The sequence below is a fragment of the Providencia sp. genome (assembly GCF_052096715.1).
Classification (GTDB): Bacteria; Pseudomonadota; Gammaproteobacteria; order Enterobacterales; family Enterobacteriaceae; genus Providencia.
The window spans coordinates 1-51624 of the sequence record NZ_JBQDNB010000028.1; the positions used below are offsets into that span (position 1 = coordinate 1).

82 protein-coding genes and 1 pseudogene (1 of these 83 only partly in view) are annotated in these 51624 nt (G+C 40.3%); 55 read left to right on the plus strand and 28 right to left on the minus strand.

Annotated elements, in window-relative coordinates; genetic code table 11:
* The 21 genes from ACTH6U_RS17240 to ACTH6U_RS17340 form a co-directional block, all read right to left on the minus strand.
* Nucleotides 1-200: hypothetical protein (locus ACTH6U_RS17240; protein WP_441832723.1), on the minus strand; the 200-nt coding region annotated here is incomplete at its 3' end.
* Between the two features lie 23 nt (nt 201-223).
* A complete protein-coding gene (locus ACTH6U_RS17245; protein ID WP_441832724.1) occupies nt 224-640 on the minus strand; it encodes a DNA-directed RNA polymerase subunit alpha C-terminal domain-containing protein in 417 nt (138 codons plus the stop codon).
* A complete protein-coding gene (locus ACTH6U_RS17250) occupies nt 630-986 on the minus strand; it encodes a phage protein NinX family protein (RefSeq protein WP_441832725.1) in 357 nt (118 codons plus the stop codon). The genes ACTH6U_RS17245 and ACTH6U_RS17250 overlap by 11 nt, the downstream gene beginning before the upstream one ends.
* 174 nt (nt 987-1160) lie before the next feature.
* The gene (locus ACTH6U_RS17255; protein WP_441832726.1) at nt 1161-1319 is read right to left on the minus strand and encodes a hypothetical protein; all 159 of its coding nucleotides are present in this window, start codon (nt 1317-1319) and stop codon (nt 1161-1163) included.
* A gap of 6 nt (nt 1320-1325) precedes the next feature.
* Nucleotides 1326-1634, minus strand: a complete 309-nt coding sequence (locus ACTH6U_RS17260; protein ID WP_441832727.1) for a hypothetical protein — start codon at nt 1632-1634, stop codon at nt 1326-1328.
* Nucleotides 1634-2095: a hypothetical protein gene (locus ACTH6U_RS17265; protein ID WP_441832728.1), complete on the minus strand. Its 462-nt coding sequence runs from the start codon at nt 2093-2095 to the stop codon at nt 1634-1636. Before ACTH6U_RS17265 ends, ACTH6U_RS17260 begins: the two co-directional genes overlap by 1 nt.
* Nucleotides 2095-2382: a hypothetical protein gene (locus ACTH6U_RS17270; protein ID WP_441832729.1), complete on the minus strand. Its 288-nt coding sequence runs from the start codon at nt 2380-2382 to the stop codon at nt 2095-2097. Before ACTH6U_RS17270 ends, ACTH6U_RS17265 begins: the two co-directional genes overlap by 1 nt.
* A gap of 12 nt (nt 2383-2394) precedes the next feature.
* A complete protein-coding gene (locus tag ACTH6U_RS17275; RefSeq protein ID WP_441832730.1) occupies nt 2395-3273 on the minus strand; it encodes a DNA cytosine methyltransferase in 879 nt (292 codons plus the stop codon).
* Between the two features lie 44 nt (nt 3274-3317).
* A complete protein-coding gene (locus tag ACTH6U_RS17280) occupies nt 3318-3596 on the minus strand; it encodes a hypothetical protein (RefSeq protein ID WP_441832731.1) in 279 nt (92 codons plus the stop codon).
* Nucleotides 3597-3631: 35 nt separating this feature from the next.
* On the minus strand, nt 3632-4072 hold the full coding sequence (locus ACTH6U_RS17285; RefSeq protein ID WP_441832732.1) for a single-stranded DNA-binding protein: 441 nt from the start codon (nt 4070-4072) through the stop codon (nt 3632-3634).
* On the minus strand, nt 4050-4760 hold the full coding sequence (locus ACTH6U_RS17290) for a lambda exonuclease family protein (RefSeq protein WP_441832733.1): 711 nt from the start codon (nt 4758-4760) through the stop codon (nt 4050-4052). The genes ACTH6U_RS17285 and ACTH6U_RS17290 overlap by 23 nt, the downstream gene beginning before the upstream one ends.
* Nucleotides 4757-5683, minus strand: a complete 927-nt coding sequence (locus tag ACTH6U_RS17295; RefSeq protein ID WP_441832734.1) for a recombinase RecT — start codon at nt 5681-5683, stop codon at nt 4757-4759. Before ACTH6U_RS17295 ends, ACTH6U_RS17290 begins: the two co-directional genes overlap by 4 nt.
* On the minus strand, nt 5680-5886 hold the full coding sequence (locus ACTH6U_RS17300; protein ID WP_265498549.1) for a hypothetical protein: 207 nt from the start codon (nt 5884-5886) through the stop codon (nt 5680-5682). Before ACTH6U_RS17300 ends, ACTH6U_RS17295 begins: the two co-directional genes overlap by 4 nt.
* Entirely contained in the window at nt 5883-6356 is a 474-nt protein-coding gene (locus ACTH6U_RS17305) for a class I SAM-dependent methyltransferase (RefSeq protein ID WP_441832735.1), read from the minus strand. The genes ACTH6U_RS17300 and ACTH6U_RS17305 overlap by 4 nt, the downstream gene beginning before the upstream one ends.
* A 200-nt stretch (nt 6357-6556) precedes the next feature.
* Nucleotides 6557-6715 carry a hypothetical protein gene (locus tag ACTH6U_RS17310; RefSeq protein WP_441832736.1) on the minus strand — a complete coding sequence of 53 codons (159 nt, stop codon included), beginning with the start codon at nt 6713-6715 and terminating at the stop codon, nt 6557-6559.
* Nucleotides 6716-6779: 64 nt separating this feature from the next.
* Nucleotides 6780-7217 carry a hypothetical protein gene (locus ACTH6U_RS17315; protein WP_441832737.1) on the minus strand — a complete coding sequence of 146 codons (438 nt, stop codon included), beginning with the start codon at nt 7215-7217 and terminating at the stop codon, nt 6780-6782.
* Between the two features lie 17 nt (nt 7218-7234).
* Nucleotides 7235-8230 (minus strand): cell envelope biogenesis protein TolA, encoded by a 996-nt coding sequence (locus ACTH6U_RS17320; RefSeq protein WP_441832738.1) that lies wholly within the window; start codon nt 8228-8230, stop codon nt 7235-7237.
* Nucleotides 8231-8262: 32 nt separating this feature from the next.
* Complete coding sequence (locus ACTH6U_RS17325) at nt 8263-8523, minus strand: hypothetical protein (RefSeq protein WP_441832739.1); 261 nt, start codon at nt 8521-8523, stop codon at nt 8263-8265.
* Nucleotides 8524-8539: 16 nt separating this feature from the next.
* On the minus strand, nt 8540-8728 hold the full coding sequence (locus tag ACTH6U_RS17330; RefSeq protein WP_441832740.1) for a hypothetical protein: 189 nt from the start codon (nt 8726-8728) through the stop codon (nt 8540-8542).
* A 61-nt stretch (nt 8729-8789) separates the two neighbouring features.
* Nucleotides 8790-8987, minus strand: a complete 198-nt coding sequence (locus ACTH6U_RS17335; RefSeq protein ID WP_222960540.1) for a hypothetical protein — start codon at nt 8985-8987, stop codon at nt 8790-8792.
* Nucleotides 8988-9175: 188 nt separating this feature from the next.
* On the minus strand, nt 9176-9502 hold the full coding sequence (locus ACTH6U_RS17340; protein ID WP_137022032.1) for a hypothetical protein: 327 nt from the start codon (nt 9500-9502) through the stop codon (nt 9176-9178).
* Nucleotides 9503-9920: 418 nt separating this feature from the next.
* Here ACTH6U_RS17340 and ACTH6U_RS17345 point away from each other — a divergent pair, with 418 nt between their 5' ends.
* Nucleotides 9921-10127 (plus strand): hypothetical protein, encoded by a 207-nt coding sequence (locus tag ACTH6U_RS17345; RefSeq protein WP_198634997.1) that lies wholly within the window; start codon nt 9921-9923, stop codon nt 10125-10127.
* A gap of 41 nt (nt 10128-10168) precedes the next feature.
* Here ACTH6U_RS17345 and ACTH6U_RS17350 read toward each other — a convergent pair whose 3' ends face one another.
* The 3 genes and pseudogenes from ACTH6U_RS17350 to ACTH6U_RS17360 all read right to left on the minus strand — a co-directional run.
* Nucleotides 10169-10924: a DUF1828 domain-containing protein gene (locus ACTH6U_RS17350; RefSeq protein WP_441832741.1), complete on the minus strand. Its 756-nt coding sequence runs from the start codon at nt 10922-10924 to the stop codon at nt 10169-10171.
* On the minus strand, nt 10921-11346 hold the full coding sequence (locus tag ACTH6U_RS17355) for a hypothetical protein (protein ID WP_441832742.1): 426 nt from the start codon (nt 11344-11346) through the stop codon (nt 10921-10923). The genes ACTH6U_RS17350 and ACTH6U_RS17355 overlap by 4 nt, the downstream gene beginning before the upstream one ends.
* A gap of 394 nt (nt 11347-11740) precedes the next feature.
* Nucleotides 11741-11915: pseudogene (locus ACTH6U_RS17360) on the minus strand (hypothetical protein); the annotation flags it as partial.
* Between the two features lie 98 nt (nt 11916-12013).
* Here ACTH6U_RS17360 and ACTH6U_RS17365 point away from each other — a divergent pair.
* The 36 genes from ACTH6U_RS17365 to ACTH6U_RS17540 all read left to right on the plus strand — a co-directional run bounded on the left by ACTH6U_RS17365 (nt 12014) and on the right by ACTH6U_RS17540 (nt 31804).
* Entirely contained in the window at nt 12014-12241 is a 228-nt protein-coding gene (locus ACTH6U_RS17365) for a transcriptional regulator (protein ID WP_441832743.1), read from the plus strand.
* 115 nt (nt 12242-12356) lie between these two features.
* Complete coding sequence (locus ACTH6U_RS17370; RefSeq protein WP_441832744.1) at nt 12357-12704, plus strand: hypothetical protein; 348 nt, start codon at nt 12357-12359, stop codon at nt 12702-12704.
* Between the two features lie 73 nt (nt 12705-12777).
* Nucleotides 12778-13446: a GIY-YIG nuclease family protein gene (locus ACTH6U_RS17375; protein ID WP_441832745.1), complete on the plus strand. Its 669-nt coding sequence runs from the start codon at nt 12778-12780 to the stop codon at nt 13444-13446.
* Nucleotides 13446-14255, plus strand: coding sequence for a hypothetical protein (locus ACTH6U_RS17380; protein ID WP_441832746.1), 810 nt, complete (start codon nt 13446-13448; stop codon nt 14253-14255). The genes ACTH6U_RS17375 and ACTH6U_RS17380 overlap by 1 nt, the downstream gene beginning before the upstream one ends.
* A 3-nt stretch (nt 14256-14258) precedes the next feature.
* Nucleotides 14259-15113, plus strand: coding sequence for an ATP-binding protein (locus ACTH6U_RS17385; protein ID WP_441832747.1), 855 nt, complete (start codon nt 14259-14261; stop codon nt 15111-15113).
* Between the two features lie 25 nt (nt 15114-15138).
* Complete coding sequence (locus tag ACTH6U_RS17390; RefSeq protein ID WP_441832748.1) at nt 15139-15390, plus strand: hypothetical protein; 252 nt, start codon at nt 15139-15141, stop codon at nt 15388-15390.
* A 15-nt stretch (nt 15391-15405) separates the two neighbouring features.
* On the plus strand, nt 15406-15588 hold the full coding sequence (locus ACTH6U_RS17395) for a hypothetical protein (protein WP_441832749.1): 183 nt from the start codon (nt 15406-15408) through the stop codon (nt 15586-15588).
* The gene (locus tag ACTH6U_RS17400; RefSeq protein WP_441832750.1) at nt 15588-15791 is read left to right on the plus strand and encodes a DUF551 domain-containing protein; all 204 of its coding nucleotides are present in this window, start codon (nt 15588-15590) and stop codon (nt 15789-15791) included. The genes ACTH6U_RS17395 and ACTH6U_RS17400 overlap by 1 nt, the downstream gene beginning before the upstream one ends.
* Entirely contained in the window at nt 15791-16075 is a 285-nt protein-coding gene (locus ACTH6U_RS17405; protein WP_441832751.1) for a hypothetical protein, read from the plus strand. Before ACTH6U_RS17400 ends, ACTH6U_RS17405 begins: the two co-directional genes overlap by 1 nt.
* A gap of 116 nt (nt 16076-16191) precedes the next feature.
* On the plus strand, nt 16192-16626 hold the full coding sequence (locus tag ACTH6U_RS17410; protein WP_441832752.1) for a recombination protein NinB: 435 nt from the start codon (nt 16192-16194) through the stop codon (nt 16624-16626).
* A 5-nt stretch (nt 16627-16631) separates the two neighbouring features.
* On the plus strand, nt 16632-16829 hold the full coding sequence (locus ACTH6U_RS17415; protein WP_441832753.1) for a hypothetical protein: 198 nt from the start codon (nt 16632-16634) through the stop codon (nt 16827-16829).
* A complete protein-coding gene (locus ACTH6U_RS17420; RefSeq protein WP_441832754.1) occupies nt 16822-17439 on the plus strand; it encodes a recombination protein NinG in 618 nt (205 codons plus the stop codon). The genes ACTH6U_RS17415 and ACTH6U_RS17420 overlap by 8 nt, the downstream gene beginning before the upstream one ends.
* Nucleotides 17439-17639 carry a hypothetical protein gene (locus tag ACTH6U_RS17425; protein ID WP_441832755.1) on the plus strand — a complete coding sequence of 67 codons (201 nt, stop codon included), beginning with the start codon at nt 17439-17441 and terminating at the stop codon, nt 17637-17639. The genes ACTH6U_RS17420 and ACTH6U_RS17425 overlap by 1 nt, the downstream gene beginning before the upstream one ends.
* Nucleotides 17636-18769: an HNH endonuclease signature motif containing protein gene (locus ACTH6U_RS17430; protein ID WP_441832756.1), complete on the plus strand. Its 1134-nt coding sequence runs from the start codon at nt 17636-17638 to the stop codon at nt 18767-18769. Before ACTH6U_RS17425 ends, ACTH6U_RS17430 begins: the two co-directional genes overlap by 4 nt.
* Before the next feature lie 330 nt (nt 18770-19099).
* A complete protein-coding gene (locus ACTH6U_RS17435) occupies nt 19100-19513 on the plus strand; it encodes a putative holin (protein ID WP_441832757.1) in 414 nt (137 codons plus the stop codon).
* Nucleotides 19510-19800 carry a hypothetical protein gene (locus ACTH6U_RS17440; RefSeq protein WP_137022016.1) on the plus strand — a complete coding sequence of 97 codons (291 nt, stop codon included), beginning with the start codon at nt 19510-19512 and terminating at the stop codon, nt 19798-19800. The genes ACTH6U_RS17435 and ACTH6U_RS17440 overlap by 4 nt, the downstream gene beginning before the upstream one ends.
* A complete protein-coding gene (locus ACTH6U_RS17445; protein ID WP_441832758.1) occupies nt 19775-20257 on the plus strand; it encodes a TIGR02594 family protein in 483 nt (160 codons plus the stop codon). The genes ACTH6U_RS17440 and ACTH6U_RS17445 overlap by 26 nt, the downstream gene beginning before the upstream one ends.
* Nucleotide 20258: 1 nt before the next feature.
* A complete protein-coding gene (locus tag ACTH6U_RS17450; RefSeq protein ID WP_441832759.1) occupies nt 20259-20606 on the plus strand; it encodes a hypothetical protein in 348 nt (115 codons plus the stop codon).
* Entirely contained in the window at nt 20542-20793 is a 252-nt protein-coding gene (lysC, locus tag ACTH6U_RS17455) for an Rz1-like lysis system protein LysC (protein WP_441832760.1), read from the plus strand. The genes ACTH6U_RS17450 and lysC overlap by 65 nt, the downstream gene beginning before the upstream one ends.
* Before the next feature lie 47 nt (nt 20794-20840).
* Nucleotides 20841-20996, plus strand: a complete 156-nt coding sequence (locus ACTH6U_RS17460) for a hypothetical protein (RefSeq protein WP_181795777.1) — start codon at nt 20841-20843, stop codon at nt 20994-20996.
* A gap of 15 nt (nt 20997-21011) precedes the next feature.
* A complete protein-coding gene (locus tag ACTH6U_RS17465; RefSeq protein WP_441832761.1) occupies nt 21012-21272 on the plus strand; it encodes a DUF2560 family protein in 261 nt (86 codons plus the stop codon).
* 58 nt (nt 21273-21330) lie between these two features.
* On the plus strand, nt 21331-21921 hold the full coding sequence (locus ACTH6U_RS17470; RefSeq protein WP_441832762.1) for a terminase small subunit: 591 nt from the start codon (nt 21331-21333) through the stop codon (nt 21919-21921).
* A 1-nt stretch (nt 21922) separates the two neighbouring features.
* The gene (locus ACTH6U_RS17475; RefSeq protein ID WP_441832763.1) at nt 21923-23431 is read left to right on the plus strand and encodes a terminase; all 1509 of its coding nucleotides are present in this window, start codon (nt 21923-21925) and stop codon (nt 23429-23431) included.
* Nucleotides 23432-23439: 8 nt separating this feature from the next.
* Nucleotides 23440-24807 (plus strand): DUF4055 domain-containing protein, encoded by a 1368-nt coding sequence (locus ACTH6U_RS17480; RefSeq protein WP_441832764.1) that lies wholly within the window; start codon nt 23440-23442, stop codon nt 24805-24807.
* Complete coding sequence (locus ACTH6U_RS17485; protein ID WP_441832765.1) at nt 24788-25897, plus strand: minor capsid protein; 1110 nt, start codon at nt 24788-24790, stop codon at nt 25895-25897. The genes ACTH6U_RS17480 and ACTH6U_RS17485 overlap by 20 nt, the downstream gene beginning before the upstream one ends.
* A gap of 109 nt (nt 25898-26006) precedes the next feature.
* Nucleotides 26007-26816, plus strand: a complete 810-nt coding sequence (locus ACTH6U_RS17490) for a hypothetical protein (RefSeq protein WP_241501540.1) — start codon at nt 26007-26009, stop codon at nt 26814-26816.
* Nucleotides 26817-26826: 10 nt separating this feature from the next.
* Nucleotides 26827-27777, plus strand: coding sequence for a major capsid protein (locus tag ACTH6U_RS17495; protein ID WP_441832766.1), 951 nt, complete (start codon nt 26827-26829; stop codon nt 27775-27777).
* A 41-nt stretch (nt 27778-27818) separates the two neighbouring features.
* On the plus strand, nt 27819-28025 hold the full coding sequence (locus ACTH6U_RS17500) for a HeH/LEM domain-containing protein (protein ID WP_241501542.1): 207 nt from the start codon (nt 27819-27821) through the stop codon (nt 28023-28025).
* A 5-nt stretch (nt 28026-28030) separates the two neighbouring features.
* Entirely contained in the window at nt 28031-28414 is a 384-nt protein-coding gene (locus ACTH6U_RS17505) for a hypothetical protein (RefSeq protein ID WP_441832767.1), read from the plus strand.
* A 1-nt stretch (nt 28415) separates the two neighbouring features.
* Complete coding sequence (locus ACTH6U_RS17510) at nt 28416-28793, plus strand: glutamate 5-kinase (RefSeq protein WP_441832768.1); 378 nt, start codon at nt 28416-28418, stop codon at nt 28791-28793.
* Nucleotides 28793-29176: a hypothetical protein gene (locus tag ACTH6U_RS17515; protein ID WP_441832769.1), complete on the plus strand. Its 384-nt coding sequence runs from the start codon at nt 28793-28795 to the stop codon at nt 29174-29176. The genes ACTH6U_RS17510 and ACTH6U_RS17515 overlap by 1 nt, the downstream gene beginning before the upstream one ends.
* On the plus strand, nt 29173-29565 hold the full coding sequence (locus tag ACTH6U_RS17520) for a phage tail terminator-like protein (protein ID WP_441832770.1): 393 nt from the start codon (nt 29173-29175) through the stop codon (nt 29563-29565). Before ACTH6U_RS17515 ends, ACTH6U_RS17520 begins: the two co-directional genes overlap by 4 nt.
* 8 nt (nt 29566-29573) lie before the next feature.
* The gene (locus ACTH6U_RS17525; RefSeq protein WP_441832771.1) at nt 29574-30506 is read left to right on the plus strand and encodes a phage tail tube protein; all 933 of its coding nucleotides are present in this window, start codon (nt 29574-29576) and stop codon (nt 30504-30506) included.
* Between the two features lie 51 nt (nt 30507-30557).
* Nucleotides 30558-31034, plus strand: coding sequence for a hypothetical protein (locus tag ACTH6U_RS17530; protein WP_441832772.1), 477 nt, complete (start codon nt 30558-30560; stop codon nt 31032-31034).
* A gap of 3 nt (nt 31035-31037) precedes the next feature.
* Nucleotides 31038-31472: a hypothetical protein gene (locus tag ACTH6U_RS17535; protein WP_441832773.1), complete on the plus strand. Its 435-nt coding sequence runs from the start codon at nt 31038-31040 to the stop codon at nt 31470-31472.
* Nucleotides 31473-31639: 167 nt separating this feature from the next.
* Nucleotides 31640-31804 carry a hypothetical protein gene (locus ACTH6U_RS17540; RefSeq protein WP_441832774.1) on the plus strand — a complete coding sequence of 55 codons (165 nt, stop codon included), beginning with the start codon at nt 31640-31642 and terminating at the stop codon, nt 31802-31804.
* A 14-nt stretch (nt 31805-31818) separates the two neighbouring features.
* On the opposite strand, the gene ACTH6U_RS17545 is transcribed toward ACTH6U_RS17540, so the two are convergent.
* On the minus strand, nt 31819-32064 hold the full coding sequence (locus ACTH6U_RS17545; protein WP_441832775.1) for an Arc family DNA-binding protein: 246 nt from the start codon (nt 32062-32064) through the stop codon (nt 31819-31821).
* A 273-nt stretch (nt 32065-32337) separates the two neighbouring features.
* Between ACTH6U_RS17545 and ACTH6U_RS17550 the strand changes: the two genes are divergently transcribed.
* A complete protein-coding gene (locus tag ACTH6U_RS17550; protein ID WP_441832776.1) occupies nt 32338-33336 on the plus strand; it encodes a hypothetical protein in 999 nt (332 codons plus the stop codon).
* Nucleotides 33337-33442: 106 nt separating this feature from the next.
* Nucleotides 33443-33838 carry a hypothetical protein gene (locus ACTH6U_RS17555; RefSeq protein WP_441832777.1) on the plus strand — a complete coding sequence of 132 codons (396 nt, stop codon included), beginning with the start codon at nt 33443-33445 and terminating at the stop codon, nt 33836-33838.
* A gap of 68 nt (nt 33839-33906) precedes the next feature.
* Here the strand turns inward: ACTH6U_RS17555 and ACTH6U_RS17560 are convergent, their stop codons facing one another.
* Nucleotides 33907-34743: an ORF6N domain-containing protein gene (locus ACTH6U_RS17560; protein ID WP_441832778.1), complete on the minus strand. Its 837-nt coding sequence runs from the start codon at nt 34741-34743 to the stop codon at nt 33907-33909.
* Nucleotides 34744-34813: 70 nt separating this feature from the next.
* Nucleotides 34814-34975, minus strand: a complete 162-nt coding sequence (locus tag ACTH6U_RS17565; RefSeq protein ID WP_175403141.1) for a hypothetical protein — start codon at nt 34973-34975, stop codon at nt 34814-34816.
* A gap of 121 nt (nt 34976-35096) precedes the next feature.
* Here ACTH6U_RS17565 and ACTH6U_RS17570 point away from each other — a divergent pair, with 121 nt between their 5' ends.
* From ACTH6U_RS17570 to ACTH6U_RS17635, 14 genes are all read left to right on the plus strand, one after another.
* Nucleotides 35097-35342, plus strand: coding sequence for an Arc family DNA-binding protein (locus ACTH6U_RS17570; protein WP_441832779.1), 246 nt, complete (start codon nt 35097-35099; stop codon nt 35340-35342).
* A 100-nt stretch (nt 35343-35442) separates the two neighbouring features.
* The gene (locus ACTH6U_RS17575) at nt 35443-36288 is read left to right on the plus strand and encodes a ParA family protein (RefSeq protein WP_126459776.1); all 846 of its coding nucleotides are present in this window, start codon (nt 35443-35445) and stop codon (nt 36286-36288) included.
* Nucleotides 36275-36694 carry a hypothetical protein gene (locus ACTH6U_RS17580; protein WP_230084852.1) on the plus strand — a complete coding sequence of 140 codons (420 nt, stop codon included), beginning with the start codon at nt 36275-36277 and terminating at the stop codon, nt 36692-36694. Before ACTH6U_RS17575 ends, ACTH6U_RS17580 begins: the two co-directional genes overlap by 14 nt.
* The gene (locus ACTH6U_RS17585) at nt 36687-37343 is read left to right on the plus strand and encodes a hypothetical protein (RefSeq protein ID WP_230084853.1); all 657 of its coding nucleotides are present in this window, start codon (nt 36687-36689) and stop codon (nt 37341-37343) included. Before ACTH6U_RS17580 ends, ACTH6U_RS17585 begins: the two co-directional genes overlap by 8 nt.
* 108 nt (nt 37344-37451) lie before the next feature.
* Nucleotides 37452-37931, plus strand: a complete 480-nt coding sequence (locus tag ACTH6U_RS17590; protein WP_441832780.1) for a hypothetical protein — start codon at nt 37452-37454, stop codon at nt 37929-37931.
* Between the two features lie 13 nt (nt 37932-37944).
* Nucleotides 37945-38442 (plus strand): hypothetical protein, encoded by a 498-nt coding sequence (locus ACTH6U_RS17595; RefSeq protein WP_441832781.1) that lies wholly within the window; start codon nt 37945-37947, stop codon nt 38440-38442.
* 67 nt (nt 38443-38509) lie between these two features.
* Nucleotides 38510-41944, plus strand: a complete 3435-nt coding sequence (locus ACTH6U_RS17600; RefSeq protein WP_441832782.1) for a tape measure protein — start codon at nt 38510-38512, stop codon at nt 41942-41944.
* A gap of 113 nt (nt 41945-42057) precedes the next feature.
* Complete coding sequence (locus ACTH6U_RS17605; protein ID WP_441832783.1) at nt 42058-42795, plus strand: hypothetical protein; 738 nt, start codon at nt 42058-42060, stop codon at nt 42793-42795.
* The gene (locus ACTH6U_RS17610; protein WP_441832784.1) at nt 42785-43228 is read left to right on the plus strand and encodes a hypothetical protein; all 444 of its coding nucleotides are present in this window, start codon (nt 42785-42787) and stop codon (nt 43226-43228) included. Before ACTH6U_RS17605 ends, ACTH6U_RS17610 begins: the two co-directional genes overlap by 11 nt.
* 245 nt (nt 43229-43473) lie before the next feature.
* Entirely contained in the window at nt 43474-43938 is a 465-nt protein-coding gene (locus ACTH6U_RS17615) for a hypothetical protein (protein ID WP_273827427.1), read from the plus strand.
* Nucleotides 43935-44417 carry a DUF1833 family protein gene (locus tag ACTH6U_RS17620; protein WP_441832785.1) on the plus strand — a complete coding sequence of 161 codons (483 nt, stop codon included), beginning with the start codon at nt 43935-43937 and terminating at the stop codon, nt 44415-44417. The genes ACTH6U_RS17615 and ACTH6U_RS17620 overlap by 4 nt, the downstream gene beginning before the upstream one ends.
* 9 nt (nt 44418-44426) lie before the next feature.
* Complete coding sequence (locus ACTH6U_RS17625) at nt 44427-44807, plus strand: nitrite transporter (protein ID WP_441832786.1); 381 nt, start codon at nt 44427-44429, stop codon at nt 44805-44807.
* The gene (locus ACTH6U_RS17630; protein ID WP_441832787.1) at nt 44804-47896 is read left to right on the plus strand and encodes a host specificity factor TipJ family phage tail protein; all 3093 of its coding nucleotides are present in this window, start codon (nt 44804-44806) and stop codon (nt 47894-47896) included. Before ACTH6U_RS17625 ends, ACTH6U_RS17630 begins: the two co-directional genes overlap by 4 nt.
* Nucleotides 47897-47961: 65 nt before the next feature.
* The gene (locus ACTH6U_RS17635) at nt 47962-50094 is read left to right on the plus strand and encodes a hypothetical protein (RefSeq protein ID WP_441832788.1); all 2133 of its coding nucleotides are present in this window, start codon (nt 47962-47964) and stop codon (nt 50092-50094) included.
* A gap of 38 nt (nt 50095-50132) precedes the next feature.
* On the opposite strand, the gene ACTH6U_RS17640 is transcribed toward ACTH6U_RS17635, so the two are convergent.
* On the minus strand, nt 50133-51203 hold the full coding sequence (locus ACTH6U_RS17640; protein WP_441832789.1) for a hypothetical protein: 1071 nt from the start codon (nt 51201-51203) through the stop codon (nt 50133-50135).
* A gap of 86 nt (nt 51204-51289) precedes the next feature.
* Here ACTH6U_RS17640 and ACTH6U_RS17645 point away from each other — a divergent pair, with 86 nt between their 5' ends.
* Both ACTH6U_RS17645 and ACTH6U_RS17650 read left to right on the plus strand, forming a co-directional pair.
* Nucleotides 51290-51448 carry a hypothetical protein gene (locus ACTH6U_RS17645; protein ID WP_156474125.1) on the plus strand — a complete coding sequence of 53 codons (159 nt, stop codon included), beginning with the start codon at nt 51290-51292 and terminating at the stop codon, nt 51446-51448.
* Nucleotides 51449-51571: 123 nt separating this feature from the next.
* On the plus strand, nt 51572-51624 hold the start of the coding sequence (locus ACTH6U_RS17650) for an acyltransferase family protein (protein ID WP_441832790.1). It continues 1054 nt past the right edge of the window; only the first 53 of its 1107 coding nucleotides appear in the window; the start codon lies at nt 51572-51574; the stop codon falls past the right edge of the window.

The window sequence follows — 51624 nt, forward strand, 5'->3', positions numbered from 1 at the left end:
GTCATAACATAGTGATTGAACCACATGTTAGGTGTGTATTTTCTTTTCTTATCGGGTGGTAATAGGCTTGTGAATTCTGGAAGGTCTTTACTTATTGTTTGCTTGGATAATTCGGTGGTTAGTTTGTCGTATTTCTTTAATTCTGTGTGGCACCTTTTAGCCACACTTCGCAATCCGTTTTCATGCTCTTGTGGTGTCATAGGCCACCTATGCTATTTTCCATTCATTTAATATTTGATTGCCGCGCCATGAGTCTAAGGTTATGTAATGCCAATTCATGAACTATTTCATTTATAGCCTTTTTCCCTATCCCGCTCATTTTTAATAAATCAACTTCACTACATTTAATTAATCTATAAGTGGATGTTATCCCATTCTCTAACAATCTATTTAACGTACTAACTCTAAGATTTAAATCATCTGTGAGGATTGGTAATGGCGCGGTGTTTCTATCAATGGAATCATTTAATATTTGGTTAACTGTAAATTTAATATCACCATTTTTATCTAATGACATTTTAACCGCATTATTACCACTTACTGTTACTGAGTGGCTAAATGGCTCTGAATTCATAAATGACGTTAGATGTGATATTAAAAAACCTAAATCCTTCTCGTTACACTCAATATTAACTTTCATTCTCCGCATCCTTTTTCATTAAGAAAGCTTCCATGCCCAATCTATAAATAGTCTTATCTTCTTTTAGTGAATCTGCCGCGATTGGTGTATTAAAATTATGCAGCGTATATGTGCTATGATGACCAAATAATTCAGGCATCATATTTTCACCATTTAATAGGTCGATACCATTCTCAATAATAATCGGCATTGCATCTGCTGGGTTATTGCAGGGGTCGAATAAGTTACCGTCAACAAATACTTTCTCAATATCCTTATATGCTTCAATAAAGTCTTTGTTTTGATAATATCTTGCAGCAACCTTTTTATTAATCTCGAAGTCAGATAGTTCTGTGTATTTATTCATTGATTAGCTCCCAATATTCACAAATGCTTTTCTTGATGATTCCACCTGCTTCCAAGTGACCAATCACGCAACTAACCTGACTTCTTGAATAGTCAGGGTGGCACAAGTGATATAGTTCTTCTGTGGTAAGCTGATTACATTGAAGAACTTCTATTATTCTCTCTCTTAATCTATTCACTCTCTCATTACCTCACCACATTTAATCTCAACATCCCGCACCATCATTATCTGCATAGCACGGCTCTCGCATTCTTGCTGTGTGTATATTTGCTCAGATACAGGCACAGCAGAACCCTGTATTAGCATGAGTAATACATATCCGATTATTTGCATAGTTATTTACTTTTGAATTAAATCAGCACGAATATATAACGTGTCAGTTGGATGAATTCTATCTGCACACCAAGTTACATCGTCACTACGTAAATTAACTGGAAATTCAGGTTTATTTATCTCCTCTGGCTCAGGGTCAACCTGTAGCCATATTAATTCTGGTGCGGTAGGGCAATTAATGCTTTCTGGTAAGTTATTAATTAAACTTTCGCGTGATGCTTCCCAGACCATCCACATGACAGGGATAATACCTTTCACCCAAGGATAATCACCTTTACTTATAAACTCTTCAAACTGCTGTCTTGATTTATCCATCACTCCACCTTTTTAAACTCAATAACCCACACCCACGGATTATTATTCCAGCTTTCTTCTCCGTAGATGGAGCGCCAAATATCTTCCCAAACTTGGAAGCCATAAGTGGTGGGTATGAAATCATAAAGACCACATCCAACCTCTTTGCAAATATCGCCTAGGGTAACGGCATGCAACTGTTGAATACAAACATCGGTAATCTCAATTTTCCCTTTGATATTACCGTCTTTGTCTGCAGAGTTGATAATGTCGCCAATTTGTCCATATGGGCAGTTGTTCGCTAGACTATGATTAGGAACTGCTGGCATGGACTTGCTATCCTTTCCCCATCCTGCACCGTAAACCTCCCACCAGTTGCCATTCAATACAGGCTGAACCTTCATCGGTCTGCGTGTCTGCGTTTTTCTACCATCCATGACAGCTGCTAACATTGCGTCGTTAAACTTGATCCTGTTTTTCATCACTCCACCTTTCTATATCCTGCTTTATAGATCCGACTTGCATAGTTACGCGCAATGCTAATATCTGCACAGCAAAGCACCGTCAGCATTTCAGATGCCATAGCATCAATTTCTTTTTCGGCCACTTCATTACGTTTTTTATCAGCAAGTTGCTTTGATAAATCAGCACATTCAAAGCAGATATTCACATTACCCGCCACAACTAGCTTTGATACTCCAACATCTTTACCGCAAGCTGAGCATATATTTCTCGCTTTGGGTTGAAATTGTTTTTGTAGCTCAATCATATTCATTCCTCTTCATTGCATCCCTGCGATATAGCGTTTAATTTCATTCCCAATCCATTCCCCAACCTGGACACTTACGCCATTTCCTATTTGCCGATATGCATCAGTTTGGCTAACTGGGAATTGAAACCAATCAGGTACACCCTGGAGTCTTGCATATTCGCGCACTGTGTATGGCCTAACTCCCATTGGAAAGTTTTTATCAGCTACCAGGCGAGTGCTTTTATCTTTAGCGTAGTGAGCAACGCAGGTTGGGGCGATATCACCATTGTTTGGGTCGCTGATTATTGGTAAGTCACGATATACGCCATTCATCCTGGAGTAGACCGATTTAGGTATATTGATTTCTGGCTCACCCTCCAGGATATCAGCTAGTTTAATCGGTTTATGGTTCTCAGGTGGTCGCGGTATAAAATTCCTTTTCGTACCGATGATTATTAATCGACTGCGCTTCTGTGGTAGCCAAGTTTCTGACTTGATAGGACAGAAAACATTAACGTAATAATCTGGCATTTTCTGCATAGCTTCCATGACTATAGGAAATGCTTTCATTCCAGGTACATTTTCAACTACATAAAACTCAGGTCGAGCTATTGCCAGGTGACGTAATGCATGTAAAAACAATTCATCACCTGTTCTAACTCCGTGTATATCACCGATAGTGCTGTACCTGGTGCATGGATAAGTAAATATCATGCCGTCACATGAATCTTGTTCTAAAACTAATTCCTGGGTAATGTCGCATTCTTTAATGTGATTACCCAGGTTATGGCGGTAAGTTTTGCAAGCGGATGCATCAATTTCAAATGCTTGGCCTATATTTATTCCAGCCTGGATAAGGCCAATATCCATAAGGCCAGCACCGCTGAAATAAGAATTAACGGTTATCATATCTATCTCCTGTTTGCATCCTTGCACTGAGTCCGTTGTTTGAATTACATGATTAATAAGCCATTTTTTAGCATAATATCGTCAGGTGTAACGCCTAGTTCTTTTGCTACTTCGTGTTTGATAGATAGGTATCGCAACATGAAATTAGGGTCGTTAATTTCCTCTGTACTCACTTCTTTACCGATGAAGCTAAATCGACCGCTGAAACATGACCCGTGCTGCGTGTAGTCGTCATTCAGTAAAACTTCAATTGTCTCTTCATCAATAGTTACTTTTTTCATATCAGTGCCCACAATTAACTTTGGCACGTAACTAATGCTCATGGTTATATCCTTTGGTTAAATCACATAGGGAAGGGTTAGAATGGTATATCTTCAAAGTCCTGTGGTGGCTCAAAGTTTTGCTGTGGTGGTTGTTGCGGTTGTCCCCATCCAGTTTGTTGGTTGCTTTGTTGGTTCTGCTGTTCAGCCCATCCGCCAGTTATTTCCACATCAGTAATATAAAACTCAGATGTATATCTATCTGTGCCACTTTGATCTTGCCATTTTCGTTCTACATACTCTGACTCAACCCGAAGTGATGAGCCTTTCTTTGCGTAGTTTTTAAGGAAGTCAGCGTGATGCCTAAATGCTACCAATCTAACCCAAGTGGTTTTTTCCTTCTTTTGCCCTTGCGAATCTTTATATTGCTTAGATACTGCAAGGCTAATACTTAAAACCGCATCACCTTTTGCTAAATATTTTAATTCCAAGTCATTTCCTATGCGGCCTGTAAAGCTACATTGATTCTTGTTTGACATACGCTCTCCACTGATTGCCAAATTGAATACCTAATTTATTTAAACCCTGATCCATTACTTCAATGAACTCGGGGACTAATTCGTCGAATTCTTTCATCGTGTTTTCGTCACGCTCAACAGGGAAATACGTAATTTCTTTCCCTGCTGGCATTCGTGGGTCAAAATTTGCAAAGTGCCAGATATCCTTACCTGTAACCCACATGGAATATTGAACTTGAGCCACATATTCCTTTTTCATTGCATCGATTCCGTTCAATGCTAAGTCGATAAATACGTCCGTGTTATTCGGGCATTTAAGCTCTAATCCAGAGCCATCACTGCAAATGCCATCTGGTGAGCAAGCTATCCGTAGCTGCTCGTCTTTGAATATTATTGGCACTTCCTTTGCTGTTAACCCTGTGTAAAACTCGAACGTCATCCTTGCTTCTAATTCGTAGGTTTTACCCCATTCAAGCGTCCTTGCTGATACTTCCTTGTAAACTCCCGTGCAGACTTCACCAATGAGGGTGTTTAAATATGTTTTCTTTGTGTCTGACCATTTAGTACCAGACCTTGGCTTAGAGATAACTTTCCATGCCTCAGAAGCGGTCACTATACCGAGCCTGATCGACAACCATTCTTCGCTTCCTTGCTCTACCTTGGTTAAATCAATACCTGTTTTGCTTAGAATGATGTCATTGCTAATCATTTTGTTTCCGCCTTTTTCCTTAGCATGTCGATAATGTCATTAGCTTCAAATACAGTTATCTCCGTAGGATGGGATATTTGGCGCTTAAATCGCTTACTAATGAATTCCATAAATGCGTCGCTCCATTCACCGTTGACCTTAATCATTAGTTCTGTGATATCTGCCATTTGCTGTTCACTGGCTGGCGTAACATCGCGAGGTTGTGACTGTTCGTTTTTGAAGTCAATACCTTCGCCAGCTTCGGTGTTAACGTAGTCAATGGCTTGGTCTAGTCGCTCCCTACGAGGCCAATATTTAGCGGCTTGCTTAACAACAGTTTTCAGGATCATTTGCTCTTCATCTGTAACCCAAGGGCATTTTGCCTTTTTAGATATCCAAGCTTTCCAAGCTGATGACCTGTCACGGATGCCATAAATATCTGCAATAGCCATTGTGTGAGTTAAGTAGTCGCCATCTTCTGTTTTTACTACCGTGTAAGCTCCGACTATTTCACCTCTTTGCTCTTGTGTGGCAAAGGCGTTGTATTCGTGACGAGGTGCGGTATCTATTGATGTGAGCTGAAAGTTATCATTCTGGCGAACAATGCTTGATTGACACCATTTGATAGCGCCTGACTGCTGGGCGATGTGCATCAGTCCCATGTAACTAATATCGAGACATATTTTCTTATCACGAGGTACTAGATAAGCCAGTTTTTGTGCTGGATTTAAACTAATACCGATAGCTGCGATATTCATCACAGCACTTCGAACTGAAACAACATTATTCACAGCTACAGTCGCTAAATAATCATTGTTCGCAAACAACTGCATAGCAAATTCAGACTCCCTTTTAAATGCTATGCTTGGCTCACTACATACTTGCTCAAATTCCGTTTTGAGCGGATTAATAATTTCATATACCTTTTGAACTGCTGTACTCACAATAGCCTCCTTTCGCTTTTGGCTGTTTCAAAAAAAGCGTTCCATGCCTGATTTGATTCTTGAGCGGTCATTTTCCGTATGACCGATGAGGGAAGGGCATCATAAAACCGCTGAGCCATTTCATTAGTTAGCTCATCATCCTGATTTGCTAGGTGCTCACGGTCTGGAATGGTGACGAAGTTTTCATACTCTGAAATTCTCATGCTGCGTCCTTAATGAATAATATCCAGTGGGTTTTATCGTTCTTGCCGACGCGCTGGACTATCGTTGGTTTCTGGTCAGTAAGGGCTAATACTTGCCTTGTTGGAATTTGAGTTTCGTTCCACTTGAAAGCTAGTGTTCCGTTTGTCCGCAGCACTCGAAATGCTTCACTAAACCCCTTGGCTAAATCCTCTTTCCAAGATTCTTTATTCAATCTCCCGTACTTTTTAAACATCCAACCATTGTGGCCAACACGAATTAAATGAGGCGGGTCGAATACAACTTGATGAAATGAGTTGTCAGAAAAGGGTAGGTTTTTAAAATCAGCGATAATATCTGGTGTTATATTTAGCTTCCTGCCATCACATAGAATGTGTTTTTCTACCCTTATATCACTGTAAATTGCTCTGTTGTCTTGCCTATCAAACCAAAACATGCGGCTACCGCAGCACATATCTAGTATCTGTTTCATGCTGCGTCCTCATACCGTTCCCTGAGTATCTTTTCCAACAGTTCCTTTGTTGGGTTTAAACTCAATATCAGCCATTCCATGGAGTTGGTTTCTATCCCTGTGTGTGAATCAAATTCGAGTGATATGCGCTGTCCTTGGTGCGCTGCTGGCGATGAAGATATGTAAATCCCTTTACCTTCAATCGTTAGTGTTTGCATAAGTCACCTCGATATCAGCGTTAAAATAATGAGTAGGGCGATAACAACAGCTATCCAATCCCACTTAACTTTGCTTTTAACTTCATCCTTGAAGCTCTCGCTATTCAGTCGATAGCTGAGTTCCTGCCGCTTTAATTCGGTTATTTCGTTTATTTCATGCATAAGAAATCCCTCACTTATCGATTGATAGCGATTGTTATTTAGGTTCTGGTGTTGGTGCGGAGTGTTACTTAGATACTGCGTTATTCCAGCGTTTGATTAATTCTCTTGGGTCGTTGTAGGTTGGTGATCCATTCCAAGCACAGCACTTTAGGTTGAATGTATTTAAACCCTGTGGACTAGGTAAAACAAAAGGGCTGTACGCATGTAGTAATGGAGTTTTTTTACAAAATGGACACTCAGATATATCCTCACATCCTGTGAAATCTATCTCTGGTTTTGTTTTGTCATCTTCCATCCACTCAAGGCCTTCCGGAACATGTAGCCGATACCCATCCCAATAATCAAACTCTGGTGATAGGACTGATTGATAGCCAGCCCATCTAGTTCGCATCCGCTTTCTTGCAATTACTTTTTCGCCTTCAACGGCTTTACTGTCCATTCGCCAGAGATAAACACCTTCCTTTTCTGGCTTTTGTTCTGAGTATTTAATCCACTGACTCATGTATTGTTCCTTATGTGCTAGTAATTCATTGTCATGTGGGGGATTTGGTTACTTGCAACTAGCTTAATAAATTCAGTCGCTAATTTTTCATCAAATCCGTTACTTACTAATTCCTGTAATGTTTCTTGGTTATATTTGCGGCGATGCTCTTTATCTTCTTGACGCTTAGCATCTTCCTGACGCTTGCGTTCTTCTTCTGCTAGTCGCGCTTGTTCAGCTTCATGAGCTTTCTTGCGCTCGTCTTCAATAGCTACTTGTTTCTCTTGGTCAGCTCGTTCCTGAGCCGCTTTAGCTTCCTGCTTAGCTCGCTCAATAGCTTCTAACTTTTCACGCTCAGCACGCTCTTGTGCTTCTTTTGCATCACGTTCACGCTGTGCTGCTGCTTCTATTTCTTGCTTAGCCTTCAGTTCGGCAGCTTCTTTTTCTTGCTGTGCTTTGCGCTCGGCTTCAAGTCTCGCTGCTTCTGCTGCCTGACGCTTAATTTCTTCTTCGTGGGCTATTTGCTGGCGCTCTGCTTCGGCTTTTGCTTCCGCTAAATCACGGTCACGTTTTTCATTCATGAATAGCGCTATTTCGTGGTCTGTTTCTATTCTTAAAGCAAGGTGCCTTGCATTTTCCTTGTCAATTTCAGTGTTCATTTCCAGAGCTTCTGCATGTTTTGCTTCCATTTTAATGCGCTCTTGTTCAGCTTCCCATTCTGTTAATGGCTGTCTAACTTTATCTCGAAGGGTGTCGAGTCGGTCGCGCACTGTTTTTCGGTTGGCATCTATAAGCTTTGGAATCTCCTTCAGCTCTGCGACTAAGTCTTTACCTAGGCCATCAAGGTAAGTTTTAGACTGCGCAACCCTGTATGCGAGAGACTTGATTTCTTTTCGACCCTTGTCAGTGTTAACATCATTAACAAATGAGTTAACCTCACTCTCAATTTTGCTAATAATATCTTCGACGCTATTTGATGACTTAAAAACATCAAGCGCCTTAGATTTCTCAATTACGACTAATTCATTTGCCATTTCCTATGTTCCTTATGTGCGTAAGACCCCAATCAAATTAGCCCATCGATAACTTTCTCAACTACTGCTACAGCTTCTTGTAGTTTTTGCAGGCGAGCTATAAATACTTCACGCTGAGACTTGACTGCATCAATGAGAAACTCTTGGTCTGCAAAAGCTTTGTACGAAGAGTAATTATTTGCACAGACCATCCAAGTGATGGATGCGTCCTTGTTCAAATCAAGCACATTATCAGCCAGCCGTATGGCGTTTTTCGTTTTTTCAATTTCATCTAATAAACTTTTAATTTCCATCTCTATCTCCTATCTATTAATCACCAAGCCATTCAAGGTATTGCATTTCCTGAATAACTTGCTCGTCTGTTGGCTCTCGGTTCTCTTTATTGCATTCCTTGCAATTTGTAGCGGCTACTGGTTGCCCCATACAGCCATACTCACGACCAGAGCAACAGGTAATAAACTCAATGCCATCTTGGCAATGTTTGTTGCTACATTTCATTGCAGCTCCTATCTATTAATCAACTCACCACAGCCCACCTTGATGGACTGTAATTAGTTAACTATTCTTCATCATCCCAAGTAACCCATGCGTTCTCACCATCAGCCCAAATAGAGCCTTTGTTTCCACAATCAGTACAGAGAACCTTATCTCCCTCAAAGAGTATGTCTTCGTTGCCTTTCTCTGTTTCTATCTGATTATTTACACTTCCGCATTTGTGGCATTCATTTAACCACCACACATTGTTTAGCGTTGCCATATCTATCCCCTTGCTGTGATGCTTCCATCACTCATAATTGGCTTGCGTTTATCGCATTCCTGCGAGCGTTTCTGATCTTCACTAGCTCATGGTCAGTAGCGTCTTTATGATGCTGCCTGATATGCATGGCTGGCGTTCTTGTGTCGAAATCTTTATGACATACCGGACAGTTGATGATGAATTTCACGTTATGCCCTCGCTGTTATCCCAAACTCTGTTTTAGGCTGCTCTCTGTACTTTGTGGTTGAGTAAATAGCCACGTCATTCAAACAGCGATTATCTAAACTTGCGTGATCCCGTTTCACCCGTAAAGACAGAACAGGGCGCACTTTCTTTTCCTTCACTGAGTTAGCTTTAGCAATTTCTTCGGCTTCCAGTTTTCTAGCCCTGAAAGCTGCATATCTAGCGTATTGACGCGCTTTATATGAATCACTGTTTACATGTTTAACTTCTACTGCTTTCTGCTCACCTGATTGCTTAGGTGACGTTTTTAACGGTTGAAAGTAAGTTGTCATGCTGCCCCCTCTGAATAAGTTTTGGTGATTGGTGGTAGGTGCTGAACTCCTACTTTCGGTGTTACGTCATGCGACATGCGACTTACTGAGTTATTGCCGATTCCTACATTACCAATCAGCCTTAGCATTCACCAATCCCAAAACCCACTCAGTGAAATGTTGGACAAGATGTCATTGTCCGTACTGCTATATTTTTAAAGAGCATGGCTTGCTGGTGTGTCTTGCTTGCCGTTGATGTGATAAAGGTTACTGAATACTAAACTTATCGTCAAGTGTTTACTAAACATAATTTAGTAAATGATGAACAAATAATTGAAATTTAAATCAATTTATTTTCAAAAATTATTTATCTTGCGAGGGAAATCACACGAATCAGCGGAACATATGCTAAATTATTGGGTAAAACTCAGGAGGATTTATGAATTTAGATGATGAGGAAGTTGTAAAAGTAGTAATGGAAGTGGGCGGTGCGGTATTTAGACTATTGGATAATACCGACACTATAACCAAAGAAATGATTATTGATGAACTTGAGCGATACCGTAAAGAGGTAACGAACACGCTACATAAAGGCGCTTTACGTGATGCTGCTCAGGTAGTTAGAAGTATGGGGAAAATTGGATAGGGCACAAAAAAGCCCTCGCGGGGAGGGCTGTATGGTGAGAGTTATGCTGCTAGTTTAGATATCCATTTATCTCTTTTTGCAAAAGGTAAGACATGACTTATTTCATTAAATAAAAGAGACAGTTGTTGCATTTGAGCGCCAATTGATTCGCTATCAACAACGACATATCGATTATTTAATGTAGCGTTTGCATTTTTTAGATCAATTAGTTTACCGAGTAGAGAGTATGCACTATTCCAACTTCCACCTTGTTTTACGCTAGATGTAAAAAGATACTTTGGTTCTTCTGTATTAACTGTTACTGGAATGACTATGTTATGTCCGCTCATTCCTAATACATTAGACCTCAATAAAATCTTATCTTTTAAGCTGGAGCGATATAAATAATCTATAACTTCACTTTCAAATCTCTCAACCCTGACCGATTGATGCCAGTCAATAGATAAGGTGGAGGCTAAAATTCCAGCTCTGATTACATTGGATGTAGCTGAACCAACTGTATCTTCTGTTGCCCAGCTAACAATTTCACCTCTGTCGTTAAGCTCTGCGCCTTGATGGCTTATAAAGCTACGTATTTCATCAATTCTTTTTTTTGTAAGTGAAATGCCCCTTGCCTCCATATTCATTAGCGCGTCGCATCGATCACTTACAAGATATTTACCATTAATTTCTTTTACGAAAGCGCCAACATGCTCCCCATCATCACAGAACGTGAATGGGCTGATGATTCTCAGTAATTCAGCACCGATAGGGTGGCACTCAAAACCAAGATTAGATATGACTGTTGAGCACATCATAATGGTAATCCTATTTGTCCAGATATATCTTCTAAAGGTATAGGGAGTTCACCTGTACATTTTATATTTAAATGCTTACAAAAAAACCGCCAAAACCCTCTAATATCATCTGATTTTATAGCTTCTTTAATTGGGAATCCTACTTCACTATAGCGCCCAGCCTCTTCATAGTAAACATGGTAGTGTGCGCCTAAAATATAATTTACAAAGTCAGGGTGATCTACTTTATATCTATTCGTATGTCCATCAAATGGATAGCTATCAACTGCAAATATTCTTTTTTTGTTATAAAGTGCTACTATGTTTATCTTTGGAAATGTTTCATCGCCATCTTGCTTTGGTTCATGATCAGGCTTCCATTGGATTAAAATATTTAATCCTTGCAACGGTATTCCATCACTATCTAATGGCAAAATATTCATTTGAAGCCATAAAAGCGGTCTGTTTGGGGGCGGCTTTTCCGTCCAACTAATACCAGAGAAATCAATGTACTTTTCACAGTATAGAACATTGTCAACTTCTACTTGGCTAGGTTGATAATCAGTACACTTTGCCACTATTAGTCATCCGTTAATATTTAATTAAAACCACACCCTAAAACGTGTCGTCAGGCTATTGGCTAAGATGCGTCTAATCCACGCTTACGCAACATCTCTTCGAATATTGCATCGTAGTGTGCCTTCTTAGCCTTCATCTCTCTGAGGAACCTCTGAGCCTCTTCTTTGGGGAGGCTGTCATACAGCTCAAGAATTTCGATTTGCTCTTTGCTTAATTCTTTATATTTACTGTCCGAAATTGATGTTACTGAATTATCTTGATCTAAGAATCCATCTGGCATCCCGTATGTTTGTTCTAATCTTCTTGCTGCCTTTTCACCAAACGAAGAGTTACCGCCCATCAATTGAGATAGGTAGCTTTTCTCTTTCGTCGGCAAAGTTTTATCTTTGAACCATTCTTTTAGGCGGGTCTGCCTGATCTTCTTTATGTCCATTTTATTTATTTTGATTAGTAATGACTAAACAAGCAAATGCTTGACGATAAGTTTAGTGTTTAGTAAACTCACATTTAAAATAATGGAGGTACGACACTATGGATTTAAAGCAATACATCGACTCACTTGAGTGGGGAGGAGCTAAGAAGCTAGCCGATAAACTCGGCGTTTCTAAGTCTTTCCTCTCTCAAATGGCGTCAGGGATTAGCGCAATTTCTCCAAAACGTTGCGTTGAAATTGAAATAGCTACAAACAGCAATGTTACACGTAAGGATTTAAGGCCTAACGATTGGCATGAGATCTGGCCTGAACTAGAAGTTGCATAACTACCAAACCGCTCTTTAAAAAATCAGCCTCCGCCCTTTGACCTCAATCGGCAAAACTTAACTCACAGGATCGTGAGCAACGGACTAACTGTAACTATTTAATGGAATATAAATTATGGACTACGCAAAAACTATCAATATCACCTGCAAGCCTGAAATGCTCGAGAGCTACTTCTTCAAAAGAGTTCTAGATGAGGGTAACAATTTATTTGCAAGTGAAATGGGCATACATCCAACAGCATCAAGCCGAGAAAAGAATCGGATATTCAAACTAGCTTGTAAGGCTATAGCGCATTACGGGCTGCCTGAAGAAGCGGTATCAATGCCTGAGACTACTAGAAATGTGGTGATCGAAGGTGACTATGCAGAGCAGATTATCAAAATGCTTGAGTACAACGGAAGATTAAAAAGAAAAGCCCCAACCGCTGTAACGGATGAGGCTCAAATAGAACTGTCAATTTAAAGGGATCAACTTTAAGGAGGTAATTATACATGAATATTAATTACACAACAAATCGATATGGAGGTCGAAGGAAATGAGCATAGGCCATCTAGGCGGTATGAATGTTTCTAGGGATATTCGCAAGACAGCCGATTTACCTGATAATTTCAGAACAGAAGGCTGGGTGTATGTTCTTAGTAATGAGTATATGCCTGGCATTTATAAGGTAGGGATGACAACTGTATCCCCCGAAAGTAGAGCAAAAGAACTCTCATCGGCGACAGGCGTTCCAGATAAATTCAAGATAGAGGCATCTTTTTATTCTGATGCACCAGCGGATGATGAATCCTTTATTCACAAACACTTATCTGAATTCAGAATAAATGAATCAAGAGAATTTTTTAAGTGCGACCTAGAAGATATAACAGATATATGTTCAGAAGTTTGCTTGGCCTTAACTGGAACCAAGGTAGAGGATCTCGCTGACTCTTTTGACATTATCTGTTCAGAATCATTAAAAGAGCTAAGGCTTGATGAATTATTTGATTCTTTAGACATTAGAGTACTTGGCTGCAAGCTTGCTACTGCCGAAAGATTAATAAGACTCGCCGCTCACCTATGCCACAAAAAATTCAATGAATCTCATTCTCTTTATTTTACTGATGGGGCAGCTCATTTGATTCATAGCTATATCGGGCAGCAGCAAAAGGAATGGGAACTAAAGTATCCTGATTTAGCAAAAATAACGGAGGTACCTTTCTAATGGCCAGAGCAAGAAATATTAAGCCAGGCTTTTTTACTAATGATGATTTAGCAGAATGCGAGCCATTGGCTCGTGTTCTTTTTATCGGGTTATGGACAGTTGCAGATCGCGAAGGTCGAATTGAAGATAAGCCCCGTAAAATTAAAGCTATGGTATTGCCATATGATGATGTTGATTGTGACAAATTACTCACTCAATTGCATGGTAGAAACTTCATCACTAGATATGTAGTAGATGGAAATGAGTTTATTCAGATTAATAACTGGAAGAAGCATCAGAATCCTCACATGAAAGAAGCGGCTAGTGAAATACCAGAACAAGTAACGCAACCTATTGATATTGAAGAAGCACCAGAAAAGCACGGTTCTAGTATGGTGCAAGAATCAGAAGAGAACAAAACTATCCCTGCTGATTCCCTCTTCCCTCATCCTGATTCCCTTAACCTGATTCCCTATAACACCCAAGCCGAAAATCCGGCTTGTCCTGGTGATGAGAAAAAATCGTCAGACAATGTTCAGTCGATTGCAAAAAAATACGCATTCGAAGGCCAGGTGATTCGCCTTAACCAAAAGGACTTTGACTCCTGGAAAGAATTATTTCCTAACATCGATTTGGTATCAGAGTTAACACGTTTAGATCTGGAGTTTGAAAAGGTAAAACCTAAGAACTGGTTTAGCACAGTTAGCGCTAAGCTGAATTACCAGAACAAAAACGCTAAGCCAACCTGGACGCCTAACAAGCGAGCAGCCAGTGAAAGCTTTGGAGCCAAGGATTATGGTCAAACGGATATGCCAACATGGGTGAATTAAATTATGAACCTGACAGAAAGAATTCAAGAAATCAAAAAGCACCTGGCAGAGATTGATAAACAACCTGCTGAAATACCAAATACAGAAATTCATTACCTGGATATCGAATGTGAAACTCACGGAACATACCAGGCTAGAAAGCGAGTAAGCACAAGTGGATTAAAGCTCACATCTAGACCATCACCATGCCCTAAATGCCTGCTTGAAGAGCTGGAAAAGTTAAAGGCTGAAAAACAACAAAGTGATGAGCGTGGCAAGAAGCGGCTTATCGAAAATCTTTTAGCTGACCTAAATATCCCCGAACGTTTTGTTCCATGCACCCTGGATAATTACGAATCCGTTAACCAGGATGCGGCTAGAAATCTAAGTGTTTGCAAGGCCTATGCAAGTAAGTGGACAGATAGACTACGCCAAGGTGGCGGTTTAGTTATGTGCGGTAAGCCTGGTACTGGTAAGAATCATTTAGCCCTGGCTATTGCTCGTCATGTAATCGAACAACACCAAGATTCAGCTTTGTTCACAACAGCATTGCGTGTTGCCAGAAAATTCAAGTCAACCTGGAGTAAAACCGCGACTGAAACTGAGTCAGAGGTTATTCGAATTTTTACCAACCCTGATTTGCTGATAATCGATGAGGTAGGCGTTCAATTCGGGTCTGAAGCTGAAAAGTTGATCTTGTTTGAAATCATCAACACCAGGTATGAGCGAATGAAGCCAACCATTCTAATTAGCAATCAAACTAGGGAAGAGTTAAGCGCATTTATCGGTGAGCGAGTTATAGACCGCATGAGTGACGGTGGCGGCTGTACATTGGCTTTTACCTGGGATAGTTACCGATCACGAAAGCAAGCAGCCTAACACACCAAATCATAAGGACTTCTAGATGAGCGGATACGCAATTCTTCAAGAATACATGTTTACTGACAAAGACAAACACGAGTGGACTGATGCTATGTGCTACTTGCTAAGTAAGTATGAAGAATTTCCTAGCGATATGGATGTGAATATTCAGCCCAAACCGGAGTATAAGGATTTCAGATTCATTAAATCACCAGAGGGAAAAATACTTTTCGGTAATTGCATAGTACCAGCAATAACAGCCGATGATTTTTACCAGTTTAAAGCTATCAATTAAGCGAGGTGTTGAGTGATGAAAGGAACAACGTTAACAGAGCTGAACTGGGCTTACACGGACGAAGCGACCAGAAGAAAGCGTAAGTACATCAAGCAAACGAAAGATTATAACCGACACTTTTTCAAGCCGTATCGCTGCATGAAAGTAGCTAAAAAGCTGTTTCGGCTGGAACTTAATAAGTTAATGGGAGGCATCTAATGCAGGGAACTAATTGGGTTAAGTGCTCAGAAAAAATGCCAGAAGTTGGTAAGCCAGTAATTGTTAAATTAGGGACCATGCTTCACATCATGCACATCAGCGACTTTGACGGCAAATGGGATGATGGCGAGTTTTTATCGGGAGTGGGATTAGAAAACATCAATTATTGGCACGAACTCCCACCAATGCCAGAGGGTGAATGATGAAGATAAAACGAAAAATTCACAATAAGCTATTTCCAACTCGTAAATTGGCATTCTATCAGCATTCAAAAGTAGATGAATGGAACTCGCTAGAGTGCTACATGGACAAGTGGTTGTTAGTTATTTTATTTATCCCGATTGTTGTCATTGGAACGCTAGTAGCTGGATTTCCTACGGCATTCAAAGAGGCGACGGTTTATTTCAACAATCCATATTCAGTCGATAGTCTGACGCTCGCTGAAGTGGAGTCATTAGGATGGAACAGGAGAGCTAACAGTGAGTGATAACAATTTAGACGGCGGCATAGTGTTGTTTATTTTCGTCGTTGGAATATTTGTAGGAATGACTATAGCGGCAACCGCGGCAAATTTCGGAGTATTTTCAGCTTGCGGAGGCTAACTTGGAAAACTTCTGCTTACATGAATCAACCAAAAAGCTATTTGATAGCAATATAAACGAACTACTCAAATCCTACCCGAAACTAAGCGTCACAATCAAAGTATACAAGCCAAAACGTAGCCTATCTCAAAACAATCTCTCGCATAAATGGTACTCCGAAATCAGTAAATACCTGATTAAGAGTGGTCGCACATGGATGACGGAAGAGAAAGTTAAGAATGATTTGAAAGCCACATTCCTCGGCTATGAAGAAATTGAACAAACCAACTTTGTTACAGGGGAAATAACCGTCAGGGAACAGCTCAGACAGACATCAAAGCTAGATACTGGCGATATGTATCAGTACATGACGAAAATCGAAGCATGGTGCGAACAGTTCGGATTACAGCTAACAATCCCACACACAAGCGAATACATGAAACTCAAGGAGCAGTAAGAGCGATGAATACAAATCAGCGGTTAAGAAAAGCGTTACTTGAAAATATTGATAAGTTTGATATCAGCGATGATGGTCAAATCATCATGAAGGCTCAACCAAAGAAATCAAGGGTAACACTCGGAGCCAAGTTATTTATGTTGACTATATTTGCTTGTCTATTTGCATCTGCATGGATATTTATTGAGGCGATATATGGCTAAGGCTAAAAAGCCGAAGCTGAAAACCTGTAAAGAATGCGATAAAGAATTTACTCCCTACCTATCCACTCAAAAAGTCTGCTCTACATCCTGCGCAATACTATACGGACCAAAAGAAGTTAAACGGACCAAAGAAAAGGGCCGTCGAAAACAAATTTCTGAGGAACGAAAAATATTGCGGGCCCGAAAGGAAAAGTTAAAGACAAAATCAGACTGGAATAAAGAGGCCCAAGTGGCAGTAAACAAATACATATTCTGGCGTGATTACGGCCAGCCATGTATTGCTTGTGGTAGGCCCTTAAATTACGGGGTAAGAGGTGGGTCCGTAGATGCAAGCCATTACAGGTCTAGAGGTTCGGCAAGACATTTAAGATTTAATCTTCTCAATATTCACGCTGGCTGCGTTCACTGCAATAGGGACCTGTCAGGAAATCCAATTCCATACCGCATAAATCTCATCAAAAAAATCGGCGAAGAGCGAGTAACACGCTTAGAGCACGATAACTCGGCCCGTAAATTCGATATCGAATACCTCAAGCGAATGAAAGCAATATTCACTCGTAGGGCCCGTTGGTATGAAAAAAGGCGAAAGCAATACATGGAGGCAGCTTAATGTTCACTGACATATCAGCGGCAATTGAAGAGGCTAGATGGTTGAGAATAAAGAAAGGCCATGATTACGCCGTTGTTCAAGCGGAATCTGGGGTGATGAAAGTCCATTTGCTTAGGTGGCTAGGCGTAACTTCTAAAATTAGAGTTATGTTTTCGACCAAAGAAGATGGAAACGGAACAGTATTGCCGGAGGTAAGATGATCACATATCACTACGACAAAAGGATATTACCTGACGCTCATCCCGAACTAGCGCTAATTAGAGAGAAAGTTAGATATAACCCAGAAACTGGTAACTTCACTAGTTGCCTTCATAAGGGCGTTAGAGTCAAGGGATACATGCGAGATGATGGCTATATAGGCGTAAGCGTAAATTCTAAAAAATATGCAGCCCATAGGTTAGCTTGGTTTTATATGCATGGAGTATGGCCTAAAAATGATATAGACCACATCAACGGGAACACTTCAGATAATCGACTATCAAATCTAAGGCTGGACACTTCAGCGCAAAACTCATGGAATCGCCGAATAGGAAAAAATAATACCTCTGGCGCTAGATGCATATCGTTTGAAAGAAAAACTAAGCGCTGGAGAATCCAAGTAAACAGACTTGGCCATAAATTTTACCTAGGCAGCTACAAAGATAAAACTCATGCAATAAGAGAGGCTAATTATTTTCTCAAGTTAAATGATGGTGAGTTTTTTACCTGCGTCACTGCAAGGCATGACCTACCTAAAGACCAAATAGCGCTACTTGCACTCATCAAAAAGCAACGAGACATAGACCCAACCAGAGGACTGGAGCCTCACGAGAGAGTCTGGATTAGCCATATACTCAGCGGTTGGGGTTCATGGGCTTATGAAGGACTGGAAGATAAGGGAAAAGTAAGCCCTATCGGTCGCTTTATGGAATCTGTATCTGGTCGGGGGACTATAACAGCAGATGGCATAACAGCAATAATCGAAGGGCTACATTCTCGTGGTTACATTGGTAATGAGCTTATCAAAAAACTCTCGCAAATTATCGCAAATCTTAAACATCGTTCAGTTCCAAAGTGTTCGGATGATTTAGGCGGTTATGTAGATAGCATGATAATTAAAGTCTTTGGCGCTAATTCACCGCTAATCAGAGTGGCAGTTAACTATTACGTGTATGGACACAGAACAGAAACTATCGCTCAGTTTTTAATGAAGATCACTAGCGGGTCGTTAACCATGCCTCAAGCAAGAGACAGGGTTAGATGGTGCATTAGAATAATTGAGGCAAAGATGCATAAGGCAATAACCACTGACCTTAACAATGGCAAGGAGATTGATGATAAATTCGAATGAGAAAAAGTAATGCAAATAGTTGCAAAAAAATTATTACCTGATATATTTATGTTATCCTCCGCTAGTTATTGCGTTCGGAGTGTTTAAATAATTAATAGAGCCTCACTTAGGTGGGGCTTTGTTGTTTATAACGTATTGATATTGTTCCGTTATGGGAATCCCCATAGCGACAATTCCAACTCTCCGGAATTTCCGGATAGTTCACATTCAAGAGGTCGCCTAGTGCGGCCTTTTTTCGTATACGCCGCCACAGAATTCTAATCAACCACACTTAATTGACGCATAGAGATTGTGCGCGGCTATCTATTAACTAAAAAACAGGTGTTATATATGCCAAGTACCGCAGCTGGTGCTATCGTCGGCGCGGCAGGCGGTGGTGCAATCGGATTAATGACAGGAAGTTTTGACTATGGAGTAATTACAGGTGCGATTATAGGTGCAACTGTTGCGGTCATAGCCTCTAAAGATAACAACAAGAAAAAGGTTCTGTTATTTATCTTATCGTTTTTAACGGGTGTTCTTATCTCTGAATCAGTGGAACGAATAATTATTGCTGAGACAGGATATGAAATAGGCAAGACATTAACAGCCATTCTGGTTTCAGCATTATTCATTTCTTTGCTTCTCATTATCGCCAGTAGCGAAACTCTAACAAAGGCTATTCGATGGTTGCCTAAACTCATTGAAAATAATTTCTCTGTTTTGATGAGCACCTTAACTGAAAAGTGGAGGGGCAAGAAATGAGCTATCAAGAGATTATCAATTACATGAATGTAGTCATTTTATCCTCAATGGCTATTCGTGTATTTCTTTGTAATTACGTTCGTAAAAGAGATTCATATATTGGCGTAGTGCTTATCTGGTTATGTGTATGGCAGATATATCAGCTATTAACGCCTAATGATTTCAACACGAGTTTATCTAATTTATTTGGCGATACTTTTGTCTGCATTCTAGTTTTTGCAGCTAAAGGTAACATCATGCAGGTATTCAAGAAGGTGAGAAATGAACGAACCCAAATGGTTAATTGAAGCCAGAAAAGAAATAGGCGTGTCTGAACATACTGAGACAGGCTCTCAAGCCGTCGATCAGATGTGGATTGATAGCAAGTTGCGTGGCTTAGTCGGAACCGCGAGAAAAGTTCCTTGGTGTGCTGGTTTCGTCAACGCCATGTTAGAGCGGGCAGGCATTAAATCCCCTCGTAAAGATGCCTCAAGTTCATTCGATACTTTCGGACAGAAGCTAAACGAACCTAAATACGGTTGCATTGTTCGCTTCTCTCGTTCTGGCGGTGGTCATGTTGGCTTTTGTGTTGGTAAAACTGAAAATGGCTCACTTCTTATCTTGGGTGGTAATCAGTCAGACGCAGTAAACATCAAAGCGTTTGGGACTGACCGAGTTGTTGCTTATCGCTGGCCTGATGGCGTTGAAGTAGATAACCGACCGCTACCTATTGGTGATGCTGCGTTATCAGTGAAAGAGTCGTGACATGAGTGATATAGCAAAAGAGTTATTAAAAATAGCGATAAAGTATTTGATTGCTTTCATACCGCTATTAGTTGCGCTCTTTTTTATTTATCAAAACTCAAAATTAGAGCGTGAAATTAAATCACTTAATGGTGAGCTGTCACGGCAATCACTCATATCAGACAACGCCTACACATCAATATCTATCTTTGACCGTATCTCTGGAGCAACCATTGATGCTAAACAACAAAACACACTGGACGCACAGGGAACCAAGAAAGACGTCAAAACTATTCTTGTGGATAATGACTACGCTCCCGTTACTGCTCCTGATAGCCTTATTAACAGGATGCGGCAATACAAAGACTGAATATGTATTAGCACCTCACATTCCAATTCCTGCAAGTTTACTAGCTGATTGCCCGATACCAGATATTCCCGACAAAATGACGTGGGGAGATATCGCTGAATACAACATTGATCTGATGTCGGTAATTAAGGCGTGCAATTTGGACAAGAAAGCAATACGGGAAATTGAAGCAGAAAGAAATAAATAATCTATGCTATAACACTTAACTATTATTAATAAAAAATAGGGTGTTATATGAAAACAGGAATCATCACATACAAGATGTCGCTTCGTCCATTCATGAAGCCAGTTTTAATTATCGCTGCCATTTTTCATATGGATTGGTTAGCGAATTTATGCTTCAAGAAAGAACTCGTTCTTGAGGGTGAGGAAGTAGAAATAAGCAGTTAAATAATAAGGTAAAGCATGACTACAGAACTAACAACAAAAGAGAAAATCCGCTTAGGCTTACTTAAGCTAACAGGCAACAACACCGCAGCAACCGCAAAGGCAATTAAGCTTATCAATGACGACCAGCTTGAATATGAGTTATTTGTTCAACTGTGGAATAGCAACAACGGCAACTTTGATAATGGCAGCGTCGACACATTAACCAAAGTAGACGCCGTATATCAACGAGTGCAGGAAACAAAGAAAACGTTATTCAATGATGAAGTAGCAGAATAACCAATCACAAAGCCAGTTCGAGTGAGCCGGCTTTTTAATTTGTTATGAGGGAAACATTATGGCTCAGAAAAAACCAACGCTCACAGATGAGCAGAAAGTTCTTTTTGATGCCCTGACGAAACAGCAACAGCAATTCGCGTTAGGCATCCTAAAAGGACTTAATCAGATAGATGCTTACAAGCAGGCTGGGTATAAGGCTAAGAATGAAAATGCAGCTAGTGTTTCAGCAAGTCAGATCTTCGGAAATCTTAAGGTAAAAGCATTCCTAGATTCAGTAAATGAGGCTGCCATTTCTAGCGCCATCATGACGCGCGAGGAAGCCCTAGAGAGGCTATCTTCAATCGGGCGTAGCTCAGTATCAGAAATGGTAGAGTTCAGTGAGCATAAGATGGGCGTTGATGATGACGGCAATCCAGTTATTCAGGCGGTGTGGAAATTTAAAGACTCCGCATTACAAGACCCTAAATCATTAGCAGCAATATCTGAACTCACAGCAAGCAAAGACGGTATTAAATTAAAGCTGCATGATCCGAAAGCGGCAATTAAACAACTAGCTGATATGCAAGGCTGGGAGCCGCCGAAGAAAATTGAACATTCAATGGATGAGCAAATGTCTGAGTTGCTGAAAGAGATATCCTCGGAGTCATAATATGGCTGCAAAAAATCAGCAATTTGAGACATTAAAAAAGAATCTCAAAGATAGATTCTGGCGGCTAAATAATCTTTATTTTATTACTGACAAAAAAGGTAAAAAAGTAAAATTTAGAATGACACCTGAGCAGTATGAATACTTCGACGGTATGCATACACGCAATATCATCTTGAAAGCTCGTCAGCTTGGCTTCACCACACTTGTTTGTATTGTTCAGTTGGATGCAGCTTTGCTTGAGTCTGCTAAGTGTGCATTGATAGCGCATACTCTAAATGACGCTAAACGCTTATTTAGGGAGAAGGTTAAATACGCATACGACAACTTACCAGCGACTATTCGACGTGCTAACCCTGCTAAGAATGATTCAGTTGGTGAGTTAGTTTTCAGTAATGGCGGTTCACTTTATGTAAGCACCTCCTTTCGTGGCGGCACACTTCGTTATCTGCATATATCTGAGTTCGGCAAGATATGTGCTAAGTATCCTGATAAAGCGAGAGAGATTGTTACTGGCGCTTTTGAGGCAGTATCAAGTGACTGTTTTACTACAATCGAAAGCACAGCAGAAGGCCGAGCTGGTTACTTTTATGATTACTGCCAGTCGGCTGAAAAATCACAACTTCAGAGTAAGACTCTCTCTAACTTAGACTGGAAATTCTTTTTCTTCTCATGGTGGAAGAATCCTGAATATGCAATTGATCCTGTGGAGCAATTACCACAGCGCTTGGTCGATTACTTCGATGAGGTAGCCGGCTTACACGGCGTTAACCTCAATGAGCGTCAGAAAGCTTGGTATTACGCTAAAGAGAAAACTCTTGGCGATGATATGAAGCGTGAATATCCGTCAATACCATCCGAAGCATTTCAGCAATCTGTTGAGGGTGCGTATTACGCCAAGCAATTTCGCTTCCTGTACGAAAATAAACGCATTGGCACACTCCCTGATAACTCACACCTACCAGTGCATACGTATTGGGATATCGGTGTTAGTGATGAAACATCAATCTGGTTTGTTCGTGAAGTTGGTAATGAATTTCACATTATCGATCATTATTCGAATAGCGGTGAAGGCCTACGGCATTATATGAAGGTGCTGAAAGACAGGGGTTACACCTACGCTAGTCATAACGCACCTCATGATATTGAAAACAGAGAGTTTGGCTCTGACGCTAAATCGCGTAAAGACCTTGCTCGTGAAGGTTATGAAATTGACGGACAGGTTTACTCAATTCGATTTGAAGTCGTGCCAAGGGTGTCTATCGATGAAGGCATTGAAGCTGTGCGTGAAATTCTCCCTCATTGTGTGCTCGATGAGCATAAATGTGAAGAGGGTATTGCTCACCTTGAAGGATATCGCAAAGAATGGAATGACAAGCTTGGCTGCTGGAAAGATAAACCTCTTCACGACTTTACATCACATGATGCTGACGGATTTAGATATTTTGCTGTGAGTAGGCGGAATAAGAAATCAAGAACATTTAAACGAAAACGCATTGCTGGCATGGCATAAGGTAAAATATGGCAGTTACAGACAAACATCCGCAATATATCGCGGCTAAAAATAGCTGGCAAATTATGCAAGATGCTATTGCTGGCGAAGAAAAGATAAAACAATCAGGTGAAACCTACCTTCCAAAATCAGCTGGAATGGTTGAAGCTGAAAAGCTGGGTGATAGCGCAAAGAAAATATATGAGGGATACATTAACCGCGCGCAGTATCCTTTATGGGTTCAAGACTCCCTCAGAACAATGATCGGCTTAGTTTCAAAGCTTACTCCAGAAGTCAGCATTCCGAACAAGCAGTTACAAGGGCTTGAAGAGAATGCAACTAGTGACGGCTTTGGGCTAAAGCAGTTATTTATCCGTGTAGTGTTAAACCTTCTTGAGTATGGACGCTGTGGGTTGCTCATTGATGTTGACCAAAAAGGTGTTCCATATTTCGCATTGTATGATGCGCTATCCATTATTAACTGGAAAGAAAACAGCGTTGGAGGTCGCAAAGATTTAAACCTCGTTGTGCTAGAAGAGCAATTTAGCAATAGCAAAGATAAATTCGGGCATGACACTAAAGCAGTTCATCGTGTTCTTGAGCTAGTTGATGGCAAGTTGGTTGTTAGTCTTTATGATGGTGATTATATTGAGGATCGAACTCCCAGCTTAGGTAGTGACTTATTAACCTTCACGCCCTTTATTTTCTGCGGCACGACAGATAACGCTTCTGATGCTGGCACCGTCCCATTGCTAACAATGGCTAAAGCGGCATTGAAATCATATCAATTAAGCGCCGACTATTATCAATCGCTACATCACACAGCTCATCCTCAGCCGTGGGTCTCTAATTTAAGCGATGGTGACGACATAACGGTAACAGGTGTTATGGCGGCATGGTTATTACCCAAAGACTCAGAGTGTGGCTACTTGGAAATTACGGGCACTGGCATTGATAAAACAAAAGTCGAGATGGACGCGCAAAAGAATGCAGCGCTAGAGGCAGGCGCTAAGGTTATCGACACGAGAGCGCAAGAGTCTGGTGAGGCTAGGCGTGCAAGGCAAGATGATCAGCATGCAAGTTTACACAGTATTGTCACTTGTGCAGCAGAAGCTATTGAGCAAGGCATTAAATATATGGCTCAGTGGTTGAAGCTTCCATCTGATGATTACGTATTTACCGTGAAGCCTGATTTTAATAATTCGACGTATGATATCGAGTTGGCCAAGCAACTTTATGAGGGTGCTCTTGCTGGCAAAAACTCATTCCAAACTTACTGGGAATATATTGGCACTGGTAAATTGCCTGATATTGATTATAAGGATGAGTTGTTGCGAGTTGAAGCGGAGAACGATGGCACAGTAACAGAGGTTATCTATGAGCGAGAAGAAGCTTAGCTTAGCCTTTCTAGATGCTATTACTCGGCATCAAGCTTATTTGTATCGCGCATCATCACAAAATATCAATGAAATCCTTCGTGAGTTTAATATCGTATCAGGCGACATGCTTAACCAGTTGCGTGATTATCTAGATAGCTTAAGTAGTTCCGAGCTTATAGCATTAAGTGGTGGGAAATATACTACGCCTGAATTGAGGCGTGTCCGTGAGTTAATTAATGGCTGGCGTGATTCTGTGAGAGATGAGGTTCAGCAAGGCGTTTCAACTAGCGCCGCAACATTATCCGCATATGAAACAGGCTATACCGCAACGTTGGCAGGCGAAAAGCTGGCAAAAGTCATAACGGGCGAAAAGCTTTACACTAAAGCCAAAAATATTCCCATGTCCGGCGGTGCTTTGGTTGATGAGTTATTTTCAAAGATAGCTGATGACGCAAAGCAACGCGTTGAATATGCAATACGTAGTGGAATAACTAACGGTGACACGACTCAGCAGATTGTACAGCGCATTAAAGGCTCCAAGCGACTCAACTATCAAGATGGAATATTGAACTCGGCACGTAGCGCTATAGAGCGTGACGTGAGAACGATACGAAGTCATGTAAGTAATCAAGTCGTTGAAGATACTTTTGTTCAGCTCGGGTATGACTACTTGAAGGTAGTTGCAACATTAGACGGCAGAACAAGCAAGGTGTGCGCTTCGAAAGATGGTGAAGTCTATCATCACAGTGATTCATTCTCTCGGCCTCCGTATCACCCTAATTGCCGCACTATCTTAGTGGGCTGCGATAAAGACGGTAACTTAATTGGCAGACGCCCATTTATCGCCGATACAAGGCCAGTGAGCAAAATACCTAAAGATGATCGCGATGGTGTAATCGGGCAAGTTAATTCGAATACAGATTACTCATCATGGTTTGGTAATCAATCTGTTGGCTTTCAAAAAGAATGGTTGGGTAAGAATCGTTATGAACTATACAAAAATGGCAATTATGACATTGATAGGTTCGTAGACCCACAAGGCAAGATGTACACACTCAACCAATTAAAACTACTGGATAAGCAGACGTTCGAGGAACTTGGCTTATAACAGCATTCAATCAACAAGGTCACTTCGGTGGCCTTTTTTATTACCTAAATTCGGCTTAGGGCTGAGTTAATTCAACGCGCTAGGCGCATCAAATCCCAAGGGGAACTACATGTTATTTATGAATATTGGTCGCAAATATTACTCACAGATTGACGATGGGTCACAAGGAGGAGGCGGTGGTGGTACAACCATCACACCTGAAATGCAAGTCATCATTGATAAAGCAGTGAGCGATCAGGTTGCTGGCTTAAAGTCTAAGCGTGATGAATTGCTTGGCACAAACAAAGGGTTGAAAGATGAACTAGATTCGCTGAAAACCCAGCTTGGCGGCATCGATCTAACGGCAGTGAAAGATTTGTTATCAAAAGCAAATATGGATGAAGAATCTAAATTAATTGCCGAGGGCAAGTTAGATGAAGTCATTCAAAAGCGCACTGAGCGTTTACGTGATGACTATGAAAGTAAACTCACTGCTGAAAAAAAACGAGCTGACAAGGCTGAAAACTACGCTAACAAATTTCGTCAGTCCGTAGTCAAAGGCCAGATTGTTCAGGCGGCTATTGAGAATGGCGTATTGAAAGAGGCTACAGGTGACATTGCTTTCTTGGCTCAGTCTCAATTTTCTCTAGATGACAATGGCAACGCTGTTGCGCTTGATGAAAATGGCGAAGTCATTATCGGTAAAGACGGGAAAACTCCACTTACTCCTAAGGAGTGGGTTGAAACTATCCGTGAAAGCAAACCGTACTTCTGGCCTGTAGCTCAGGGAACTGGTGCTCATGGCAGTGAGAAAGGCAAAGGGGCTACTGATGTCACTAACCCTGATGGCTCAATTAATTTGACCAAGCTTGGTGCGCTAAAAGTAACCAATCCACAGCAATACAACGAACTTGCTGTAAAACATAATTTGAAAAAATAAGGGCTATTAGATGGCTGATACTAAAATTTCCGACGTAATCGTACCTGAGTTATTTACTCAGTACGTGATTAATAAAACTGCTGAGAAATCGGCATTATGGGGCTCCGGCGTGGTTGGTGAGTTGGATGTTGATATTGCATTCGGCTCTAAAGGTGGTACGACTGCGAACCTACCTTTCTGGAATGACTTAAGCGGCGATTCAGAGGTGCTTTCTGATTCTGGCGCGTTAACTGTCAATGCTATCACCGCAGCACAAGACTTAGCTATTCTGCATGCTCGCGGCAAGGCTTGGGGGGTAAATGATTTAGCTAAAGCACTTTCTGGTGATGATCCTATGGGGGCGATTGCAGATTTAGCGGCTGATTACTGGGCGCGAGAAATGCAAAAAATGACACTAGGAACACTAAAAGGTGTATTTGGTGCAACCTCAATGACGGGAAACATGCTTGATATTTCAACTGAGGCTGACGCCGCAGCGGTTATTAGTGGATCATCTTTCGTTGATGCGGCTTATAAGCTCGGCGACTCAGTTGATAAGTTAACCGCAGTTGCTATGCACTCGGCAACAATGGCCAAGCTAGCTAAAGATGGCCTAATCGAAACCATCCGTGATGCTGACGGTGTGATTATGTATCGCACATTCATGGATAAACGCGTCATTGTTGATGATGGAATGCCGCATGCAGCAGGTGTTTATACAACCTACTTATTTGGTGCGGGCGCAATTGGTTTCCAAGATGTTGGTGCACCGGTTGGCGTTGAAACAGACCGTGACTCATTAGCCGGCACGGACATCTTAATTAACCGCCGTCATTTTGTTCTACATCCTCGCGGTGTGAAATGGGCTGGTTCGGCAGGTATCGCGCCTGCTAATGCTGGGCTTGCTGTCGGTACAAACTGGGAGCGCGTGTACGAGCCAAAACAAATTCGCTTGGTAGCTTTCAATCACAAGTTGGCGTAATTAAGGGCAGGGCTTCGGCTCTGCTATTTTTTGAGGTAATTATGGGATTAGCATCATTCAACCGAATGCGAAGAGAGGCGACTGCAAAGCTTGCTCAATCTGAAAACAATAAGGCAGATGAGAAGCAAGAAGGTCAAGACTATAGTCAGCTTAAAACTGATGAGCTCAAAGCTATTCTTGCTGAAAAAGGTATTGAGTTCGACGCGAAGGCGAAAAAAGCTGACTTGTTGGCTCTTCTTCAGGAGTAGTAATTATGGCCTTTATCACTGAACAAGAAGCAGAACAGGCAATAGGTGAGACTTGGACTAGCCAAACGGAAAGTGATAAGGCTCGGCTATTGGCTCAAAGTGAAGCGTATTTAATTGCAAGAAACGTTAAGCCGTATAATGACACAGATGATGTGCCAGTGGCATTAAAACTGGCTTCATACGAGATTATCAAAGGGATCATCAATAAGCAGTTGTATCAAGGTCAATCTCAGGAGTTAAAGGCTAAAACGGTCAAGGGTGGCTCTGTCGAGGTGAGTAAAACTTATCAAGACGGCAGTTATGAACTGAATGCGGCAGAGCAATACATCCAAGACCTAATAAAACCTTACTCAAAGCGCCCTAGCGTTGTTTTTTTGAAGAAGGTGTAATATGAGGTCAGAAATACAGAAAGAGCTAGCAGAGGCATTTGATAGCGATTTAGCTGATGCTGTAAAAGCGTTTACTGGCTCGTATGTTATCGAGGGTGATGGTTGGGATCCGGTTACTGAAACGGGGAATGATACTACTGTCGAATATACAGGCCGTGGAATTTTAGATAACTACAACTTACAAACAATGGGTTTTGGTCGTGTTGATGAGATAAATGTTCTGGCAGGCGACGTGCTACTTATTGCATTGACAAATGAGATAACAGATACGCCATCAATAGGCCATCAAATCACTGTAAACGGACAAAAATACAGCGTTATATCAATACAAGAAGATCCCGTTGGTGCTCATTACGATATTCAATTACGGAGGATGTGATGGCAAAAGGCTGGAATACGCCGCCTAGTCATTTTGTCCGTATTGTTTCTGATGATGTTGGCGCGGAAATGAAGCGAACGGCTGGGGCAATGTTTCAAGCAGTTATCCTTAAATCACCTGTTGACCAAGGCACTTTTCGAGGAAACCACCGAGTTAGTGAGGGCACGCCTGATAATCAGTATGACGAAAATATCAAAGACAAAGCAGGGAATGAGACGTTAAGGATCGGCGTAGCGGCAATCGCTAAATCTAAGCCATTCACGATTCTTTGTATTCAAAATAACCTGCCATATGGTATAGCGCTTGAAAATGGCTATTCAGATCAAGCTACTGACGGTGTTTACGCGCCATCATTCCATGAGGTAATTCAAAGTAGACGATGACACTGACGGAAATTAGAAATGCCGTCATCACCAGAGTAACCACGCAAACCACCATACCTAAATCTGATATTCGTTATCCAAATGACAAGACGTTTGATCCCAAGAATAAAAGTCTCTGGGCTGAGTTAACAGCAACTTCCAGCATGGGCGGAGCTGTAGAAATTGGCAATGGGGCTGTTATTCAGCGTGGGGGGCTTGTTGTTATTCGACTGTATTCAGCGTTAGGTAAAGGAACCAAATTACTCTATGAAACAGCAGATAGTTTGAGAGAGCTTTTTGAGTTCAAAACAGATGGCTCACTGGATTATTTCGCGGTTGACTTGGTTGATGGTGGTGAGGTTAACGGCTTTTATCAAATGAATTTACATATTCCATATCGCGCACTATAGGAGGCTAAATGTCATCAGGTGCAAAAACGGTCACGGCTTTTATCCGTGAAACTATAACGGGCGTCACTCCGACAGGTGGCATTTGGGATTTATTAACACGAACAAGCTACGGGGTAAAGCCCACACAGAATACTTCCGATAATGACGAAATCGGCGGTACTAGAATGGCTCAAGGTAAATCGCTAACAACGGTTGATGTGGGCGGTGATGTGGGGGCTAAATTTCGCTATGGTCAACATGATGCCTTCTTAGCATCTTGTTTTGGTGCGGAGTGGGTTGGTAATGCGCTTACAATGGGCGATTCACGTATCACCTTCTCATTAGCTACCTTTGCATCCGACATCGGCGTGTCTTCAATTTCACGCGGCTGTCAGGTTGGCTCGATGCAAATTGAAACGCCAGCGGATGGAGACGTTACTGTAACGGTGACTTTTGCTGGATTGGATTTTGAATCGAAAGGCGACGGCACGAAATACCACACTGAACCGGTAGATAATGCGGGCAAATTGCGCTACAGCTTCAAAGAAGTCACCAATCTCAAACTTAACGATATTCAAGGCGGTAATGGCTTTTGTGTTGACTCGTTCAGTTTGAGTTTTGACAACAATATGCAGACGCAGCGATGTATCGGAACTGGCTCACCATTTGCAGGGGCAAACATTCCGACAACCTTTACACCATCAGGAAGTATTACACTCTCCTGGTCTAAAGCTGCGTGGGAAATTTGGAAGAAAACATTAACCGGTGAAACCATTCCGTTTGAGTTCACGCTGCAAAATGCTGAGGGTGGTTACACGTTTTCATTCCCTGCGGTGCAAGTTGACGGTGATTGGCCTGATGGAGGCAATACAGACATAATTCAAGTTCAGCTCAATATCACAGCAGCAGATACACCTCCAACAATCACTCGGATACCGCCAGTTATTGACGATGGTGAGTAGCTAACTTTATAGCCCGTTAATTCGGGCTTTTTTATAACCAAAGGAAAGGTAATGACAACTATTGCATGGGATGGAGCGACGCTTGCTGCAGATAGCCAATCTCAAGTTGGCAGCATGATAGTAAATTTAAAAGAGCAAAAAATATTTAAGGCGGGCAATGAGCATTCGTTAAAGATTAATGGGCGGAGGATACAAGTTATAGGCATTTGCGGCGATATGTCTGCAAAGGATGAAATCTGGCAAGCATTGTCATCAGGGGTTAATTTTGGCACTGCGTTTAATGAATTATCTGATTTTTCTATTATTGCGATTGATTTTGACGGTAAGGCGTTCGTAGTTAGTAAAAATAAAGATGAAAAACATGCATACGTTTATGAGACAGAGGCTCCATTAGCAATTGGCTCAGGTGACTCCTTTGCTATGGGGGCAATGAAAAGTGGTAAGTCAGCAGAAGAGGCTGTAAAAGTGGCTATATCATTAGATGTATATAGTGGCGGTGATGTTAATTCTTATAAAATATTGAGGTAGCAAATGATTATTCTAAATACTGATTCAAAGCTGGAAGCTGTTAAATGGATTGAGCCAATGAGCGGATTAAAACTACTTATTGGCTCGATTGAAAACGAACACTATCGTACAACTAGCGCAACAATCTATCGCCACATTGACCGTCTTGATAACAAGATGAATGTAGGAACGCCAGAGTTTGACTTAACAAAAATTGACATTACCCAAACGCCTGATGATTTATTGATGGCAACAACGGCGCGTTATCTACTTAAAGGCTGGGAAGGCGTAGGCGAGTTGGATGCTAAAGGTAAACAAGTCGCTATTGAATACACGCCTGAACGTGGAGCCATGCTGTTAAAGCAAAACCCTGAGCTGTATTGGAAAATTCTTAACGCCGCCATTGAGCTTGGGAAAGATGAGTCCGAACAAGTAGCAGAAACAGCAAAAAAGCATTAGAGGCTCAGAATTGGCTAACTGAGTTCGGCGGCGATGTTGGCGATAAAGCCAAGTGGAAGCGAAAGCAATTAGGGCTCCCTGATATTCCTGCACCAGAGTTTGACGGGGTAACGAATGAGCTACTCATTGCTTATGGCGTTATAGGAAGAAACCGCCGCTATGCCGGAATGACTGCCTGTCCATTACCTCTAGCTCTTGTTGATATCGATCAGTATCTATCATCGCGACCAACCGCAATTAGCCGTAAGGAGTTTGAAACGGCTATTTTTGCATTAGATGATTTATTTCGTGAAGAGTGGATGAAAGAACAAGAAAGAAAAGATAAAAAATAGGAAGTAGCGATAAGCTACTTCTTAATCCCTAATTTTTCTTTAACGATATCCATCTCTCGTTCTAGCTGGAATATGCGCTCAGCCGCATCAGATATTGTTAATACTTCAACATGAGAATTACGCATTATCCAGTATTCGATAGCTGCGACCATTTCTTGATTAGCTGACCGATTATTGAATTCAGCTAACTCTTGAATTCGCTCTCTTAAATCAACGGGCAACCTGAGGTTAACTTGCGGATGCTTATATTTTCTTTCCATGCCACCTATCCTCAAAAACTCTCATTCTAGATAGGTGTTTTTTAGGTATCAATGCGTACCAAGTAGGTATCATTGCATATTTATACAGTACTATGATATATATCACTGATCAAATCTCCAGATAACCATCCTTAAGTAATATTGATATTATATTCATAAAATTAATGAGTAGTATCAATATAGAAGCAACATGCATCAGCTTGGCATGATATAAACAACCACTCCTGCCAAGGCTAAAAACAAAAAACAACACAAAATGCTTAGGGGATGGGTTTGGAAAACGATATTATATCAATTAAATCTGAAGTTGAGGTCTTTAAGTATCTAGAGAGATACTCAGAAGGCAAGGCCATTCCAGGCAATATAAAATTAGATGGTTGGCCAAATTTAACTTTCAGATTAACAGGAGATAAGTTTCAAGGAAGTATAACTCCTTCAGTAATGAAGGGATTCGTTGAAATGCAACAGCAAGTCAACAGGGCATACGCATCTTTAAGATATAACGACCCGAATAAACGTTTATCTAAAGAAGAGCGTGAGTCTATTGAGATAGTTATTATAGTTGCCGCTGGCTCGTCAATCATTAATGTTGATTTTAATGGGCTTCTCGAATTCATAGGCAAAGAGCTTATAGATAAAATGACACCTCAAGATATCATCATTACAATTCTAGGAACCGCTGTAATTTGGGGTGGCGTGACCGTGTTTAAAAAACACCTAGATAATCGGCGAGAAATAAGAGCTCAAGAAGTGAAGAAGGAAAGCGAAAAGCAATTCCTTGACACAATGAAAATAATGACCGAGGAAGAAACTAAGCGATTAGAAATACTTGAAAAAGTAATGATTAGCAACCCAAGGCTTCAGAAGCAACAAGATATAGCCGAGGATGCTAGAACTGATGTATTAAAGTCTTTAACTAACGCAAAGACAGTAGAAATTGATGATCTCGTACTGGATCAAGAGTTAACAAAGCAACTTTCTGCCTCTACTAGAAAAAAAACAATTGAAACAAGAATTGACGGAACCTATAAAGTTGAAAAAGTTGATTCTTCAGACCCAAATGTATTCAAAGTAACAGTAAGGGATACTACCTCGGATAAATTAGTAACATGTATTGTTCAGGATGTATTTTTGGATGAGAAAGAAAATAAAACAATCCTACAACAAGCCGAGTGGAATAGAAAACCATTGAAACTTAGCATTAATGCTAGAGTGAGGGACGGAGAAATTCGCTCTGCAACTATCGTATATGTTAACTATATAGAAGATTAGAAATACAAAAATAATCTGACTAACCCACTCCGGTGGGTTTTTTATTGCCTTAAACTCACATATGGAGTAAATTTCAATCACCTGATTTAACGGATGGTAACTTGATGTGCACACTAAAATTTTGCGTATCCTGTGTATTTTACTATTGATATTATTAGCATTTATTGTTGGCATATCAATTAGTGTTAGTAAAAAACCGACAATTATTGACGGTGCTAAACAAGCCGTAACTGTCTTTATGCATCAGCCAAAAGCGGCCGACATGAGAAATGTTACTTTTTACCAAGCAGGTAAAAGCATGAGCCGCAAGGCTGTAGGTGATGTTTGTGGAGAAGTGTTTACATTCAAAGATGACTTACCTTATAAGTACAAAAGATTTATTGTTGAGGTTGCAGCGAATCAAGAAGGCGAGTGCGTATTCTCCATCCCTTTATTCGACTTTGAAGGTGAAACTATATCTGAAGAAGATTTCCAGAAAATTTGGGATATTAGATGCAAGTGATTTAATCACCTTGCTAACATGGCCTACTTTCGAGTAGGTTTTTTATTGCCCGTCCTTGGGCTGGGTGGTTAAGCTGGTAGCTTGGTTATATCATTACCTTTTATTTCACGAATAACCCATTCGATTTTGAATAAAGGCTCAATCATATGCTCAGTTAATGAGCCAGTATGAGGATAGCCAAGTTGTTTAAGTGATTCCTGAAGCCCTGAATTCCAATACTCTCTCACTGTACGGATGTGAGTCATTGCACCCTCTAAGGTTTTAATTGACAATTGCCTATTAAATGATGGTGCTGGCAGACTATCCTGCTTAGGAATATATTCACCTTCAAGCGCAACCTTGTAGATGTAGTCCACCGCTTCAGGTAGTAAATCAAGCGGAACCTCATCAATGCTATTTACTCCGTACTTAGCATGAACATAACCATATGCTTTAGGAAAGCTCAGGCGTCTTTTAGTCATTAGGCAATCTACGGCGTTACGTAATGGCGCTCGGTCGTCTGTGGTTGTTTTGTGGAAAGCATCTTCTTTCTTAGCAAAATAGAAATCCTCTAGCGCCTCAAAAACATTCCATGCGTTATCGGTGTCTAGCATTTTGGCATGACGCGCTGCCCCACGTTCTGTCCAGAGGGTTAAATGTTTGGCATTTTTAGCGCAAGCAACTAAGTTACTTTTAGTAACCTTGTTCTTAAAATCTTTTAATATTGAACCAGTTAACTTAAAGTAATGTTTACCTTCGATAAACCTTTTGGCATTCCTTGAGAAGTTAGTTTTAATATTACCAACAACGGTATCGTACAAAGAAGCAATAGTTTCTGTGGTTACTACAGGTACGCCATTATGGGTAATAACTGGCATTGTTTTTATGGAATTGCTGATGCTGCTGACATTTGATACATTAGTCATAGTTCGTTTCCTCTAGACTCGAGCTAAATTAGAAGCCCTGACTATTGCAAGTAGTTAGGGCTTCGCTGTTTTAGTTAACACTCTTCTCTCTTTCTTTTACATACCAAGCAACTGCTTGATTAAGTATAGAGTTTTGAGATATTCCATCTTTATCTGAAAGTTCTACTACTTTGCTTTTTAATGTTTCAGTTAATCTAAGTTGAAGTTTACTTGTTTTTTTATTTCCATTCATGTGACATCCTTTATTTTACCGTGAGTTAATGTGATGTCACAAAGGTATCAATGCAGCTCTATATTGTCAAAGTTTATTTGGATATATTGTGATATCAATGTGGTGTTATGAGAAAAGTAAAATGTCACGAATAAGAGATATCATCCCCTACAGCCTACGGATGCCTGATAACTTAAAAGAAAAGCTGGCAGAAAGAGCGAAAAAAAACGGCAGATCACTTAATTCCGAAATGGTCATGATTTTACAGGCGGCTGTAGACGAAGAAAGAAAACCGAAAAACATAGACGAATTAGCCAACTTAGAATCAGATAAGTTCAAAGAGCTATTCATGGAAACCGTCAAGAAGATGTATGAGGGTAAAAAGTGACTAATATCACATTTTATTTCGTTATTACTGTATAAAAAACAGGAATGTAAAATTTTTTAGTGCCTGTAATATATTCTGACATTTTCTTTGGAGCTTGCACATGAATGCGCCTGTAATTAGTTTTATTAATATGAAGGGTGGGGTGGGAAAGACCACTCTATGTATTAGTATTGGTGAGTATTTAGCAAACTATAAGGATAAAAAAGTATTAATAATAGATATTGACCCTCAGTTTAATGCAACACAATCTTTTATGGGTAAGCATGATAAAATAAGTGAGTACTTATCTTTAGTAAAACAAAGAAAGACAATCAAGAGAATATTTGAAGTAAATGCTTCTATATATGATGAAGATGCAGTATTAAAAAAAGAAGATGTTATTTACAGTGTATATCCAAATCTAGATATAATCCCTGGTGATATAAATATAATGTTTGAGCACAACACGGTAGATACAATGAGATTGATTCGGATAAGAAACTTCATTGAAGACAATAAGTTAAGAGATATCTACGACTACATTTTCATTGATTGTCCGCCGACTATTTCAATGTATACCGAAGCGTCCATAATGGCATCTACACATTATATAATGCCAATGAGGATAGACCAGTATTCAGTATTGGGAAGTAATAATTTGCTATCAATTGTTTCTAAGTTAGCTAGAGATCAAAGAATTACAATAAAGCCATTGGGTGTTATTTATACTGATACCGCACCAAGAAGATTGACAAAGAAGACCAGAACAATTAAGACAGCTATAGAAACCGAAAAAGGCATCAGGGATCTATATTTCTTCAAGAATCATTTTTCAAAGGTTAGGGATTTGCAGGTTGGTCAGCAATTGAATTTTGCGTCAGCGTATTCTCAGTCTAAAGAAATCATTGATAGAATTTGTACGGAACTCGAAGTTAAGCTTAAAGAGGTTGATGATGAATCAGAATAAATTAATAACTAAAAAGAAATTAATGGAACTAAAAGATTCTGAATCGCTTGAGTTTATGATCGGATTCCTATCTTTAGTAATATTTTCCAAAGAAACTTTTAAGTCGAATTTTGAATTGCATGAATTTATTAAAGATGCATTTAAGATTGAATATAAAAGATACGTTGTGGCCTCAAGAACCCTTATGTTCTCTAGGCTTGCGAAAGATATAGTTAGCAAATATTCCGATGGAAATCATTTCACAGCTAAAAATACTGTTGTCAATATTATTTATGAAAAGCTAGATCAGCAGCCAATGAACGACATCGCTTTAGAAGCGAAAAAGAAAGAAAATAAAAAGAGAAAAGGTAAGAATACTACAACAGAAAGTATTTCAAAGTGGATAAAGGGGTTTAGGGGTGAGTAACTTCCTCACTATTGACCCTTACAACGTGTTAGGAACAGTGTCTAAGTTCAAAGAAGACCTAAAAGTAATTCCTGACCAATATGTTGTTGACTCGTTAATATCAGCGGTAAAAAAGTCTATTTTTTTGAAGGTAATCCACGAAAAATCTTTGAGAGGGAATAGACACTTATTAAGCGTCATCTATGATTTTTTAGGCTGTATTTCAGCAATAAAAAAAAATGAAGATAGATACTTTTATTTTAATATAAGGTCATGCATTGAAAATTCAATTAGATTCTTGTTGAGCAAAGATAATGATGATGAAATCGGTGTTACAAGGATGTTCAGTGAGTTTAAAGAAAGATATAAAGGTGTAGATGGCGTTAGCGCACTTGCTAGGGTGTATTCTGATGCATGTAATTACGTTCATAACAATGTCAAGGCTGATATTGATGTATCAAAAAGCTATAAATACATTGATTCATCTAAGGTTTTTGAAAAGAAAAAAAGCAGAAATCTATGTAATGACCTCGTTTCTGTGCAATCGTCACTAGATAATTTTTTGCTAATTAATAATAAAGAAGACATAAAACATTCATTTTTATATCTAAATGAAAATATAGAATATTTAATAAATAAAAAATTTTTAGAAAAATTATTCTCATCATAACTCTCTAAACCTGCTCCGGCAGGTTTTTTTACACCTAATGTTTGCTTTGTTTTGCGCGAGCCTCGGGCTATCATAAATTAAATTAATAAAAACTGAGGTGAGGGTGGGATGGGCTTAATGAAAGATAAAAGAATGAATGCGCTTGGTAAGGCTGCGGATGAAAAACATAAGGCCAAGCAAGCTATAAAAGACAAAAAGTTTGATAAGGCATGGAAGCACTTGAATAATCAAAAAGTCTTTTACATTGAGCATATAGAATTTATTAATGAGGTACATCCCCACACTGGCTTTACGCCACTGCAAGCTCAAGTATTAATATCATTACCTCATGTTGATATGGCAAATATATTAAGGCAGGAGGATAGTCATCTTGATGCGCTGTCGCATTTGTCTTATCACTATCAGTGCTTGCTGCATAGTGGCGAGGTTAAGCAAACAATTCAAAATAAAATGAAACCATACTTCACAAGAGCGATGAAAAATTGCGATTTTGTTGATTTTATGGGGAAGCTTAATAGCCAAAATATACTGGAATATACAAATGTGCAGGCTTTTATCTATGACTATTTCGCTAAAAATTCTGATTAAATAAGGCTTCGATATGAGATTTATTATTGTCAGCGTGATCGCTCTATTACTTGCAGGCTGCGATAGCAAGCCAGATGCCCCGTTCGGCTTGAAGTGGGGGCAGAGCATGGATAGCGTGAGTTTTATTAAAGATGGTGACTGTGACAAGAAACCAGATGCAACGGTATGCGTGTTTGGGGCTGAGCAACCATTTAAAGATTACTCTGATGATAATGCGCTAACTTTCAACGGGGATGGTCTTTTCAAAGTTCTCTCAATATCCATCGGTGGTAAAAGATACCAGCCAGATTTTGAAGACTTTAAGATCAAGCTTAGTAAAGAGGTCGATTATTTAAAATCTATTGGGTTTGACAGCGAAAAGTTAACTAATGTTTTAGATAAGTGCGGTTCAATGGATACTTGTGATGATGTAGAGGTAACATCTAAAACTAGTTATGGTAACGCAGAGGTAGAGATATGGAGAAGTGCACACGACGGAGATCATCAGCTAGTGGTCACTTTCAGTAAATAACCAACAAATAAATCAATCAAATGAACCCTGCCAATCGGCGGGGTTTTTTCGTTATAGGAGATAGTAAATGGCAGAGCAGACCTCACGCCTTGCGATCATATTAGATAGCACAGGCGCAAAACGCAGTGCAGACACACTAGCAACATCTTTAGAGCGACTGACCTCTCAAGGTGAGAAAGCATCAAGTTCAACAGATGACTTGGGGATTTCATTTAAGCGATTAGCTACATCAGCTGCTGGCGCATTATCAATAGGCATTGTGATCAAGACTGTAGATGAGTGGGGGCAAGTTGCGGCGCGTATTAAGAATGCGTTGAAGTCTGTTGAGGGTGATATTAAAAATTACTCAATGCTCCAAGAGCGCTTTCTAGAAATCAGTAACCGTAATGGTAAAAACATTGCCGATACGCAATTATTATATATCGGCGCGGCCTCCTCAATGCAGGAGTTGGGATATAGCACTGAGCAAACAGTTGATTATATTGAATCTCTTTCATCATCAATGACCGCGAATGCTTCAAGTGTCAATGAAGTTATGTCAATGCAGAATGCTTTAAATAAATCTATGGTTGCAGGCAAGGTTGCTGGTGAAAATTGGAATTCAATAATGAATGCCACACCTACCTTGTTGGGTGATATCGCTAAGCAACTCGAAAAGCAAAACGGCGGCATTAAAGTTACTGAAATGGAAGTTAAGAAGTTAGCTGCTGATGGGAAAATATCATTTAAGCTATTTGCTGATGCTGTAATGGCAGCTAAAGAGGCTAACAATGCTTTAGCTGACTCAATGGATAATACGGTTGCTGATGGCCTGACTCGCGTTACAAACTCAGCAAAAGCCTATTATGGCGAGCTAAACCAAAGCTTAGGGGTAACTCGTGCCATATCAGCTAGTTTGGCAACGGTTAGTGATAACTTTGGTTCGGTTTCTACGGTATTAACTGGCATTGTTGGTATTGGAGCCGCTCGTTATTTTGGTAATCTGTCTAACAGTATTTATGATTCGACCAAAAAATCAGCAGAGAACGCATTAGTAAATCGCAAGCTAGCGGTAGATAAAGTCAATGTAGCAAAAACAACGCTTATTCAGGCGCAGAATGAAAGGGCAGTAGCGATTGCGGCAGTTGAATCCACAAAAGCACAACAAGCGGCAGCGACTACAGAAGTTCAGCGAATTTCGCTGAAAACTCAATTAGCTAATCAAACAGCAGTACTTACCGCAGCAACCAAAGCAGAAACCGTTGCAACTACTGAGTTATCAGCAGCGCAGGGCAGGTTGAGTGTTGCCAATAATCTAGTTAAGGGCGGCTTGGCGTTAGTTGGTGGACCTATTGGATTAGCTATGTTGGCGGCAGGTGGAATGTATGCATTTGCAACAAGCATGCAGCAGGCAAAAGCTGACGCAATAGATTTATCGCGTGGGCTTAGTGGGTTAATTGAAAAGCTCAAGGAGATGACTCGAGAGCAGAAACTTATCAAAATTGGTGAGCTTGAAGAGTCCTTTACTGCACTGGAGTCAGCAGCTAGAAAAGCTAGAATAGAGTTTGTAGATGGGCGCTTTGAAAGAGACCTCAATAAAAGCAAAGGAGCACTTGATGCAGCGAAAGTTGGCACAAAAGAATACACCGATGCATTAAAAGACTTTGAAAATGCCTCCAAAAATTATGAAGTTGCTCTAGCTAAAAAAACTCAGGCCGAAAACGACTTAAGCCGAGCACAAAATACCGCAAAAGTAATCCAAGCTGATTTGAATGGTACGCTACAACAAAGCGCTGACCTATTAAGAGCCCACACACAAACGACTCTACCAAATGGTGCGGCGGCATTCAGAAGCTTTGGTTTCGATGTTGGCGCGGCCGCTAATGCCCTAGGCAAGTTCAATGCGGCATCATTGCAGCTTAATTTTACTGATGGCGGTGCAAGGCTTAAGCAGCAACTTGAGCGCGATATAGCATTAGCTAAGAAGACAGGGGAAGCAAGAGAGCGATTAAGAGCGCAGTATGCAGCTAAGGACGCTGGAGAAACTAAACCAGAAAACATTAAGGTTTTAGAAGATGCTGCCGCTGAATTGTATAATCTCAATCAAGCAGGCAAAGAATTAAACAAGACGACCAAGCAAAGTCGTGACGCTGGTCAGCAGATGCTTAATCAGTTAAAAGAGCAAGCGCTAGCGATTGAAGACCAACTCCGATATTCAGGTAAGTTAACAGATGCAGGGTTTCAGCGTTTATCGTTTGAGCGTCAAATTGCAGCAATTAAGGCCAAGGGTAGCAAAGCGACCGATGACGAAAAATCATTATTAGCAACTCAAGGCTTAGTTTTAGCTGCATACAAAGAGTTAGAAGTTAGGCAAGAAACAGCTAAGTTAATGGAAGAGTACCGTAGCCAGCAGACCAGTATTTACTCTGAGATGCAAAAAGGCAATACACTGCTTGTAGAGCGGTTAACGCTACTTGATAAGCTTAAAGCGGCTGGGAAATTAACTGACAGCGAATACAACAGCTCTCGCGATAATGCCATAAAAAACACCAAGCCAACATTGCCGCAAAGTGTCACTAGTGTAACAGGTAATCTTCAACCTACAGGTGGCGAATTGTCAGGCACTTGGGGCGGTATGCAGCAACAGATGAATGAGTTACAAAAAGCTCAAGAGGCTGTTAATCAATGGCAAGAGCAGCAGCTAGAATCCTACCGTCAGTATTATGAAGGTAAAGCAAATTTAACCGCAGAATATGAGGCTAGGATTGCTGAAACGCAAAGTACTGCACGTCAAGCAAATGATCAGATAGAAGCTCAGCGGAGAGAGATAAACCGCGCGGCGACCGAATCTATTATGGATAGTATTGTATCGATAACGCGTGATGGATTTGGTGAACAGTCAGCAGTATATAAAGCGGCATTTGTTGCTAATAAAGCTTTTGCAATTGCACAATCAATGCTGTCTATTCAGCAAGGTATAGCAATGGCAGCAGCTAACCCGTTCCCAATGAACTTAGCAGCAATGGCATCGGTAGCAGCGCAAACGGCGAGTATTGTGTCTAATATTCAAGGTATAGCAGGTGTGGGGTTCGCTAGCGGTGGATATACTGGCAAGGGTGGTAAATATGACCCTAGAGGCGTCGTTCATGCAGGTGAATTTGTTTTCAATAAAGAGGCAACCGATAAAATTGGCGTTCCTAATCTATATAAGATGATGAATAGCGGAAGTATTCCGATGGACGCGCTAAAAAACGACCAGTACGCCATGAAGAACATTCATCCAGCTAACCAGACGACGAATAATAGCAATCAAGAGTCAAACACTCAGATTATTCATGTTAACCCAGCACCTATAACGGTGAATGGTAATCCAGATGATAGAACTATTGCTCAACTTCAAGCCACGCAAAAGCAAGCGGTTAAACAGGCTATTAATGAGATGACAGACCAACTTGAAAATGCGCGAGGTAAGTTTGGTAAAACTATGCGTGGACTTTATCCGAACAGAAAGTTGAAAAATTAAATAGTTACGTGAAGAGTTGTAAGCTGCTTTTTTTTTGCTGTGGATAAGATCAGTAACGTACGATTATAGCTAATGTTAATATAATCATATTATTTTGCTGAATTGGTCATATTATGAACCCACAACCGCAAACAAAATCCAATGAAATCTATCTTAAAATTGAGCCTTCAATTAAATCAGGACAACTGCTATTGCCTGAAACAGATTTATATAGGTTATTAAGAGAAGCTAGAAGTATACCTATTGAATATGAATCGCTTAGTATTCAAGGATTGATTTATATTGTGTGGGGAAAGTTGGAGGATGGGATTTCGTTATGTGAAAGGTCGCTTTTATTAGATCCTTATAGCCCTGCCTCATGGATAAATTATGCTTTGGCAATGGGGCAAAAGGGCTACCATCAAAAACAGTTAGATATACTTAGGCGGTCAATTGAGTTTGAGTCTCCTATATCCCTTAAGCTAGCACTGGATATGGCTTTATTTTGGGCTGATATACCGTTGGTTATAAATTCGCTTAGTTTAATAAAAAAACTAAATATAGAGACGAAAGATGAAGAGAGGGCATTAAGCATGGCTTCATTATATGCTCGTGATGAAAACATAGCTAAAGACATAACGAATTTAGCAAGATGTGTGATGGAAATTGCAGATGAATTGAAGTTAAAAAAATGTCATTCATATCTTGATAATGACATGGATAGTAACTATTGCTTTGTATATCAAGTTGATGATGCAAGCCCAAATGAGCTAGTGGCATTAAACAACTTATTGGCTCAAAAAATTGTAGATAAAGGCCTTGCAGGTTCAGATGCTATCGCTATCTTTGAGCGAGGTGAGCATGTCAATTGATTCTAATGACTTTTTGGTTATGGCTAAAAATAGCATGGACAATTTAGATAATGAAGCTGGGTATCGAAATGTTATAAGCAGGTCATACTACTCAATCTATCATATGGCGCTGTCATGTATCACTGAAAAATCAATTCCTTCATATAATGGTAGAGGCAGCAAATTAGTTAAAGGTGGGGTGCACGCAAAATTCTTCCATTACTTATCAAATGATGCAGATAAAGACTACGCATACTCAAAAGAAAAATTAGAACTGATTGGTGTAAAACTAAAAATGGCTCACCAGTGTAGGGTACAAGCAGATTATAGGCTAAATAGAAACATAACAAAGAATGATGCAATACAGGCCTTCATCTCAGCAACGGAATTAGTGCAATTTATTTCTGACATGAAATCTAAAACAATCGAAAAAGAGAGCAATAATGAACGATAGAGTAATAAAAATCAGCATTGACAGTAGTTCTATAGATGATGCTATTACCAAGATAAGGACGCTCAAAAAGGAAATTCGTGATCTTGAATGTGTTTATAATACTGGGAATATATTGAGTAGGCCTCTGGAATCAGTGTATAAAGATACTCATGATTTTAATGAGCCACAAATAAAGGCATAGTTATAAAAACAGCAAAGACTGCCGCTTAATTGCGGTTTTTTTATATCTAAAATCCGAGGATAGCATGACAGAAATAACCTATCCGCATGACTATCTACCGCTGCCACAGCAAGAAGGTTATGCATTTCAACCCGTATCTCCGCTAAGGCGAACTCAACTAAGTTCAGGACGAGCAAGACAGCGCAGGGCTTATACATCTACGCCGACAAACGCCTCTGTATCGTGGTACTTCGAGAAAGACCAGCAAGCACAGTTATTCGAAGCTTGGTTTCGTGATGCATTGAGTGATGGCGCTGCGTGGTTCCTGATGAAGCTGCAAACTCCACTGGGCGTTGAATTATACAAATGTCGCTTTATGGATATCTACGATGGCCCTACTTTAGCACCCCCTAAGCATTGGCGATTCTCAGCAACTTTAGAACTTTGGGAAAGACCGCTATTACCGAAAGACTGGGGGCTATTCCCTGAGTATGTTGCTGAGAGTGACATTATTGATATTGCATTAAATAGGGAGTGGCCTGAAGCATGACCATATTGAATCGACTTTACGCCTCTGGTGGTTCGGAGGTCGAAATTGAAACACTGCAAATCCGTGTAGGCGGTAATGATTACTGGCTAACGAAAGGTTGGGAGGATGTCGAAGCCAAACTAGAGGATGGGCGACTGGTGACGTTTATTGCTTGTGGCATTGATATCGCCTTGCCTGCTCGTAATGCAGATGGAACGCAAGACTTGAAGTTTGCTATTAGCAATGTAGATGGAATTGTCTCAGGTGCGATACGGGATGCCTTGGACGATTTGAGCAGCGCAGAAATCACCTATCGTAAATATCTTGATGTTGATTTAACTGCACCGGTTCAACAACCTTACACCTTGGCTATTAAATCAGGCTACTGGACGGCAGTTGAGGTACAGATAACCGCTGGGTATATGAATATTCTCGATACTGCTTGGCCTCGTCATCGTTACAACCTTGCCGAACACTCAGGACTGCGCTACCTCTCATAAGGAATACACATGTTAAACATTGATAAATACCGTTCTGTTATCTGGCAGAAGGGCGGACGAACTTATCCAAATTTAGACTGTTACGGCATTGTGCATGAAGTGCGTAAAGATTTAGGTCTGGATGAGTGGCCATTATTTGAAGGCGTTACAAAAGATGATAACGGACTCGATATTGAAGCTAAAGAAATGGCGAAAAAGGTTGAGCTTTGTAGACCCAAAGAGGGGGCGGTGGCGGCTTGCTACTCTGGCAATATGATAACCCATGTCGCAATTGTCATTAGTGTTAATGGGCTTCTACAGGCGATCGAGTGCAATCCTAAAAATAACATCACCATTCTTCCTTTATCACGATTTGAGCGGCGCTTTACTAAAGTGGAGTATTACCAGTGACAATACGAATTTACCCATCAAAGTTACAAGGCGAGCCGTTAGAGGTGCACGAGCATGGCAATACAACACTGCACGAATGGCTGACTAAAAATGTGAACGGGTATCGCAATGAAGATAAACAGCCGATTTGTATTGAAGTGAATGGCTGTATAGCTTCACCGGAAGTATGGAAAACGCTAAGTATCTCAGCTGATGCTGAGGTTAGGATATACCCGATTCCTTATGGATTGGAAGCGGTAACTATTGGCTGGATAGCTGTTGGAATTGCAGTAGCAACAGCAGCTTACTCAATCTTTATGATGCAAAATATTGACGTTGGCGGCTATTCATCATCTGGTAATGGAGACCAATTAGAGCTTAATCCGGCAAAAGCAAATAGTGCGAAACTAGGTGATCCAATTCGTGAGGTATTCGGTCGTTATCGTATTTTTCCTGATTATCTCGTGCAGCCTGTCAGTAGATTTGACAAGAACGACCCTAGAATTTATCGCACTCAAATGTTTCTGTGTGTTGGGCGTGGTAATTTTTCTATCAATGCCTCAAACATTAAAATCGGCAATACCCCGATATCGTCATTTGGTGATGATGTGAGTTATTCGATATACCCACAAGGGGTCGATATTTCAGCCGATGAGCGTTCTCAAAACTGGTATAACTCAACGGAAGTTGGAACTACAACAGCCGGAACAACAGGGCTAGATTTAAGTTCAAGCGCACCGAAAAGCGTCAGTGTTAATGCAGAGGCGGTTGCGCTGTCTGGAAATGCTTTAACTATGATTAATGCCACATCCAGCGATGAAAATACTGCGGATGATTCAACCATTCCTGAATCATGGAAAGAGGGTAGTATCTTAACGATAGAAGCGCCTGATAATTTCACCGTCAAAACAGAGGGTGGTTATAGTGTTATCTATGGGGATATGAGTGAGTTAGATCCTCATATTGGCAGACAAATCACCTTGGTTTTTAATGATAATAATTATGACTTATTTGTTAATAGCTATACTCCTCGCCAGCCTCCTGTAGCAGGTGTTGGCGGTTCTGCTTCAACGATTGAGTCTAGCGAATCACCGCAAATTTATGATTTTACATTGTCACCTGAAACGTTTTCTATTTCATGGAAGGGTGCTGTTTACTACATATCGTTAATAACGGATTACGTCACAATGAGCGGTCTGATTAATGCGATATCCACTCAGCTTGTTGGTTCGGGTTTGATCGCTTGGGATAGCTCGGGGCGAATATTAATTACTGAGGAATCCAGTCCTTACTCCGGCAGCGTCATAGAAACCTCTGACTTACCAATTTCGCTATTCGGAAGTTCGCCCGTGATTACGCGAGGAGAGGCTTCCACTGGCGGCTCCCCTGCTATTGATGCACATATCAAGCTTGCATACACCAGCGCAAATGGAACGCCATTTATCGGTCTGCCGGAAGGCATTCAGAGGTTAAGTCTTGGTCTAAAGGGAAACCAGTATAAAATTACGTCAATTGATGGACTTACCATTACAGTGCTGCGATTCACGATTGAAAAAGATGAGGCAGGTAATGAAATTACAGTGATCGATACTAGCTGGCAGGGGTTTAGACCGCGCACACTCTTAGATTATAGTGTAACGGGCGTTAACGATGAATATAACTGGATAGGACCATTCCTTGCTTGCCCTGATAGCGAAACGACTAATCACATAGAAATGAATATTGTTTTCCCTGCCGGATTAGCGACTTACGATAAAAAAGGACGGCGTGGTTCATGTGAAGTGAAAGTCTCTGTTCAATATCGTGTAGTTGGCGCTACTGACTGGATAACCAAAGAACTTAGATACAGTAGAAGCACGGAAGACCAAATAGGATTTACAGAGGTATTAGATCTGCCTTCTCAAGCGCAATATGAAATTAGAATGCGCCGCATATCTGATGTTGGCGGTGGAAGTACGAGAGACCAATGCCACTGGCAAGCACTACGCTCACGATTGGATTCGCGCCCACTCAGATATAATGGCGTAACAACAATGGGCGTTACTGTTAGGACAGGAAATCGACTAGCCGCTCAGTCAGATAGGCGCATTAGCATTATCGCAACTCGGCTATATGGAAATAATGCATCAAGAAGCATTAAAGGTGCGTTTTACCATGTGCTAAATAGTTTGGGGATGGATAATACTAAAATTGATACAACCACCATTGATGAATTACACGATACATACTGGTCGCCTCGAGATGAATTATTTGACTGGTCGTCAGAAAGTAACAGTGATTCAGCGCTTAATGTTCTTCAAAAAATTTGCAACGCAGGAATGGGTTATTTTTTGTTATCAGACGGCCTGGCTTCGGTTGGAAGAGAAGGGGTTAAATCATGGACAGGTATTATTAGTCCGCAAGAGACGACAGAAGATTTACAGACTGCATTTTCTGCACCATCGCAAGATGATTATGATGGCATTGATGTAACTTACATTAATGGCACAACGTGGGCTGAAGAAACTATCCAGTGTCGGGTTGATAGTAACTTAACGCCTAGCAAAATTGAAAATTACACCCTTGATGGTGTTTTGAGTCCTGATATAGCCTACCAATTAGGCATGAGGAGGCTCATGAAGTATCGCCAACAACGGTTAACGTTTTCAACATCAACTGAGCTAGATGCACTTTGCTACAACATCGGGGATAGAATCGTTTTAACTGATGATATTCCAAGTAATGAAACGATGAGTTGCTTAATAGTAAGCATGAAATATGACCAGCAGAAAATCACACTGCAAGTCAATGAACCGTTAGATTGGGAAATTGATGAGCCTCGTTGCTTGATCCGCTTCCAAGATGGCTCGGCATCAAAACTCTTAAACCCCAACCAAGTCGATGAATTCACATTAACAATCCCGTATGACGATGAATTATCTCCTGAATCTTGGGTTATGAATGACCCGTATATTGAACCTTTGCGGTTGATATTTTGCTCATCTAAAAGAGTGGGTTATGACGGCATAATTCAGGAAATATCCCCAAGCTCAGATGGCACATGCCAAATAACCGCGAAAGAATACAAAGATAGTTTTTACCAATATGACGATGCTGAGTATTCAGCTTAATTAATCCATCAACAAACAAAACAGACCTCGCTTCGGCGGGGTTTTTGCATTTATAGAGGTCATGAATGACTACATACAATACTCGCAATAAAGTAGGCTCGGCAGCAGCAAAAGACTTGTTCGATAATAGTGAAAATTTTGATAGGGCGATAAATGACAGGGAAAGCGAAGTTTGGGTAGATAGGTTGGGCGTTGAACGAATTAGTTTGTTTGGGGTTGAGAAAGTAAATGAAAGGCTAATTGAGAAATTTAATGGCGATATGAGTGCGGCCATTATTGCCGCTGGCTATATTACTGTCGACAGTTTTCAGCAGGGTGCTGACTTACCGAATAACGAAATTACATTACGCAACCACATTCTTCGTGATGAAACAACAGGAGAATATTATCGTTGGGATGGTGATTTACCTAAATCAGTACCAGCAGGCTCAACTCCTCAATCAACAGGCGGGATAGCCAAAGGTGCTTGGGTTAGTGTTGGTGATGCGAGTTTGAGGGGGGATTTGGTGGGGGAGTACGGAGCTGGGATTGTCGGTGGCGCTATTTACAGAATAAGCTCCGTAAACGAAATGAAGAATCTGCGGTTTACTCCAAAAAACGGTGATATTTGCATCACCTCTGGGTATTACAACATATCTGATGGTGGAGGTGCTGAATATGTATATTCAACATCCATAACTGAGCCAGAAGATGGGTTTATTATTCATGATTTCACGTCAGGAGGAAAGTGGAAGCTTGTAGATAATCGAAGCCGTCTTCCTTTTCAGGTTGCTGGTGCTAAAGTTGATGGCGTTGCTGATGATACCACAGCCTTAATATCTGCACTACGCGCTAAGAGGCCAATGTCGTTAAGCCGTGGAATAATGAGGATTTTTGCTGCTATTAATCTTGATGAATACATAGATACTCAATTTCTAGGTTTGGATATCTCTGGACTAGGTAGGGAATCAATAATTGAGTTTAATGATGGTTCTGGTGGATTCTACTCTAAAAACGTATTTTTCAGGTCATGCAATTTTTCAGGAATACACATCAGAAATGGCGCAAAAGATAAAAATGGTTGTGGCTTTAGAAATCCCCGTGGAGCAGAGCAGGTAAACTGGGAAAACGTTACGTTCTCTTATTGGAAAGTATCTCATGATGTTCATGCGTGGAACTCATCATTAAAAACAGTTACATCAGTGAATTGTGAGTATGCTGGGTGCTATAGCGGAACATCAATGGATAATGGTTCATTTTATGCAATTGGTTGTGATTTTGGTCATCAGTTGGGATTTAGATATAATCCAGACACTAATACCGTTGACGTATCACCACAACCGTTAAGTTACTCTACTTTTTCATCTAATGCTGCGGATGATTGTGGGTCTTCTTATAGTGTAGGTGCTTGTAGAAATGTTGTAGTGGAGGGAAGCGGGGCGGAAATTCCTTCTGGTGAATGCGTTATAGATTTATCGAGAATTCCGACAGCAAGGTCTGGTCAGCTTATTACATTTAAATCTTTTGATATCTATATTCAATCGTCAGATACATCTATCATTGAGATAGTGAAAGAGCCTTCATATGAGTATGGTTGCTATAGGTCTGTTGTGTTTGAAGATTCCACGTTTTATTCAGATTTAAATATTCCAGCTTTCAGTAATAACGGCAAAGGAATTGTATTTAATGACTGTAGATATAATTCAACAGGAATTAAGCGGCTAACAAGGAATGACACCGATGGCATGATAATTGATGGTATTGTTATCAATTATGATGGGAAGTTAAAGAAAACAGGATTCACTGTTGCTGGATTTGACCAGTTAAGGAATGTTAAGTCATTACTTTCTTTAAATCCTGTCTCTGGTACTGCATCGGTTGTTTTAAGGCTACAAGATACTAGCGTACCTGGATTAGCTCAGGGTGTTACAGCCTTTGGTAGGATTAGCTTTTACCCTGTAAATAAGTCTGCTGGTAATGCATCTAGAAGCTGCGGAGATATAGTCTTCTCCTTGGCAGCAGATTGGGAGGCTGGATTAGATAGTATTAACGCCCAGAAACTAGGCAACACTTCCGCTATTACTGTTGCTAGAAGAAATCAAGGTGGTGTTCAGGAGATTGTATTTACATTACCAACTAGTGTTATTTATATGTGCACGCTTGACTATTGGTGCAATGGGAAGTTCGATGTGGATTTTAGAGATTATTATACTTTATAGTATAGCTGATTCTGCGCCTCTAATGGAGGCGCAGATGTCTATTTTTTCATGCAAAATGCAAGATAAAGCAAAGTAAAATCCATCGGGGAAAAGAGCCCTATCTGATCTACTGCATATCGAGTTAACGCAATAATAAAAAGAATAACGGCAATTAATCTTGCACGGATTACGGTGTATGCTAATAAGCTAGCAATTATCAGTGTGTGGAATATTCCGTATCGCGCATGACCCATTATGAATGAATTATGGGGATTATTTTCGAATCTGACAATTTCGTTGCAACAAGATAAGTATTCATTGCCGAACAGGAGCGATCTTAAATCCATATTTGAAAAATACTGATCTAACATCATTGACCGCGGCGAATCTGTACCGAGCGCAAAGTTGGTCTTTGTCATAACGTAATCCTGTATATCATAAATGAAATAAGCCAATGCAGCGCCTATTATCAATATAATTGTGAATGACGTTGTTTTCTTGAATGAATTCACTAATGATATTGATAGTATTATAAATGATATTAATATCCCACTTCGACCGAATAGCATAAAGCAACAAATAAATGATATTAGTTGAACCAAGATAGGGTATTTATTATTTTCTTTAATATAAGCAGCCATGTGAAAGCAAGATAAAAGAATGAATATAGCGCTAACTATATTTCTGCTTGCTCCAGCTAGTATGTCATTGTACCCATCAGGGTTAACTATATTGTTTATTATAAAAAAAGGTAGTGTGTAGATGAAAAAAGCGTAAAAGCACATCCTTGCTATAAATAACTCTTTTCCTGACTCATTAATAGCCCAACATAAGCTACACGAAGTTGCAACATAGATTATCCCTACAAATGCCGATATTTCATCATAACTTCTAGAAAAGAAAGAGCTTAAAATGACAACAAGGATGGATAGCACCATCATAGAAAGATAAAATATATTTACTTTATCTTTGGATGTAACAACAAAAATCGGAATAACTATGATTGCAATAAAAACGCTAATTGCGAGGAAAGCGTCACTTCCAGTAATCATTTTCGATAAATATGCATAGAAAGATAAAATAACTAAAAGAGTTATTATGTTATGTTTTTTTATGGCAATGTTTTTCATTGGTATATTACTGATTATTTACAAAATTAGTGAAATACTATATGATTAAGTGCTGTACTTCAACCACAATGAAGCTAGAGGGTTGCATGGAAATGAATAAAGAGATATTTCTTAAGTGGTCAAAAAACATACTGGCTGCATTGTTGATGATTGTCGGGCTAGGGTCGGTCGCTATTGTATCATTATACATCGGCGAGTATGGCTTTGTATTTAACGCAGATAACCTAGCAAAGATACTCAGTTAATGGGTATGCGGAACAGCAAAATAAGTCACTTTCTAGATAAAAATATGTCGGACATTGATAGCTTGATTTTCATTTTCCTCCCTATACTATATCTGCATTTATAAGTGGCGGAACAGATACGAAATGAAATTAAGCGTTAGGGAGTCGATTTGTCTTGATTTAATCAGAGCTATTGC

What these genes read in the sequence shown, in the direction of transcription:
- ACTH6U_RS17365 (WP_441832743.1), top strand. Translation starts at nt 12,014, where the DNA reads ATGGATTTAAAGCAATACATCGACTCACTTGAGTGGGGAGGAGCTAAG.
- ACTH6U_RS17320 (WP_441832738.1), bottom strand. Translation starts at nt 8,230, where the DNA reads ATGGCAAATGAATTAGTCGTAATTGAGAAATCTAAGGCGCTTGATGTT.
- ACTH6U_RS17500 (WP_241501542.1), top strand. Translation starts at nt 27,819, where the DNA reads ATGGGATTAGCATCATTCAACCGAATGCGAAGAGAGGCGACTGCAAAG.
- ACTH6U_RS17540 (WP_441832774.1), top strand. Translation starts at nt 31,640, where the DNA reads ATGACTGCCTGTCCATTACCTCTAGCTCTTGTTGATATCGATCAGTAT.
- ACTH6U_RS17480 (WP_441832764.1), top strand. Translation starts at nt 23,440, where the DNA reads ATGGCAGTTACAGACAAACATCCGCAATATATCGCGGCTAAAAATAGC.
- ACTH6U_RS17645 (WP_156474125.1), top strand. Translation starts at nt 51,290, where the DNA reads ATGGAAATGAATAAAGAGATATTTCTTAAGTGGTCAAAAAACATACTG.
- ACTH6U_RS17560 (WP_441832778.1), bottom strand. Translation starts at nt 34,743, where the DNA reads ATGACTAATGTATCAAATGTCAGCAGCATCAGCAATTCCATAAAAACA.
- ACTH6U_RS17340 (WP_137022032.1), bottom strand. Translation starts at nt 9,502, where the DNA reads ATGACAACTTACTTTCAACCGTTAAAAACGTCACCTAAGCAATCAGGT.
- ACTH6U_RS17400 (WP_441832750.1), top strand. Translation starts at nt 15,588, where the DNA reads ATGCAGGGAACTAATTGGGTTAAGTGCTCAGAAAAAATGCCAGAAGTT.
- ACTH6U_RS17380 (WP_441832746.1), top strand. Translation starts at nt 13,446, where the DNA reads ATGGCCAGAGCAAGAAATATTAAGCCAGGCTTTTTTACTAATGATGAT.
- ACTH6U_RS17345 (WP_198634997.1), top strand. Translation starts at nt 9,921, where the DNA reads ATGAATTTAGATGATGAGGAAGTTGTAAAAGTAGTAATGGAAGTGGGC.
- ACTH6U_RS17430 (WP_441832756.1), top strand. Translation starts at nt 17,636, where the DNA reads ATGATCACATATCACTACGACAAAAGGATATTACCTGACGCTCATCCC.
- ACTH6U_RS17525 (WP_441832771.1), top strand. Translation starts at nt 29,574, where the DNA reads ATGTCATCAGGTGCAAAAACGGTCACGGCTTTTATCCGTGAAACTATA.
- ACTH6U_RS17315 (WP_441832737.1), bottom strand. Translation starts at nt 7,217, where the DNA reads ATGAGTCAGTGGATTAAATACTCAGAACAAAAGCCAGAAAAGGAAGGT.
- ACTH6U_RS17595 (WP_441832781.1), top strand. Translation starts at nt 37,945, where the DNA reads ATGAGATTTATTATTGTCAGCGTGATCGCTCTATTACTTGCAGGCTGC.
- ACTH6U_RS17405 (WP_441832751.1), top strand. Translation starts at nt 15,791, where the DNA reads ATGAAGATAAAACGAAAAATTCACAATAAGCTATTTCCAACTCGTAAA.
- ACTH6U_RS17620 (WP_441832785.1), top strand. Translation starts at nt 43,935, where the DNA reads ATGACCATATTGAATCGACTTTACGCCTCTGGTGGTTCGGAGGTCGAA.
- ACTH6U_RS17385 (WP_441832747.1), top strand. Translation starts at nt 14,259, where the DNA reads ATGAACCTGACAGAAAGAATTCAAGAAATCAAAAAGCACCTGGCAGAG.
- ACTH6U_RS17375 (WP_441832745.1), top strand. Translation starts at nt 12,778, where the DNA reads ATGAGCATAGGCCATCTAGGCGGTATGAATGTTTCTAGGGATATTCGC.
- ACTH6U_RS17445 (WP_441832758.1), top strand. Translation starts at nt 19,775, where the DNA reads ATGAACGAACCCAAATGGTTAATTGAAGCCAGAAAAGAAATAGGCGTG.
- ACTH6U_RS17450 (WP_441832759.1), top strand. Translation starts at nt 20,259, where the DNA reads ATGAGTGATATAGCAAAAGAGTTATTAAAAATAGCGATAAAGTATTTG.
- ACTH6U_RS17490 (WP_241501540.1), top strand. Translation starts at nt 26,007, where the DNA reads ATGTTATTTATGAATATTGGTCGCAAATATTACTCACAGATTGACGAT.
- ACTH6U_RS17305 (WP_441832735.1), bottom strand. Translation starts at nt 6,356, where the DNA reads ATGAAACAGATACTAGATATGTGCTGCGGTAGCCGCATGTTTTGGTTT.
- ACTH6U_RS17395 (WP_441832749.1), top strand. Translation starts at nt 15,406, where the DNA reads ATGAAAGGAACAACGTTAACAGAGCTGAACTGGGCTTACACGGACGAA.
- ACTH6U_RS17250 (WP_441832725.1), bottom strand. Translation starts at nt 986, where the DNA reads ATGAATAAATACACAGAACTATCTGACTTCGAGATTAATAAAAAGGTT.
- ACTH6U_RS17440 (WP_137022016.1), top strand. Translation starts at nt 19,510, where the DNA reads ATGAGCTATCAAGAGATTATCAATTACATGAATGTAGTCATTTTATCC.
- ACTH6U_RS17435 (WP_441832757.1), top strand. Translation starts at nt 19,100, where the DNA reads ATGCCAAGTACCGCAGCTGGTGCTATCGTCGGCGCGGCAGGCGGTGGT.
- ACTH6U_RS17415 (WP_441832753.1), top strand. Translation starts at nt 16,632, where the DNA reads ATGAATACAAATCAGCGGTTAAGAAAAGCGTTACTTGAAAATATTGAT.
- ACTH6U_RS17290 (WP_441832733.1), bottom strand. Translation starts at nt 4,760, where the DNA reads ATGATTAGCAATGACATCATTCTAAGCAAAACAGGTATTGATTTAACC.
- ACTH6U_RS17460 (WP_181795777.1), top strand. Translation starts at nt 20,841, where the DNA reads ATGAAAACAGGAATCATCACATACAAGATGTCGCTTCGTCCATTCATG.
- ACTH6U_RS17605 (WP_441832783.1), top strand. Translation starts at nt 42,058, where the DNA reads ATGAACCCACAACCGCAAACAAAATCCAATGAAATCTATCTTAAAATT.
- ACTH6U_RS17515 (WP_441832769.1), top strand. Translation starts at nt 28,793, where the DNA reads ATGGCAAAAGGCTGGAATACGCCGCCTAGTCATTTTGTCCGTATTGTT.
- ACTH6U_RS17300 (WP_265498549.1), bottom strand. Translation starts at nt 5,886, where the DNA reads ATGAGAATTTCAGAGTATGAAAACTTCGTCACCATTCCAGACCGTGAG.
- ACTH6U_RS17420 (WP_441832754.1), top strand. Translation starts at nt 16,822, where the DNA reads ATGGCTAAGGCTAAAAAGCCGAAGCTGAAAACCTGTAAAGAATGCGAT.
- ACTH6U_RS17350 (WP_441832741.1), bottom strand. Translation starts at nt 10,924, where the DNA reads ATGATGTGCTCAACAGTCATATCTAATCTTGGTTTTGAGTGCCACCCT.
- ACTH6U_RS17570 (WP_441832779.1), top strand. Translation starts at nt 35,097, where the DNA reads ATGTCACGAATAAGAGATATCATCCCCTACAGCCTACGGATGCCTGAT.
- ACTH6U_RS17370 (WP_441832744.1), top strand. Translation starts at nt 12,357, where the DNA reads ATGGACTACGCAAAAACTATCAATATCACCTGCAAGCCTGAAATGCTC.
- ACTH6U_RS17335 (WP_222960540.1), bottom strand. Translation starts at nt 8,987, where the DNA reads ATGGCAACGCTAAACAATGTGTGGTGGTTAAATGAATGCCACAAATGC.
- ACTH6U_RS17310 (WP_441832736.1), bottom strand. Translation starts at nt 6,715, where the DNA reads ATGCATGAAATAAACGAAATAACCGAATTAAAGCGGCAGGAACTCAGC.
- lysC (WP_441832760.1), top strand. Translation starts at nt 20,542, where the DNA reads ATGACTACGCTCCCGTTACTGCTCCTGATAGCCTTATTAACAGGATGC.
- ACTH6U_RS17465 (WP_441832761.1), top strand. Translation starts at nt 21,012, where the DNA reads ATGACTACAGAACTAACAACAAAAGAGAAAATCCGCTTAGGCTTACTT.
- ACTH6U_RS17390 (WP_441832748.1), top strand. Translation starts at nt 15,139, where the DNA reads ATGAGCGGATACGCAATTCTTCAAGAATACATGTTTACTGACAAAGAC.
- ACTH6U_RS17285 (WP_441832732.1), bottom strand. Translation starts at nt 4,072, where the DNA reads ATGTCAAACAAGAATCAATGTAGCTTTACAGGCCGCATAGGAAATGAC.
- ACTH6U_RS17510 (WP_441832768.1), top strand. Translation starts at nt 28,416, where the DNA reads ATGAGGTCAGAAATACAGAAAGAGCTAGCAGAGGCATTTGATAGCGAT.
- ACTH6U_RS17590 (WP_441832780.1), top strand. Translation starts at nt 37,452, where the DNA reads ATGGGCTTAATGAAAGATAAAAGAATGAATGCGCTTGGTAAGGCTGCG.
- ACTH6U_RS17425 (WP_441832755.1), top strand. Translation starts at nt 17,439, where the DNA reads ATGTTCACTGACATATCAGCGGCAATTGAAGAGGCTAGATGGTTGAGA.
- ACTH6U_RS17485 (WP_441832765.1), top strand. Translation starts at nt 24,788, where the DNA reads ATGAGCGAGAAGAAGCTTAGCTTAGCCTTTCTAGATGCTATTACTCGG.
- ACTH6U_RS17625 (WP_441832786.1), top strand. Translation starts at nt 44,427, where the DNA reads ATGTTAAACATTGATAAATACCGTTCTGTTATCTGGCAGAAGGGCGGA.
- ACTH6U_RS17615 (WP_273827427.1), top strand. Translation starts at nt 43,474, where the DNA reads ATGACAGAAATAACCTATCCGCATGACTATCTACCGCTGCCACAGCAA.
- ACTH6U_RS17255 (WP_441832726.1), bottom strand. Translation starts at nt 1,319, where the DNA reads ATGCAAATAATCGGATATGTATTACTCATGCTAATACAGGGTTCTGCT.
- ACTH6U_RS17355 (WP_441832742.1), bottom strand. Translation starts at nt 11,346, where the DNA reads ATGAATATTTTGCCATTAGATAGTGATGGAATACCGTTGCAAGGATTA.
- ACTH6U_RS17610 (WP_441832784.1), top strand. Translation starts at nt 42,785, where the DNA reads ATGTCAATTGATTCTAATGACTTTTTGGTTATGGCTAAAAATAGCATG.
- ACTH6U_RS17535 (WP_441832773.1), top strand. Translation starts at nt 31,038, where the DNA reads ATGATTATTCTAAATACTGATTCAAAGCTGGAAGCTGTTAAATGGATT.
- ACTH6U_RS17505 (WP_441832767.1), top strand. Translation starts at nt 28,031, where the DNA reads ATGGCCTTTATCACTGAACAAGAAGCAGAACAGGCAATAGGTGAGACT.
- ACTH6U_RS17600 (WP_441832782.1), top strand. Translation starts at nt 38,510, where the DNA reads ATGGCAGAGCAGACCTCACGCCTTGCGATCATATTAGATAGCACAGGC.
- ACTH6U_RS17530 (WP_441832772.1), top strand. Translation starts at nt 30,558, where the DNA reads ATGACAACTATTGCATGGGATGGAGCGACGCTTGCTGCAGATAGCCAA.
- ACTH6U_RS17635 (WP_441832788.1), top strand. Translation starts at nt 47,962, where the DNA reads ATGACTACATACAATACTCGCAATAAAGTAGGCTCGGCAGCAGCAAAA.
- ACTH6U_RS17265 (WP_441832728.1), bottom strand. Translation starts at nt 2,095, where the DNA reads ATGAAAAACAGGATCAAGTTTAACGACGCAATGTTAGCAGCTGTCATG.
- ACTH6U_RS17640 (WP_441832789.1), bottom strand. Translation starts at nt 51,203, where the DNA reads ATGAAAAACATTGCCATAAAAAAACATAACATAATAACTCTTTTAGTT.
- ACTH6U_RS17565 (WP_175403141.1), bottom strand. Translation starts at nt 34,975, where the DNA reads ATGAATGGAAATAAAAAAACAAGTAAACTTCAACTTAGATTAACTGAA.
- ACTH6U_RS17580 (WP_230084852.1), top strand. Translation starts at nt 36,275, where the DNA reads ATGAATCAGAATAAATTAATAACTAAAAAGAAATTAATGGAACTAAAA.
- ACTH6U_RS17275 (WP_441832730.1), bottom strand. Translation starts at nt 3,273, where the DNA reads ATGATAACCGTTAATTCTTATTTCAGCGGTGCTGGCCTTATGGATATT.
- ACTH6U_RS17495 (WP_441832766.1), top strand. Translation starts at nt 26,827, where the DNA reads ATGGCTGATACTAAAATTTCCGACGTAATCGTACCTGAGTTATTTACT.
- ACTH6U_RS17280 (WP_441832731.1), bottom strand. Translation starts at nt 3,596, where the DNA reads ATGAGCATTAGTTACGTGCCAAAGTTAATTGTGGGCACTGATATGAAA.
- ACTH6U_RS17260 (WP_441832727.1), bottom strand. Translation starts at nt 1,634, where the DNA reads ATGGATAAATCAAGACAGCAGTTTGAAGAGTTTATAAGTAAAGGTGAT.
- ACTH6U_RS17475 (WP_441832763.1), top strand. Translation starts at nt 21,923, where the DNA reads ATGGCTGCAAAAAATCAGCAATTTGAGACATTAAAAAAGAATCTCAAA.
- ACTH6U_RS17470 (WP_441832762.1), top strand. Translation starts at nt 21,331, where the DNA reads ATGGCTCAGAAAAAACCAACGCTCACAGATGAGCAGAAAGTTCTTTTT.
- ACTH6U_RS17245 (WP_441832724.1), bottom strand. Translation starts at nt 640, where the DNA reads ATGAAAGTTAATATTGAGTGTAACGAGAAGGATTTAGGTTTTTTAATA.
- ACTH6U_RS17270 (WP_441832729.1), bottom strand. Translation starts at nt 2,382, where the DNA reads ATGATTGAGCTACAAAAACAATTTCAACCCAAAGCGAGAAATATATGC.
- ACTH6U_RS17545 (WP_441832775.1), bottom strand. Translation starts at nt 32,064, where the DNA reads ATGGAAAGAAAATATAAGCATCCGCAAGTTAACCTCAGGTTGCCCGTT.
- ACTH6U_RS17325 (WP_441832739.1), bottom strand. Translation starts at nt 8,523, where the DNA reads ATGGAAATTAAAAGTTTATTAGATGAAATTGAAAAAACGAAAAACGCC.
- ACTH6U_RS17575 (WP_126459776.1), top strand. Translation starts at nt 35,443, where the DNA reads ATGAATGCGCCTGTAATTAGTTTTATTAATATGAAGGGTGGGGTGGGA.
- ACTH6U_RS17520 (WP_441832770.1), top strand. Translation starts at nt 29,173, where the DNA reads ATGACACTGACGGAAATTAGAAATGCCGTCATCACCAGAGTAACCACG.
- ACTH6U_RS17330 (WP_441832740.1), bottom strand. Translation starts at nt 8,728, where the DNA reads ATGAAATGTAGCAACAAACATTGCCAAGATGGCATTGAGTTTATTACC.